The 44144-nt window shown below is 67.5% G+C and carries 39 protein-coding genes and 1 pseudogene (1 of these 40 only partly in view); 21 read left to right on the forward strand and 19 right to left on the reverse strand.

Annotated elements, in window-relative coordinates:
• The 3 genes in view from FHR73_RS21530 to FHR73_RS21540 are tightly spaced (at most 38 nt apart) and all read right to left on the reverse strand, a layout consistent with a single transcriptional unit that may run on beyond the window.
• A protein-coding gene (locus FHR73_RS21530; RefSeq protein WP_183633950.1) for an N-acetylmuramoyl-L-alanine amidase crosses the window boundary here: on the reverse strand, nt 1-774 show its 5' portion. It extends 657 nt beyond the left edge of the window; only the first 774 of its 1431 coding nucleotides appear in the window; it begins with the start codon at nt 772-774; its stop codon lies beyond the left edge, outside the window.
• A 38-nt stretch (nt 775-812) separates the two neighbouring features.
• Nucleotides 813-1274: a tRNA (adenosine(37)-N6)-threonylcarbamoyltransferase complex ATPase subunit type 1 TsaE gene (gene tsaE, locus FHR73_RS21535; protein WP_183633959.1), complete on the reverse strand. Its 462-nt coding sequence runs from the start codon at nt 1272-1274 to the stop codon at nt 813-815.
• Entirely contained in the window at nt 1262-2749 is a 1488-nt protein-coding gene (locus FHR73_RS21540) for an NAD(P)H-hydrate dehydratase (RefSeq protein WP_183633961.1), read from the reverse strand. The genes tsaE and FHR73_RS21540 overlap by 13 nt, the downstream gene beginning before the upstream one ends.
• A gap of 61 nt (nt 2750-2810) precedes the next feature.
• Between FHR73_RS21540 and queG the strand changes: the two genes are divergently transcribed.
• Nucleotides 2811-3875 carry a tRNA epoxyqueuosine(34) reductase QueG gene (queG, locus tag FHR73_RS21545; RefSeq protein ID WP_183633963.1) on the forward strand — a complete coding sequence of 355 codons (1065 nt, stop codon included), beginning with the start codon at nt 2811-2813 and terminating at the stop codon, nt 3873-3875.
• 4 nt (nt 3876-3879) lie between these two features.
• Here the strand turns inward: queG and FHR73_RS21550 are convergent, their stop codons facing one another.
• The 5 genes from FHR73_RS21550 to FHR73_RS21570 form a co-directional block, all read right to left on the reverse strand.
• Nucleotides 3880-4566: a DUF2931 family protein gene (locus FHR73_RS21550; protein ID WP_183633965.1), complete on the reverse strand. Its 687-nt coding sequence runs from the start codon at nt 4564-4566 to the stop codon at nt 3880-3882.
• Nucleotides 4563-6434, reverse strand: a complete 1872-nt coding sequence (locus FHR73_RS21555; RefSeq protein ID WP_183633967.1) for a PAAR domain-containing protein — start codon at nt 6432-6434, stop codon at nt 4563-4565. The genes FHR73_RS21550 and FHR73_RS21555 overlap by 4 nt, the downstream gene beginning before the upstream one ends.
• A gap of 97 nt (nt 6435-6531) precedes the next feature.
• On the reverse strand, nt 6532-7146 hold the full coding sequence (locus FHR73_RS21560) for a trimeric intracellular cation channel family protein (RefSeq protein ID WP_042137396.1): 615 nt from the start codon (nt 7144-7146) through the stop codon (nt 6532-6534).
• A 16-nt stretch (nt 7147-7162) separates the two neighbouring features.
• The gene (orn, locus tag FHR73_RS21565) at nt 7163-7711 is read right to left on the reverse strand and encodes an oligoribonuclease (protein WP_183633969.1); all 549 of its coding nucleotides are present in this window, start codon (nt 7709-7711) and stop codon (nt 7163-7165) included.
• Nucleotides 7712-7761: 50 nt separating this feature from the next.
• Entirely contained in the window at nt 7762-8532 is a 771-nt protein-coding gene (locus tag FHR73_RS21570; RefSeq protein ID WP_183633970.1) for a class I SAM-dependent methyltransferase, read from the reverse strand.
• A gap of 94 nt (nt 8533-8626) precedes the next feature.
• Between FHR73_RS21570 and rsgA the strand changes: the two genes are divergently transcribed.
• A complete protein-coding gene (gene rsgA, locus FHR73_RS21575) occupies nt 8627-9649 on the forward strand; it encodes a small ribosomal subunit biogenesis GTPase RsgA (RefSeq protein ID WP_183633971.1) in 1023 nt (340 codons plus the stop codon).
• A gap of 191 nt (nt 9650-9840) precedes the next feature.
• Here rsgA and FHR73_RS21580 read toward each other — a convergent pair whose 3' ends face one another.
• From FHR73_RS21580 to motA, 3 genes are all read right to left on the reverse strand, one after another.
• Entirely contained in the window at nt 9841-10440 is a 600-nt protein-coding gene (locus FHR73_RS21580) for a nitroreductase family protein (RefSeq protein ID WP_183633972.1), read from the reverse strand.
• 163 nt (nt 10441-10603) lie between these two features.
• Entirely contained in the window at nt 10604-11764 is a 1161-nt protein-coding gene (locus FHR73_RS21585) for a flagellar motor protein MotB (protein WP_183633973.1), read from the reverse strand.
• Complete coding sequence (gene motA / locus FHR73_RS21590) at nt 11764-12615, reverse strand: flagellar motor stator protein MotA (RefSeq protein ID WP_017642892.1); 852 nt, start codon at nt 12613-12615, stop codon at nt 11764-11766. The genes FHR73_RS21585 and motA overlap by 1 nt, the downstream gene beginning before the upstream one ends.
• A gap of 117 nt (nt 12616-12732) precedes the next feature.
• On the opposite strand from motA, the gene FHR73_RS21595 reads away from it, so the two are divergent.
• From FHR73_RS21595 to FHR73_RS21615, 5 genes are all read left to right on the forward strand, one after another.
• Entirely contained in the window at nt 12733-14250 is a 1518-nt protein-coding gene (locus FHR73_RS21595; RefSeq protein ID WP_183633974.1) for an HDOD domain-containing protein, read from the forward strand.
• 59 nt (nt 14251-14309) lie between these two features.
• On the forward strand, nt 14310-15119 hold the full coding sequence (locus tag FHR73_RS21600) for a rhodanese-like domain-containing protein (protein WP_183633975.1): 810 nt from the start codon (nt 14310-14312) through the stop codon (nt 15117-15119).
• A gap of 16 nt (nt 15120-15135) precedes the next feature.
• Nucleotides 15136-16044, forward strand: a complete 909-nt coding sequence (gene asd, locus FHR73_RS21605; protein WP_183633976.1) for an archaetidylserine decarboxylase — start codon at nt 15136-15138, stop codon at nt 16042-16044.
• Nucleotides 16045-16111: 67 nt separating this feature from the next.
• Nucleotides 16112-17872: a molecular chaperone gene (locus FHR73_RS21610; protein WP_183633978.1), complete on the forward strand. Its 1761-nt coding sequence runs from the start codon at nt 16112-16114 to the stop codon at nt 17870-17872.
• 40 nt (nt 17873-17912) lie between these two features.
• Entirely contained in the window at nt 17913-19988 is a 2076-nt protein-coding gene (locus tag FHR73_RS21615; RefSeq protein WP_183633980.1) for a GGDEF domain-containing protein, read from the forward strand.
• A gap of 104 nt (nt 19989-20092) precedes the next feature.
• Here the strand turns inward: FHR73_RS21615 and serB are convergent, their stop codons facing one another.
• Complete coding sequence (gene serB, locus FHR73_RS21620; protein ID WP_183633982.1) at nt 20093-21247, reverse strand: phosphoserine phosphatase SerB; 1155 nt, start codon at nt 21245-21247, stop codon at nt 20093-20095.
• A gap of 189 nt (nt 21248-21436) precedes the next feature.
• Between serB and FHR73_RS21625 the strand changes: the two genes are divergently transcribed.
• The 3 genes from FHR73_RS21625 to FHR73_RS21635 all read left to right on the forward strand — a co-directional run bounded on the left by FHR73_RS21625 (nt 21437) and on the right by FHR73_RS21635 (nt 25229).
• Nucleotides 21437-22939 (forward strand): AhpA/YtjB family protein, encoded by a 1503-nt coding sequence (locus FHR73_RS21625; RefSeq protein WP_183633984.1) that lies wholly within the window; start codon nt 21437-21439, stop codon nt 22937-22939.
• Nucleotides 22940-22960: 21 nt separating this feature from the next.
• Entirely contained in the window at nt 22961-24499 is a 1539-nt protein-coding gene (locus FHR73_RS21630) for a C13 family peptidase (RefSeq protein ID WP_183633986.1), read from the forward strand.
• Nucleotides 24500-24587: 88 nt separating this feature from the next.
• Nucleotides 24588-25229, forward strand: coding sequence for an oxidoreductase (locus tag FHR73_RS21635; protein ID WP_007161182.1), 642 nt, complete (start codon nt 24588-24590; stop codon nt 25227-25229).
• Between the two features lie 421 nt (nt 25230-25650).
• Here FHR73_RS21635 and FHR73_RS21640 read toward each other — a convergent pair whose 3' ends face one another.
• Nucleotides 25651-26586, reverse strand: a complete 936-nt coding sequence (locus tag FHR73_RS21640) for a LysR substrate-binding domain-containing protein (protein ID WP_183633988.1) — start codon at nt 26584-26586, stop codon at nt 25651-25653.
• Between the two features lie 126 nt (nt 26587-26712).
• Between FHR73_RS21640 and FHR73_RS21645 the strand changes: the two genes are divergently transcribed.
• Together FHR73_RS21645 and FHR73_RS21650 are read left to right on the forward strand one after the other, a co-directional pair.
• Entirely contained in the window at nt 26713-28089 is a 1377-nt protein-coding gene (locus FHR73_RS21645) for an L-serine ammonia-lyase (protein ID WP_183633989.1), read from the forward strand.
• A gap of 63 nt (nt 28090-28152) precedes the next feature.
• Nucleotides 28153-28629: a YbaK/EbsC family protein gene (locus FHR73_RS21650; RefSeq protein WP_183633990.1), complete on the forward strand. Its 477-nt coding sequence runs from the start codon at nt 28153-28155 to the stop codon at nt 28627-28629.
• On the opposite strand, the gene FHR73_RS22605 is transcribed toward FHR73_RS21650, so the two are convergent.
• Nucleotides 28617-28745: a hypothetical protein gene (locus FHR73_RS22605; RefSeq protein ID WP_007161186.1), complete on the reverse strand. Its 129-nt coding sequence runs from the start codon at nt 28743-28745 to the stop codon at nt 28617-28619. The genes FHR73_RS21650 and FHR73_RS22605 overlap by 13 nt on opposite strands.
• Before the next feature lie 145 nt (nt 28746-28890).
• Between FHR73_RS22605 and FHR73_RS21655 the strand changes: the two genes are divergently transcribed.
• Entirely contained in the window at nt 28891-30294 is a 1404-nt protein-coding gene (locus tag FHR73_RS21655; RefSeq protein WP_183633991.1) for a PLP-dependent aminotransferase family protein, read from the forward strand.
• Nucleotides 30295-30433: 139 nt separating this feature from the next.
• Here the strand turns inward: FHR73_RS21655 and FHR73_RS21660 are convergent, their stop codons facing one another.
• The 3 genes from FHR73_RS21660 to mpl are packed head-to-tail and all read right to left on the reverse strand — an operon-like array spanning nt 30434 to nt 32710.
• The gene (locus FHR73_RS21660; protein WP_183633992.1) at nt 30434-30730 is read right to left on the reverse strand and encodes a YceK/YidQ family lipoprotein; all 297 of its coding nucleotides are present in this window, start codon (nt 30728-30730) and stop codon (nt 30434-30436) included.
• A complete protein-coding gene (ubiX, locus tag FHR73_RS21665; RefSeq protein WP_026084064.1) occupies nt 30723-31355 on the reverse strand; it encodes a flavin prenyltransferase UbiX in 633 nt (210 codons plus the stop codon). Before ubiX ends, FHR73_RS21660 begins: the two co-directional genes overlap by 8 nt.
• Complete coding sequence (mpl, locus tag FHR73_RS21670; protein WP_183633994.1) at nt 31355-32710, reverse strand: UDP-N-acetylmuramate:L-alanyl-gamma-D-glutamyl-meso-diaminopimelate ligase; 1356 nt, start codon at nt 32708-32710, stop codon at nt 31355-31357. Before mpl ends, ubiX begins: the two co-directional genes overlap by 1 nt.
• Nucleotides 32711-32918: 208 nt before the next feature.
• Here mpl and FHR73_RS21675 point away from each other — a divergent pair, with 208 nt between their 5' ends.
• Together FHR73_RS21675 and FHR73_RS21680 are read left to right on the forward strand one after the other, a co-directional pair.
• The gene (locus FHR73_RS21675) at nt 32919-33293 is read left to right on the forward strand and encodes a hypothetical protein (protein ID WP_058791008.1); all 375 of its coding nucleotides are present in this window, start codon (nt 32919-32921) and stop codon (nt 33291-33293) included.
• A 130-nt stretch (nt 33294-33423) separates the two neighbouring features.
• The gene (locus FHR73_RS21680) at nt 33424-34584 is read left to right on the forward strand and encodes a C4-dicarboxylate ABC transporter (RefSeq protein WP_183633996.1); all 1161 of its coding nucleotides are present in this window, start codon (nt 33424-33426) and stop codon (nt 34582-34584) included.
• On the opposite strand, the gene FHR73_RS21685 is transcribed toward FHR73_RS21680, so the two are convergent.
• Nucleotides 34581-36473, reverse strand: coding sequence for a sigma-54-dependent Fis family transcriptional regulator (locus FHR73_RS21685; RefSeq protein WP_183633997.1), 1893 nt, complete (start codon nt 36471-36473; stop codon nt 34581-34583). The genes FHR73_RS21680 and FHR73_RS21685 overlap by 4 nt on opposite strands.
• Nucleotides 36474-36721: 248 nt before the next feature.
• Between FHR73_RS21685 and FHR73_RS21690 the strand changes: the two genes are divergently transcribed.
• From FHR73_RS21690 to FHR73_RS21715, 6 genes are all read left to right on the forward strand, one after another.
• Nucleotides 36722-38242 carry an aldehyde dehydrogenase family protein gene (locus tag FHR73_RS21690; protein WP_183633998.1) on the forward strand — a complete coding sequence of 507 codons (1521 nt, stop codon included), beginning with the start codon at nt 36722-36724 and terminating at the stop codon, nt 38240-38242.
• 185 nt (nt 38243-38427) lie between these two features.
• Complete coding sequence (gene adhP / locus FHR73_RS21695) at nt 38428-39459, forward strand: alcohol dehydrogenase AdhP (protein ID WP_183633999.1); 1032 nt, start codon at nt 38428-38430, stop codon at nt 39457-39459.
• A 175-nt stretch (nt 39460-39634) separates the two neighbouring features.
• A complete protein-coding gene (locus tag FHR73_RS21700) occupies nt 39635-40282 on the forward strand; it encodes a DedA family protein (protein WP_183634000.1) in 648 nt (215 codons plus the stop codon).
• 4 nt (nt 40283-40286) lie between these two features.
• Nucleotides 40287-41123 carry a zinc-dependent peptidase gene (locus tag FHR73_RS21705; RefSeq protein WP_183634001.1) on the forward strand — a complete coding sequence of 279 codons (837 nt, stop codon included), beginning with the start codon at nt 40287-40289 and terminating at the stop codon, nt 41121-41123.
• A 51-nt stretch (nt 41124-41174) separates the two neighbouring features.
• Nucleotides 41175-41702, forward strand: coding sequence for an inorganic diphosphatase (ppa, locus tag FHR73_RS21710; RefSeq protein WP_007161198.1), 528 nt, complete (start codon nt 41175-41177; stop codon nt 41700-41702).
• Between the two features lie 467 nt (nt 41703-42169).
• Nucleotides 42170-43231 (forward strand): DUF748 domain-containing protein, encoded by a 1062-nt coding sequence (locus tag FHR73_RS21715; protein ID WP_183634002.1) that lies wholly within the window; start codon nt 42170-42172, stop codon nt 43229-43231.
• A gap of 415 nt (nt 43232-43646) precedes the next feature.
• On the opposite strand, the pseudogene FHR73_RS21720 reads toward FHR73_RS21715, so the two are convergent.
• Nucleotides 43647-44144 (reverse strand): annotated as a pseudogene (locus tag FHR73_RS21720) (threonine ammonia-lyase, biosynthetic); the annotation flags it as partial.

A 44144-nucleotide genomic window follows, 5' to 3' on the forward strand; every position in this document is an offset into this window, starting at 1 on the left:
GCTGGCGCTGGGCGCCGAGTCGGCGTGAATGGAGATGAACAGGTCGGCGCCCTTCTTGCGGGCGATGATCTGCCGCTGGCGCAACGGGATGAAGTAGTCGCTGGTGCGGGTCAGCTCGGCGCGAAAGCCCTTCTGCCGATTGAGATTGGCCTGCAGCTGCTTGGCGATGGCCAGCACCACGTTCTTCTCGTACAACCGACCGCGGCCGATGGCGCCCGGATCCTCACCACCGTGGCCGGGATCGATCACCACCACCACGTCGCGCTTGCCACTGGGGCTGGACGGCAGGCGGGTCGCCGGCTGGGCCGGGGTCACCGGGGTGGCCGGCAGATTGGGCGTGACGGTGGCGGGAATATCGCTGGTGGCAGGATCGGTGCCCTGGTCATAGAGATCGACCACCAGGCGATTGCCGTATTCCTTGTTGGGCGCCAGGGTGAAACTCTTGGGCGTCAGGGCGCCCTTGGTGTCCAGCACCAGGCGCACCTCGCCCGGCGAGCGCTGGGCTGCCCGCAGGCCGGTGATGGGGGTGTTGCGCAGCGGCTTTTCGTTCAACCCACCGTCGAGCTGCGCGCCGGACAGGTCGATGACGATGCGATCCGGGGCACTGAGGGTGAAGACGCTGGCCTTGACCGGGCCGGTCAGATCGAACACCAGACGGGTATTGTCGGGCGCGCGCCAGACGCGCATGCCCTTGATCTGGGTGGCGGCCAGCAACTGACTGCTGAGAATCAACAACAACAGGCCGAGTCCCGACCTGAAAAAACGCTTGCGCATGCCTGCGACCGTATAGCTGGAGAACGAGGGATCGGCGCCTAGGGCGCGAGGGCGGCGCACCAGGCCTCGCCGTGAACGCCATGACTAGTCAGGCGCAGATCACGGCCGTCGGCGCGTGGCGTAATGGTAATGTCCAGGTCCGGCTTTGGCAAAAAGCCCTGACCGCGCTCGGGCCATTCCACCAGGCACAAGGCCTCGGGTGTGAAGTAGTCGCGAATCCCCATGAATTCCAGTTCTTCCGGATCGGCCAGGCGGTAGAGGTCGAAATGGTAGACCGCGCCCCTGGCCAGTTCGTAGGGCTCGACCAGGGTGAAGGTGGGACTCTTCACCGCCCCGGTGTGGCCGAGACCGCGCAGGATGCCCCGCGACAGGGTGGTCTTGCCGGCACCCAGATCGCCGTGCAGATAGAGCACGCCACGACCGCCGCTGGCCTGGGCCAGGCGGGCACCCAGGGCATACATGGCGTCTTCGTCGGCGGCGTGCAGGGTCAGTTCAGGCATGGCTGGAGTTCCTCGAGCAACTGGCGGGCGACCGGGGGCAAATCGCTGGCGGCGAGACCGCGGCCCTGGCGACCCAGCTCGGCGCCGGCACGGCCGTGCAGCCAGGCGCCCAGGCAGGCGGCCTCGAAGGGGGCCAGCCCCTGCCCCAGCAGGGCGGCGATGATACCGGTGAGGATGTCCCCCAAGCCACCGGTAGCCATCGCCGGATGCCCCTCGCCGCACAGCGCCATGCGGCCGTCCGGGTGGGCGATCAGGGTACCGAAGCCCTTGAGCAGCGCCACGCCGCCATAGCGCCGCGCCAGTTCGCGGGCGCTGCCGGGGCGATCAGCCTCGATGTCCTTGATCGAGACTTCCAGCAGCCGCGCCGCCTCGCCCGGATGGGGCGTCATCACCCAGGGCCCGCGCGGCGCCTGGACCACCCCGGCGGCCAGCAGGTTGAGGGCATCGGCGTCCCAGACCTGGGCCGCGTCCAGCGTCGCGGCGGCACTGGCCAGCGCCCTGCCCCAGGCGCCCTGCCCCAGGCCCGGCCCGACCGCGAGCACATCGGCCTTCTTGGCCAGTTCCAGCACGGCGAAACTGGAATGCACCCCGGCGACCATCACCTCCGGCCGCCGCGCCAGCACCGCGGTGACATTGGACGGCCGGGTCGCCAGGCTGAGCATGCCGGCGCCGCAGCGCAGCGCCGCCTCGCTGGTCATGATCGCCGCGCCGCCGGTGCCTTCGTCGCCGCCGATCACCAGCAGATGGCCGTATTGCCCCTTGTGCGCATTGAGCGGGCGCGCCGCCAGACGCGGCAGGTTGCCGGGTGCCAGGCGCTGGGCGGTGGCATGGGCGGGATTCTGCGGTTCCTCCATCAGCGGCTCGAACACCAGACTGCCGACGTGATCCGGGCCCTTGCCGGTGAACAGTCCGAGCTTGAGGCCGATGAAGGTGATGGTCAGATCGGCGCGCACCAGAGCACCCGCCGCAGCGCCGGTGTCGGCATCCAGACCGGAGGGGATGTCGATGGCCACCACCGGCAATTCGCTGGCGTTGATCCGCTCGATGGCCGCGGCATAGGGCTCGCGGGCGGCGCCCTTGAGCCCGGTGCCCAGCAGGGCATCGACCACCAGCCCCTCCAGCGGGGCGTCCGCGCGCCAGGGCTGGATGTCCACGCCGGCGGCCAGGGCCTCGGCATGGGCCAGGGCGGCATCGCCCTGGAGTCCGGCCGGTTCGGCCAGATGCCAGACCCGCGCCTGCCAGCCGGCCTTGCGCGCCAAGGCAGCGACCAGATAGCCGTCGCCGGCATTGTTGCCACCGCCGGCCAGCACGCAGAGGGCACCGGCATGGGGCCAGCCGTGGCGCAACGAGCGCCAGGCCGCGGCCGCCGCGCGTCTCATCAACTCGAGACCGGGCAGACCGCCGGCGATCAGTTGGGCGTCGAGATCCCGTACCTGCTGGGCGCTGTAGAGCTGGAACGGCAGTTCGTCGTGCATGCTGGGAAAGCCTCCGGAGTCTGGCAAAATAGGCGGCCCTCCTGCCTGTGCGTTCCCGTCGATGTCCGCTGTCGCTCTCGATCTCGCCGCCCTGGCCGACCTCATCAAGACCTGGGGTCGGGAATTGGGCTTTCAGCAGACCGGCATCGCCGGCCTGGATCTGGCACGTCACGAGGAACATCTGGAGCGCTGGCTGGCCGCCGGTTTCCACGGCGAGATGGACTATATGGCCGCGCACGGCAGCAAACGTTCGCGACCGGCCGAACTGGTCCCGGGGACCCTGAGGGTGGTTTCCCTGCGCATGGACTACCTGCCTGGCGACACCCGCATGAGCGAGCGCCTGGCCGATGGCACGGCCGCCTACGTTTCGCGCTACGCCCTGGGCCGCGACTACCACAAGCTGATCCGCAAGCGCCTGCAACAGCTGGCCGAGCGCATCCAGGGCGAGATCGGCCCCTTCGGCTATCGCGCCTTCGTCGACAGTGCGCCGGTGCTGGAAAAGGCCATCGCCGAACAGGCCGGCCTGGGCTGGATCGGCAAGAACACCCTGGTGCTCAATCGCAAGGCCGGCAGCTGGTTCTTTCTCGGCGAACTCTTCGTCGACGTGCCCCTGCCGGTGGATGAACCCACCCCACGCGATCACTGCGGCACCTGCCGCGCCTGCCTGGACATCTGCCCGACCAGGGCCTTCGTCGGCCCCTATCAGCTCGACGCCCGACGCTGCATTTCCTACCTGACCATCGAGTTCAAGGGCAGCATTCCGCCGGAGCTGCGCCCCTTGATCGGCAACCGGGTCTTCGGCTGCGACGACTGCCAGTTGGTCTGCCCCTGGAACCGCTTCGCCAAGCCCACCGCCGAAGGCGATTTCCAGCCCCGTCACCGCCTGGACAGCGCCAGCCTGGCCGAACTGTTCCGCTGGACCGAAGCCGAATTCCTCAGCCGCACCGAAGGCTCACCCCTGCGCCGCGCCGGCTACGAGCGCTGGCTGCGCAATCTGGCGGTCGGCCTGGGCAATGCCCCCACCAGCATCCCGGTGGTGGAAGCCCTGAAGCTGCAGCGCGAGCACCCCTCGCCCCTGGTGCGCGAGCATGTGGAATGGGCGCTGCAGCGGCACGCGGCAAGCTAGGCGCTCAGGGCCCTACCGTGGTGTAGGGGATCGGCGCCCACCAGCTGCCATAGGGCACGCCGTACTTGTCGATATAGCGCTTTACCACCGGCGACAGCGGCCGGTACTTGCCGTTGGATTTGCCACCATAGGGCCCCTTGGGCTCGATCTCGGCCTGGAGGGTCAGGACCTCGATGGGATCGAGGCAGGGGCCCATGATCCAGACCTTGACCACCCCGCCGGGCGCCAGGCCGATGGTGAGGTCCTTGCGATAATCCGAGGTGCGGCCACTGACAGGACACTCGGCTGGCAGGCGTTCGACCATTTTTTTCCTAGCCCAGACTGGGACGGCGAATACCACCTGATAGGTTTGAGGCTCAATCATCGATTGCCAGCGCAGCGCTACCATATAGGGCAGATCTAGCCCGGTCATGTAGAGGCCTTTGCCCGATCCGATTCTTCTAGGCCAGCCCTTAGCATTCGCCGACAGACTCGCGGGCTGTCCCATGGCAACCACGCCACCCATGGCATTGGGAAAGAAGCGACCGTCGATGTCGCTGACATTGGCCAGCTCCAGCCAGACCTCCATATAATTGGGTGCCAGAAAACCCAAGTACCAAGCATCGTAAGGAAGCTCAGGCTTAGGTGCGGCGCTGGATTGGCAGCCAGCCAGGCCGATCGCGAGAATAAGGCACAGCAGCCAACGGCTCATTCGGGGTAGCCTGCTTGGGGACGGTTGGGATAGACGTTGCGGCGACCAGTCGCCGTAGGGGCATTGACGAAGAAGATGGCCAGATCACTACGGTCTTTACCCAATAGTGCGTTCCAGTGAGCGGAAAGATGCACATAGCGACCGAACAGCAGGCGAGCCTCGGCCTGACCCATACGTAGCGAGGCACCCTGGGCGCTGGCTTGCAGCTTGGCAGCGATATCCTGCAATTCATCGGGCAGGCGCAGCTCAGGATCAGCCTCATCAATGGCCGACAAAAGCACGCCATTGGCGACAGCGATACGATGCATCATGCGCAAGTAGACCAAGGACAGCTCCCCACGGACCCGCCGCTCAAGGCGAATCGCAGCTGTCACATCGGTTGCCGGTAGCTCGCTGCGGATACGTGGCACGTTATGGCGCCAGGTTTCTATCCTCAGCTTGGTGGAGCCGGGGTCAAACCAGGGAGCTCGTTGCAGCTGCGTCAGCTCAAGCTGAGCCTGGCGATAACTCGAGGCGGCTTGGCTATCGGTACCATAGCGTTCGCGCGAGACACGCGGCCGGGTCAGTAGCAGGCGCTCGGTCATCTCGGGCGCATAGCCACCTCCCAGGTCGGCATGGGCGCCTGGGAGGGTAATTTCCTGATGCTGGGGCAAGACACTGGTGAGGGCGAAGTTGCGCCGATATTCGTCATGGGCGACCAGATGCACCACCTTGTCGGCACACCCTGCCGGCAGATAGAGATTGACACCGGGGTTGGCGATATTGGTCGGGGTAAAGTCGCCACGCCTGGGGTCCGCTACCGCCGTTACGGTATCGAATAGTCCGATGAAGTTGAGCCTGACCTTGGCGCTTTGCCACGAAAAGCACTTGGCCAAACCCGTCGCAGCAATACCGCCACCGGCCTTGAGCACCTCGTTGGCGAAGTGGCGTGCAGCCGCGGCGCCGCGGCTAAAGCCAGAAACATCGAACTTGATGGCTTCAACGACGACATTGGGATTGATGCGCTTGAATTGATCGTAGCGCTCACCGAACGCGACTGGAAAGGTCTGAACGCACCCCAGCAAACCACTGGCACCCAAGCCCGTCCCCATGGACAAAGCACTATCGGGTTGTCCGGCTCGAGTGCCGATACCTTCGATATAGACCGGAATAGCCGCTGACTTTTCATCCTGCTCGACGGCACGCTGAGTATCGTCCTGATAGAGCCGATACAACCGCACGATGTTCGTATCGGCATTGGCATAACTGCTGTCCGGATTGCCCATGAACGCCTGGCAGTGCCGAGCAATGCTCTCAGCTTGATCGGCATCAAACCCCTGCTCTTCCGCCCGGCAGGCAGCGCCGGTGGCGGCGTTGAAGAGGTTGTTGCCGGTGCCGTCGAAGAAGACGCCGATGCGCAGGGTAATGCGCTGTTCTATCGGCCGCTCCGCCTGTTCGGCGACTTCATCCCTGGCGACGGGCGCGCCGTCCGGGCGCCTGGCGGGCTCCTCGATACCCTGTCGTTCCCGGTCGCGTAGCGCCGAAGGCTTGCCCTGCCCCGGTGCCAAGCCGGTAGTGCCTGCATGGCTTGCGCAGGCGCCCTTGGTCGCGCCGCCTGCGTCCAGGCCGATGATGACGCTACCCGAGCCGCCGATCACCACGCCGCCATGGCTGGTAAGGCTGCCGAGCACTGCCGCAGGCCGGCCGTTGATCAGGACGTTGGGGATGACCGCGGCGCTCAGGACCGCGCCACAGCCGCAGGCATGGCCGAGGGTCACGGCGGGCAGGCCATCGAAGGTGACATCGGCGGAACCCTGGATCAGGGCAGTGGAACCACATTTGGGGCAGGCGACGGCGTCGCCCAGGCGAGCAGCGGGCTTTCCAGACATGACCGATCTCCCTATCGGTAACTGGGGCCTGAAAAATGCCGCACAAAAGGCTCTAGGACAAGCCTTTCAGCGCAAAACCGGGCAAATCTTCACTGCCTCAGCCGTGGGGATCGTCCGGATAGGTGAAGGTCGGCATCTGCCAGTTGAATCTCAGCGCCAGCAGGCGCAGCAGCAAGCCCGCGGCCAGGGTGATGAGCAGCGCCTGCTCTTCGCCGAGCCAGGGGCGGCAGAGGAGGTAGCAGCCGGCGGAGAGTACCGCCACGCTGGCATAGAGCTCGCGCCTGAGGATCAAGGGTACGTCGTTGCAGAGGATGTCGCGCAGGATGCCGCCGCAGGTACCGGTGAGGGTGCCGCTGACGATGACGATGGCCGGACTCAGGCCCATCTCCAGGGCCACCTGGCAGCCGATCACGGTAAAGGCCACCAGGCCCAGGGCGTCGAGCACCAGGAACAGCCGGCGCAGATAGCGCATGACCCGCGCGATGGCCACGGTGGCGAGGCCCGCGCCGACGGTGAGCGCGAGGTACTCGGGGTGCTTCACCCAGCCCAGCGGATAGTGCCCCAGCAGGACATCACGCACCGAGCCGCCGCCCAGGGCGGTGACGCTGGCGATCAGCGCCACGCCGAACAGGTCCATGCCGCGGCGACCCGCGGACAGGGCACCGGTCATGGCCTCGGCGGTGATGGCGACCAGGTAGAGGATGGACAGCAGCACGGACGGGTGGCCGTCAGACCTTGATGAAGTGCTCGCGGTAGTGACGCAGCTCGGCGATGGAATCGCGGATGTCGTCGAGCGCCAGGTGGCTGCCACTCTTCTTCACGCCGTCGCGTACATGAGGCGCCCAGCGCGCGGCCAGTTCCTTGAGGGTGGAGACGTCCAGGTTGCGGTAGTGGAAGTAGGCTTCCAGCTCCGGCATGCGGCGATAGAGGAAGCGGCGATCCTGGCAGATGCTGTTGCCGCAGATCGGCGACTTGCCCTTGGGCACCCACAGCCGCAGGAAGTCCAGGGTCAGGGCCTCGGCCTGGGCGGTGTCGACGGTGCTTTCACGTACCCGCTGGGTCAGCCCCGAGCCGCCGTGCTGGCGGGTGTTCCACTCGTCCATGCCGGCCAGGATCTCGTCCGACTGGTGGATGGCCAGCACCGGGCCTTCGGCCAGCACATTGAGATCGCTGTCGGTGACGATGGTGGCCATCTCGATGATCACGTCCCGATCCGGATCCAGGCCGGTCATTTCCAGGTCGATCCAGATCAGGTGCTGCGGATTGGGGGCGGTCATGGCGAACTCCTTGATGATGGCACCAGTGTAGCAGCGCGCCTGCCGCGCACCTACCGGCGCCAGAGCAGCAGCCGGCTGCCGCGCAGGTCCCCCACCTCCAGCACCCGATCCGCCGGTTGGTCGGGAATCTCGAAGGTGTTGCTGATCAGCCAGCTGCCGGCGCGTTGCTCCGTGCGGGCCTTGTCGCCCAGGCGCGGCATGGGCGCCGGCGAGAGAAAGCAGTAGACGACGTCGAATTCGCCCAGCTCCACCCGCCAGAGGTCGCGATAGCGCACCTGGCAGTTGCGCCGTGGCAGGCAGCGCAGCCAGGCCAGGGCGAAGCTCAGCGGCGCCGTCTCCACGCCGACGAAGGTGGCCTGTGGAAAGCGCCGGGACAGATCGACCAGGGTATCGCCCAGGCCGCAGCCCAGGTCGACGAAGCGAAAGGTCGGCTCGCGCTCGGCGAGCAGTTCGGCCAGCCGCTCGCGGGTCTGGCGGCCGGTGAGATAGAGCGGCACCCGCTCGCGCAGGCTGTTCCAGTTCAGCAGCAGGAGCAGCAGGAAGCCGAGCGCGGCGATGCCCGCCGAGAGCCCGCGACCGCTGACCAGGTAGAGCGCCGGAGCGAACAGCAGATTGATGAACACCCACCAGCGGGCGAGTCCTAGCAGCTCGCCCAGCAGGGCCGCCAGTACCGCCTGCAGGCAGACCAGCGCCAGCAGCGAGGAGCGCTGGCCGGCGAAGCTGGCCCACAGGCGGATGCCGACGACGGCGACCACCAGGGCGGCCAGTTGCACCAGCACGGCCAGCAACAGCGGATAGCGCGAGGCGAGATGGGCCAGCATGGGGGCTCCGGAGCGACGAGGTACGCCAAGTTTAGGTAATCCGCGAGAGGCGGCCAATGCTAGACTCAGCGGTCCTGAAACCCGCGGATATCCCATGGCCAAACGCCACTTGACCCGTCGCCAGAGCTGGCGGATCGAAAAAATCCAGACCGAACGCGCCGCCCGCGCGGAAAAGCGCGAATCCAAGCTGATCGACGAACTCGAAGGCGGCGATCTGGGACCGGAGCAACAGGGCCTGGTGATCGCCCACTTCGGCGTTCAGGTGGAGGTCGAGGATGACGAAGGCCAGCTGCAGCGCTGTCACCTGCGCGCCAACCTGCCGACCCTGGTCACCGGCGACCGGGTGGTGTTTCGCGCCAGCCTCCAGGGCAATGGCGTCATCGTCGCCCAGCTGCCGCGGCGCTCGGAGATCTGCCGGCCGGACATGCGCGGCCTGCTCAAGCCGGTGGCGGCCAACGTCGACCGCCTGGTGATCGTCTTCGCCCCGCTGCCCACGCCCCACGCCAACCTCATCGACCGCTACCTGGTGGCCGCCGAGCATGCCGGCATCCAGCCGCTGCTGCTGCTCAACAAGGCCGACCTGATCGACGCGCACAACGGCCCGGCGCTGGACGAACTGCTGGGCGTCTACCGCGAGCTGGACTATCCGCTGCTGGAAGTCTCGGCCCACAACGGCCTGAGCATGGACCAGCTCAAGAGCGAGCTGGACGAGCATGTCAGTGTCTTCGTCGGTCAATCGGGGGTGGGCAAGTCGTCGCTGGTGAACGCCCTGCTGCCGGGCGTCGATACCCGCGTCGGGCCGCTGTCCGAGCTGACCAACAAGGGCACCCACACCACCACCACCGCCCGGCTTTTCCACTTTCCCGATGGCGGCGACCTGATCGACTCGCCCGGTATCCGCGAATTCGGCCTCAGCCACGTCAGCCGTGACGACGTCGAAGCCGGCTTCAAGGAATTCGGCGACTACCTCGGCCACTGCCGCTTCCGCGACTGCAAGCACGAGCGCGAGCCCGGCTGTGCCCTGCTCGCCGCCCTGGAGCGCGGTGACATCCACCCGCAGCGGATGGCCAGTTACCGGCATATCCTGGCCAGCCTCGAAGGCGAGTCGCGCTACTAAGAGCCTGTTAAAAGGCTGCTGCGCGTCGGCCAGACAGCGTTGGAAAGACCTTCGGAATGCTCATTTACCTTTTGTAAACTCCGCTTCCTCAGGTCTTTCCGCCTTGTTTGGCTCTAGCTCGCAAGCCTTTTAGCAGGCTCTAAAGAAAACGCCGGGCAAGCCCGGCGTTTTCTTACAGCAGTCGACGACCGTCAGCCAAAGACGCGGAAGCGCTCGGCGTCGTCCATGAAGCCCTTCTCCGGGAAGTCGCCTTCGTTGGAACCGAAGGGCATCTGGGCGCGCAGGTGCCAGGTCTCCGGCAGCTTCCACTCGGCGGCGGCCAGGGCATCGGGCAGCGGATTGTAGTGCTGCAGGCTGGCGCCGATGCCGGCGTTGGCCAGGGCCGTCCACACGGAGAACTGGGCGATGCCGCTGGCCTGCTCCGACCAGATGGGGAAGTTGTCGGCGTAGGCGGGATACTTGTCCTGCAGGCCGGCAACCACATGCCGATCCTCGTAGAACAGCACGGTGCCGGCGCCGGCCGCGAAGCTGTTGATCTTGCCTTCGGTGGCGGCAAAGGCGTCGGCCGGCACGATCTGCCGCAGCGCCTGCATGACGAAGCCCCAGAACTTGTCGCTCTCGGCGCCGAACAGGATCACCGCGCGCGAGCTCTGCGAGTTGAAGGCGGAGGGCGACAGCTTGACCGCGTCCTGGATCAGCGCGGTGACCTGGTCCTGGGCCAGCGGCAGATTCTTGCCCAGCGCGTACTGGCTGCGGCGGCGCTTGATGGTGTCGATAAAGGCGTTGCTCATCGGGAGGCTCCTGCAAGGGAATCGGAGATCGGGAGACCGCGCGCGAGGGCGCAAGGTGCCCGATCCGGCATGAAACCCCTGCAGCTTAACCAGCCATGCCCAGGCCAACGGACGAAAAAACCGAACGCTAGCAGCGAATTTTCCTATCGATCGCCGTGGCCGTTCAGGGCTTGCCCTGGATGACGCCGGCGTCGAAGGCATTGACCTGCTGCTTGAAGGCCGCGTTGTTGATGGGTTGCGCCAGGTTGCTGGTGGCGCTGACGCCACCACTGGAGACCCCGCTCCGGCTGGCCGCCGGTGCGGCGCTAGCCGCGGGCTTGGGCGCCTGGTTGCCGCCGGCGCGGCCCTCGATGGCCTGCTGGGCCTTCTTGGTCAGCACGATGATGTCGATGCGGCGGTTGACCGGATTGAGCGGATGCTCGCGATCGAAGGGGGCCGAGGAGGCATAGCCGACGATTCGCGCCACCTGCTCTTCCGGATAGCCACCGGCGACCAGCGCCCGACGTGCGGCGTTGGCGCGACCGGCGGACAATTCCCAGTTGCTGAAGTCGCCCTTGCCGTTGTAGCGCGCCGCGTCGGTATGACCGCTGATGCTGATCTTGTTCGGCACCTGGCGGATGGTGTCGGCCATGGCCAGCAGGATGTCCTCGAAATAGGACTTCAGCCGCGGGCTGCCGGAGTCGAACATCGGCCGGTTGTCGGCATCGACGATCTGGATGCGCAGGCCGTCCTGGGTGATCTCCAGCAGGATCTGGTCCTTGAATTTCTGCAGCTCCGGATTCTGCTCGATCTTGTTCTGCAGTTCCTGCAGCAACAGCTCCAGGCGCTCCTTGTCGACCTGCTCGGCGATCTTTTCCGCCTGGCTCGGATCCATCTTCGCCTGGCTGGCATCCTTCTGCTGCTGGGCGGCGTCGTTGGGCTGGCGCTTGTCGGACGGATCGGGCGCCTGGGTGGGGTCGGGCGTGACGCGGTTGGAATCGTTGGGGTCGGCACGTTCCTGCATGTCCGGATTGACCTTGTTCTGGGTCGAATCCGGTTGCGCCTGGATCTCGGGATTCAGGGTGCGGTCGGGCGCCGGCGTCGGGGTGCCGCCCAGGTCGATGACATAGGGGCTGGCACTTTCGGTGAAGCCGATCGGATCCTGGAAGTAGCCGGCGATGGCCTTCTTCTGCTCCGGGGTGGCCGAGGACATCAGCCAGAGCACCAGGAAGAACGCCATCATGGCGGTGGCGAAGTCGGCGAAGGCGATCTTCCAGGCGCCGCCGTGGTGGCCGGCGGCGCTCTTCTTGATGCGCTTGACGATGATCGGCTGGTTGTTGTCCATCAGCTGCCCCGCATCGCCTGCTCAAGCTCACTGAAGGACGGCCGGTGCGCCGGGAACAGCACCTTGCGGCCGAATTCCACGGCGACGGTGGGCGGCATGCCGCTGGCAGCGGCGACCAGACAGGCCTTGATGGCCTCCAGCACATTGAGTTCTTCCTTGGCATCGTGCTCCAGGCAGGTCGCCAGCGGACCGAAGAAGCCGTAGGCGGCGAGAATACCGAGGAAGGTACCCACCAGGGCCGCGCCCACGTGGCCACCGATGGCCGCCTGGTCGCCCTCGCCGAGCATGCCCATGGTGATCACGATACCCAGTACCGCGGCGACGATGCCGAAGCCGGGCAGGCCGTCGGCGACCCGCGATACCGCGTGGGACGGATGCTCCAGCTCTTCCTTGATGCCGGCCAGCTCCATGTCGAAAAGGCCTTCCAGCTCGTGGGGGGCCATGTTGCCGGAGGACATCAGCCGCAGGTAGTCGGCGACGTAGGCGGTCATCCGCTCATCCTTGAGGATGTTCGGGTACTTGCTGAAGATCGGACTGGCCTTGGGATCCTCGACGTCCGCCTCGATGGACATCATGCCCTCGCGCCGGCTCTTGTTGAGGATCTCGTAGAGCAGCTTGAGCACGTCCAGGTAGAAGGCGTGGGTGAAGCGATTGCCAAACATCTTCAGCGACTTCTTGAACACCTGCATGAAGGTGCTGCCCGGGTTGGCCTGCAGGAAGGCCCCCAGGGCGGCACCGCCGATGATCAGGACCTCGAGCGGCTGGATGATCGCAGCGATCTTGCCATGCGCGAGGATGTAGCCGCCGAGGACAGCCGCGAATATCACGATGATGCCGATGATTTTTGCCATGGTTGGGAATACTGTGTGCTAAGGAAAATTGAGCCGGGGATCTGCCCTCACGTCCCCTTTATCGGACCCGGCGCCCCGGACTGAAGGCCTTTCATCAAATTTCAAGGCGACCGTCGTATGTCCAGCCGCCCGAACACCGTCGAAGACTGGGTCAAACACCTGGAAGGCGTACGCCTGCCGGTGGCCACCGCCACCGCGGAGCGTCTGCGCCGCGCCCTGGCCGATGGCCGTCTGGCGTTGCATGAGATCGCCGAACGGCTCTGCGAGTCACCACCCCTGGCGCTGGCCCTGCTGCGCGAGGCCAATCGCGGCCATGCCAGCCTCGGCGATCCGGCCGCCAGTCTGGAAGCCGTGCTCGGCCGCGTTGGTCTCGGGCCGGCGGAGTACCTGATCGCCCGCCAGCCGACCCTGCCCGAGGAGCGCCTGCCGCGTCCGCTGCGGCAACTGTGCCTGGTCAGCCAGCACGCCATGACCCTGGGGCTGGGCCTGTTCGGCGTGCCCCTGGCGCGGCTGTGGCCGGACATCCGCCTGGCCGCCCTGCTCTTTCTGGCGCCCCTCTGGCCGCTGGCGACCCGTTATCCGGAACTCTTCGAGGAATGGGAACGGCGGGTGCTGGGCGAAGGCGAACCGGCGCTCAAGGTCGAGCGCGAACTGCTCGGCGTGCCGGCGATCCGCCTGTGCCAGGCGCTGGCCCGTCACTGGCAGCTGCCCGAGTGGATCGTCGAAGGCTATCGCCTGCTGGACCAGGATCGCCGGCAACTGGTCAGGGCGCTGCACATCGCCCATGGCGACGATCCCCTCGAACAGCAGCAGCGCCTTGACGACGACCCCGTTCTGCGGCGCTGGCTGACCCATCCCGGCAACACCATCCTCTTGGCCAACGGCCTGGCGCTGGCCAGCCACCATGCCTGGGACGGCCCCCACACCCTGCGCTGGCAGCGTTTCAGCGCCCTCTACCTGCAACTGCCGCTGGCACGAGTGCAGAGTCGCAGCCATGAACTGGCGGTGCAGGACGCCCAGCGCCATGCCCGGCCCGGCCTCTGGCACCCGGCCGAAGGCCTGGTCTGGCCACCGGGCGAACGGCGCCTCAAGCCGGCGCCCCGGGTCCAGGTCGCCAGCGAGAGTCAGGCCCAGCGCTGGCGCGGACTCTGCGAACAGCTGTTGCACACGCCCAGCGCCTTCGCCACCCTGCCCCAGTTGTTCGATTGCGCCCGCCAGGCGCTGGTGGCCTGCGGCCTGCCGCGGCTGCTGCTGCTGACCCCGGATCGCAACGGCCAGAAGGGCAATGTCCAGCTGCACCATGGCCTGGACGACGCCCCCGGTCTGCAACTGGACATTGCCAGCCACCCGCTGCTGGCCAAGCTGTTCGGCAGCCCCGGCCAGTTGCGCATCGATGACGACAACCGAGCGCGCTTCGCGCCGCACCTGCCCGCCGATCTGCGCCGGCTGTTCAGCAACGAGCGGCTGTGGCTGCGCAGCCTGGGCTTTGGCGAACGGGTGGTGCTGGTGGCGATCCTGGACAGCGAACTGCAGCCGGCGGATCCGCGGCGTAGCGCCGCGCTGGACAAGACCTTCACCTGCATCGAGCGCGCCATCGGCACCTTCGCCAATCGTCCGCGGGTACGACCGACCTGACGCTGGCCGGTCAACCTCGGTACACTTCACCTTTGCTACGGACCGACGGGAAATCCGCGATGCCCTTTTCCGCCCTGCCCCTGGTGATCGAACCGGCCGATCTCGCGGCGCGCCTGGATGCGCCCGAACTCATCCTGGTGGATCTCTGCAGCGCCGCCCACTATGCCGAGGGCCATCTGCCCGGCGCGCGCCATGTCGCGCCCGCCCGCACCCAGCTGGGCAGCAAGCCGGCGCCCGGCCTGCTGCCGGCCCAGGCGGACTTGGAACGGCTGTTCGGCGAACTGGGCCAGCGCGACGACGCCGTCTACGTGGTCTATGACGACGAAGGCGGCGGCTGGGCCGGACGCTTCATCTGGCTGCTGGACGTCATCGGGCACGGCCACTATCACTACCTCAACGGCGGGCGCCAGGGCTGGATCGCCGCCGGCCTGCCGCTGAGCACCGCGGTCCCCGCCGCGGCCGGGGCGCCGGTCGCCCTGACCCTGCACGAAGAGCCCACCGCCAGCCGCGCCTATCTGCAGAGCCGGCTGGGCGCCGAGGACCTGGCCATCTGGGACGCCCGCGGCGCCGATGAATACCGGGGCGAAAAGGTGCTGACCGCCCGTGGCGGCCATATCCCCGGGGCGATCAACTTCGAGTGGACCGCCGGCATGGATCGCGAGCGCCAGTTGCGCATCCGCGAGGACCTGGCCGCCGAACTGGAGCGCCTGGGCATCACCCGCGACAAGGAAATCATCACCCACTGCCAGACCCATCACCGATCCGGCTTCACCTATCTCGCGGCCAAGGCCCTGGGCTATCCGCGCGTCAAAGCCTATGCCGGCTCCTGGGGCGAATGGGGCAACCACCCCGACGCCCCCATCGAATGATTGCCAAGGACCTCTCATGAAACTGCAAGACCGTCTGTTCATCCTTGCCCAGCACCTGCTGCCGCACCATCTGCTGTCGCGGCTGATCGGTGGCTTCGCCGAGTGCCGGGTGCCCTGGTTCAAGAATCTGCTGACCCGCTGGTTCGTCCGTCACTATGACGTCGACATGCGCCAGGCTCAGGTGGAAGACCCCACCGCCTACGAGAACTTCAACGCCTTCTTCACCCGCGCCCTGAAGCCCGGCGCCCGTCCGCTGCCGGCCGAAGCCGGCGTGGTGGTGAGCCCGAGCGACGGCGCCATCAGCCAGCTCGGCCGCATCGAGCACGGCCGCATCTTCCAGGCCAAAGGCCACAGCTACAGCCTGCTGGAGCTGCTCGGCGGCGACGGCCTGCGCGCCGCGCCCTTCATGGGCGGCCATTTCGCCACCATCTACCTGTCGCCCAAGGACTACCACCGGGTGCACATGCCGCTCACCGGCACCCTGAAGGAGATGGTCTATGTGCCCGGGCGCATCTTCTCGGTCAATCAGCTCACCGCCGAGAACGTGCCCGACCTGTTCGCCCGCAACGAGCGGGTGGTGTGCATCTTCGACACCGCCGTGGGCCCCATGGCGGTCATCCTGGTCGGCGCCATGATCGTCGCCAGCATCGAGACGGTCTGGGCCGGCCTGGTCACGCCGCCCAAGCGCGAACTCAAGAGCTTCGCCTACGACGAGGCCGCGCGCGCCCCCATCACCCTGCGCACCGGCGACGAGCTGGGCCGCTTCAAGCTGGGCTCCACCGCCATCGTGCTGTTCGGCCCGGACGCGGTGAACTGGTCCGCTGAACTCGGCGCCCTCTCCACCGTCAACATGGGGCAACTGCTGGGGGTTCCGACCACGCCGGCCCCCTTGACCACCGTTTCCGAGCCAGGGCCTCTCGCCTAGATGCGCGGTTCACTGCCCATCGAAACAGGAGTGTGCGCGGCTAATGGATAGCAAAAGGCCACAGCTCATGTTGCGGGTACCGACGCCCGATCAGCGCAGCCTGACGTTTTGTGACGCCACCCCGGCCGGCCTCAAGCGCTGGCTGGAGCAATTGCCGCGAGCCAAGCTGGGCGAATTCGCCCGGCTGCTCTACCAGGGCCTGCTGGAACTCAACCGGCTGATCCTGACGCCGGAAGCGCGTCTGCGCCTGCTCGAATCCCTGCGCCCGGACGTGCAGCGGGTCTGCCAGCTGCTCGAACGCCATGTGCTCAACCAGGCCATCGTGCTCGACGAGCGCTCGCGCAAGGTAGCCAATCTCTGCCAGGCCCTGCAGAACCTGCTGGCGGCCGGCTACAAGCTGATCGTGGTCGAGGAAAGCGACCGTGGCGAACGCAGCACGCTGCTCGCGACCGCCATCCAGCGCGCCCTACGCGCCCTGCTCGGGCCACTGATCCGCGCCGCCCAGCTCTATACCCCGGTGCACGACAACCTCTGGCTGGAGTTGCACCAGCTCTATCGGCTGGCGGTGACCACCGGCTTGCACAACCAGAAGATCCGCGATGAGCTGCTGCCCGGCGACGGCAGCCAGACCATCACCCAGGCCTATGGCGCCGCCCTGCTGTTTGGCGCCGCGCGCTGCAACCAGTTGCGCCAGAGCCATATCGCCCAGTTGACGCTGCACCTGGACGACTGGGCCAGTCTGATCCGCCTGCAAGGCCCCGAGCAGAACGGCACCCTGATGGTGGTGGCGCCGCAGATCGACGCTCCCCCGCGCTATCGCTCGCTGTTGCGCGAAGCCAATCTCAACGGCCTGCTCGGTCTCGCGCCGCAGCAACTGGTGCAGGCCATCGAGGACTATTTGGCGCTGGCCCCGGAACAGCGGCCACGGGCGCGCCTGCCGGTGCATGGCGATCTGTCCCTGGATCTGCTGCAACACCTGGTCGGGGCCTGGGGCCAGGAGGCGGATCGTGCCTTCCAGCGCATGCCCGGCCAGGGCCAGGTGCAGGTCTGCATCGGCATGAGTGCCCTGCACTACCAGCTCGCCGGGGGTCAGGTGTTCGCCGACACCCTGCGCCTGTCGGCCGCGGTCGTGCCGGACGCCTTTGCGCCCAAGCCCAAGGACGACGTCTGGTCGATGGCCTTCGATGCCGACACCCAGGCACCCGACACCCTGGACTGGAGCGCCGGGGCGTTGGAAGAGATCCACTACGACGTCCTGCCCGGCGACGGCGAGGCGGCCAGTCCGGCCTTTCCGATCCATGCGGTGCAGGTGGTCAACCACAGCCCGGGCGGCTATTGCCTGAGCTGGAGTGGCGAGGTGCCCGAGCAACTGCAGGCCGGCGAATTGCTCGGTGTGCGCCTGCCCGAGGATCACAACTGGGGCCCGGCGGTGGTGCGCTGGGTACGCCAGGTGCCCGGCAGCGGTACCCAGATGGGCGTCGAACTGCTGGCGCCCACCGCGCGCCCCTGTGGCCTGCAGCTGCTGCGCAAGGCCGAGCAGAACAGCCAGTACCTGCGCGCCCTGCTGCTGCCGGAGATCAAGGCCATCGACCAGGCACCGACGCTGATCGCGCCACGACTGCCCTTCCAGGAAGGCAGCAAGGTGCAGATCAACCAGCAGGGCAACGAGCAGCGCGGCATGCTCGATCGGCGGCGCAGCATGACGGTCAGCTTCAGCGTCTTCGAATATCACCTGCTGGAACAGAGCGGCGTTCAGCCAAACAGTGGTCCCGCCGGCGGTGGCGCTCGGCAGGAAGAAGACTTTGACTCGCTGTGGAAGTCTCTGTAGCTTCGATAAATCATCGTTATCGCCAGGGCGCGAATAGACCATGGCCGCCGAACACAGCGCGATCCGCCTGTTACTGCTCGAAGCATCGCAGAACGAGGCGGAACGCCTGGTCAGCCTGTTCCGCAATGCCGGACGGGCGACGCGGGCCCAGCGCCTGGCCGACCCCGCGGGTCTCGACGAACTGCTGTCCCAGTCCTGGGACCTCGCCATCCTCGCCCCACCCTCGGCTGAACTCGACAGCCTGAGCGCACTGCGCCAGTTGCGTCGCCGCGCCCCCCAGCTCGCCGTCATCCAGCGGGTGGCACCGGACGATCCCGCGGCGGTGCTCGACGCCCTGCGTCTCGGCGCCCGCGACGGCATCGCCAGCGACAACGACGAACACCTGCTGCTGGCCAGCCTGCGCGAACTCGGCAACCTGGCCGAGCGCCACGAACGCCGGCGCCTAGAACAGGCCCTGGCCGAGGCCGAGCAGCGCTGCCAGCTGCTGCTGGCCAACGCCGTGGAGGCGGTCGCCTATGTCCACGACGGTCTGCACATCCACGTCAACTCGGCCTATGTGGAGCTGCTGGGCTATCCGTCCGCGGAAGACCTGGAAATCACCCCGCTGATGGACCTCATCGCCGCCGCCGACCAGCCGGCGCTGCGCGAGGCCTTTCGCCAGTTGCGCGACGCTCCCGACCCCCTCGAACTGGACTGCCGGTGCGTCCGCCAGGATGGCAGCACCCTTGGTGTGCGCCTGCGCCTGACGCCGGCCATCTATCTCGACGAACCCTGTGTGCAGTTGCACCTGCGCGAGGAACGCGCGGCCCCGGCCGCCGAGGCCCTCGAGGAACAGCTGCGCGAGGTGCGCTTCCAGGACATCCTGACCGGTCTGCTCAATCGCAGCCGCATGCTCGAATTGCTCGAGGATGCCCTGGAGCGCGCCCGGCTCGGCGCGCCGGCCAGCTTCGCCTACCTGAGCATCGATCGCTATCCGACCCTGCTGGCCGAGCTGGGCATAGGCGCCATGGACGAATTGCTGGTGGTCCTGGCCGAGCGCCTGCGCGAGCACTTCGGCACCCTGGTGACCCTGTCGCGCTTCGCCGACGACGCCTTTACCGCCCTCCTGCCGCAAGCGGCCGACGCCAGCCTGGACAGTGCCTTCGAGCGCCTCCTTGGCCGCCAGGAGCGCCTGCCGCTGAACCTGGCCGGGCGCACCCTGGCCATCAGCTATTCCATCGGCGTGGTCAGCCTGGACAGCCATACCAAGAGCGCGGGCGACCTGGTGGACCGGGCGCACCGCTCCGCGCGCCAGGTCGCCCAGCGCGGCGGCAACGCCTGCAAACGCTACGATCCCCAGGAAGAACTGGCCGCCGCCGCCAATCGCGGCAATCTGGTGGCCATGGTCAAGCAGGCCCTGCAGCAGAACGGCTTCCGTCTGCTGTTCCAGCCGGTGATCGGTCTGCGCGGCGGCAGCCACGAGTACTACGAGGCGCTGCTGCGCCTGATCAATCCCCAGGGCGAAGAGGTCTCGCCGGCCGAATTCGCCCGCACCGCTCGCGACAGCGGACTGAGCGGCCAGATCGATCGCTGGGTGATCCACCAGGCGATGCGCCAGCTCGGCGAGCACCGCGCCCGCGGCCATGGCACACGCATCTTCGTGCACCTCTCGGGGGCGACCCTGGGCGATCTGGAGTTGCTGCCCTGGCTGCGGGAAACCCTGCAGGCTCAGCAGCTGGACGCCGAGGCGGTGATCTTCCAGCTCAGCGAAGAAGACCTGCTGGCCCAGCCGGAGCAGGCCCTGGCCATGGCGCAGCGGCTACGGCGCCAGGGTCATCCGGTCACCCTGAGCGGCTTTGCCGCCGGCGATCCGCCGCTGGCGGCGCTGCGCCTGCTGGTACCGGATTACGTCAAGCTGTCGGGCAAGCTGATCAAGGACCTGGCGCAGCCGGACCACCAGGAGCGCCTCAAGGCCCTGGTCGCCGAACTCAGCGCCCAGAACGTCCAGACCATCGCCCCCTTCGTCGAGAGCGCCAGCGTGCTGGCCCAGCTCTGGCAGGTCGGGGTGCACTTCATCCAGGGCTACTACCTGCAGGAGCCCAGCCAGGCGATGGACTACGAATTCCATCCCGAGTAGCGGTAACCCAGCCCGGGACAGGTTCATCGCGGCCTTGGCGGTGCGCCCGCTCCTACGTTGTCTACGTCGAGCATCCGTAGGAACGCATGGCCGCGAGGGGAGACTCAGCCCCGGGTATGGCGATCTTCCACGCCGAGCAGATAGAGCACGCCATCCAGGCCCAGCACGCTCACCGACTGGCGGGCGGACTGGCGCACCAGCGGCTTGGCACGGAAGGCCACGCCCAGACCGGCCAGGGCCAGCATCGGCAGGTCGTTGGCGCCGTCGCCCACGGCGATGGTCTGCTCCAGCGTCAAGCCTTCACGGCTGGCCAGTTCCTGCAGCAGATCGGCCTTGCGTTGGGCATCGACGATGGGCTCGACGGCGCGACCGGTCAGCTTGCCGTCGACGATCTCCAATTCGTTGGCATAGACGTAGTCGATGCCCAGCCGCGCCTGCACCTGGCGGGCGAAGTAGGTGAAGCCGCCGGAAAGGATGGCGGTCTTGTAGCCCAGGCGCTTCAGCTCGGCGAACAGCCGCTCGGCCCCTTCGGTCAGGCGCAGCCCGGCACCGATGTCTTCCAATACCTCCTCGGACAGGCCCTGCAGCAGCGCCATGCGCTCGGTGAAGCTGGCGCGGAAGTCGATCTCGCCGCGCATGGCGCGCTCGGTGATGGCCGCCACCCGCTCGCCGATACCGGCGGCCTTGGCCAGTTCGTCGATGACCTCGGCCTGGATCAGGGTGCTGTCCATGTCGAACACCGCCAGCCGGCGGTGCTGACGTTGCAGTTCGTCCGGCTGCCAGCCGATGTCGGCCTGGCCTTCCTGGGCCAGCGCCAGCAGACCTGCGCGCAGGGCCTGGGGTTCGTGCGGCTCGCCGGTGACGCGCAGCTCCAGGGCGGCGCGCTCGGTCGCGCCCGGCTCGCTCAGGGCGCGGATGGCATGGATGTTCAGGCCCTGCTCGCGGCACAGCGCGGCCAGGCGGGTCAGCGGCAGATCGGCCAGGGTGCGGCCCATCAGAGTCAGGACATGGGCTTCGCCGGTCTCCGGCGCGGGCTGCGCCAGGGGCGCCACCTGCAGACCCAGGGCCTGCAGCGCCTGCCCCAGCGCCGCGCCGGCACTCGCCGGACTGACCAGCAGGGTCACTGCGGCACTGTTGTCCAGACCCTGCTGCTGCAGCGATTCCAGCCGGGCACCGGCCGCGGCCAGGGCGCCGGTGAGAGCAGCCAACCAGTCGGCGGGCAGGATGCCCACGGCCTGGAGTCCGATAACGTCTTGCATGGCGATCCCCTCGCGGAAAAGCGCGCAGTCTACCCTTTCGCCCCGGCGGTGCCGAGCCATGGGCACCGGCTGGCGGCGGGAGTCCACCGCCGGCCTCTTTTGCGGGCGAAGCCCTGCATTCGCCGTTTTCGCACCCCTGGCGCGCTGGTTATACTGGCCGCACATTTTTTGTCCAAAGAAACGATTTCTGTGACCCGCCCCGCGACCGTCAAGCCCGATAATTTCTTCCTGCTGATCTACCGAGCCCTGCGCCAGCGTCGTGTGCCGGTGGCCTTGCGCATCGTTTCCCACAGTCTGCTGCTGGTGGCGGCTGCCCTGGTGATCTATGCCGGCATCATGAGCATGCAGTTCCGCCATGCCATGCAGCAGCAGGCCGACGCCGTTGGCCAGAGCCTGGTGACCCAGACGGCCAACTCCGCCGCCGAATTGCTGGTGGCCAACGACAACCTCAGCCTCAACGTGCTGCTGAGCAACCTGGCGCGCAATCCGCTGGTGGCCCATGCCGCGGTCTACAGCCCGGACAACCGGGTGCTGGCCGAGTCCGGCACGCGCCCGAGCCAGGGCCTGCTGACCGCCACCGATGGCATCTACAGCACGCCGATCCGCTTCCAGGACGTCACCGCCGGTCAGGTGCGCCTGGCGCTGGACATGGACCAGTTCCAGCAGCCGATGATGATCAGCCTGCAGAACATGGGCCTGCTGGGCCTGATCCTGCTGGCGCTGACGCTGATTCTCAGCCTGCGGCTGGGTCGTCAGCTGTCGATTCCGCTGCTGGAACTGCGCGTCTGGCTGCGCGATCCCGATGACCCCGCACCGGGCGCCGGCCGTCTCGACGAACTGGGCGACCTGGCTCGCCAGCTGCAGAGTCGCCTGGTCCCGCCCAAGCCGCCCAAGGCGGAAGTGGCCGCGGCCGAGGACGACGATCCCTTCGCCGACGAGCAGGGTGGCCTGAGCGTCAAGCCGCCGCCCGCACGCAAGGCTGCCGCCGCCAAGCCGGCCGCGCGCAAGGCGCCCGCCGCGGGCGCCGACAGCGAACTGGACGCCGAGGCCTTCGCCGAACTGGTACCCGAGTCCTTTACCGAACCGCCACCCACCCCGGCCCCGGCGGTGCCCACCGAGCCCGACATCGTCACCTCGGCGGTGCTGTCCATCCAGCTCGGCGCCCAGGACCAGCTCAGCCGGCTGCCGCGCAGTCGCCTCGAACAGCTGCTGGAGCGCTATCGCGACTGCCTGCAACAGGCCACCGAGCTCTACGACGGCGAATTGCACACCCTCAAGGATGGCGGCAGCCTGATCCTCTTCCACGAACGCAGCGACGACGACGACTACCTGACCCGCGCCCTCTGCTGCGGCGAGATCATGCGTGCCCTGGGTCACGCCCTGCAGGTGGAAGTGGTCGGCAGCGGTGCAACCCTGCAGCTGCAGTTGGGTCTGACACAGGGCGAACGCCTCGCCGGCCTGGAGCTCGCCCAATTGCTGGAAAACACCACCGTACGCAATGCCCAGGCGCTGAGTCGCCACAGTCGCAACCTGTTGCTGGTCGAGCAGAGCATCGCCGAGGACGAGCTGCTGCGTAAACGTGCCCGTATCCGCACCATCGCCAGCCCCGCCGGGGCCAGTTGCGTGGAGCGTCTCCTGGAACCCTACTCCGCGACGCTGGAGCGTCACCTGGTCCGGCTCGAGGCGCGTTAAAGCGCCCGCCCGACCCCACCTATGAGCGCCCTCCTGCCCCGTCTCGCCCTCGCCGCGCTGTTGCTGGCGGCCTGCGCTGTCCAGGCGGCGCCCAACGCGAGCAGCGTGAGACTGCCCGATGGCGGGGTCTATACCGGCGACATCGTCAGCGGCCTGCTCAATGGCAGCGGACGCATCGAGTGGCCCAATGGCAACTGGCTCAAGGGCCGCTTCAAGGACGGCCTGGCCGAGGGCCCCGGCGAGCAGCAATTCGCCGACGGCACCTACTACCAGGGCACCTTTCGCCGCGGTCTCTACCATGGCCAGGGCAACCTGATCAGCAGCAGCGGCTGGGAATACCACGGCAGCTTCGTCAACGGCCGCATGCAGGGCCAGGGGTCCAAGCTCGACAGCGACGGCACCCAGACCATCGGTACCTTCAACGACGGCCACCTCAATGGCGTCGGCCAGTGGCAGGAACCGGGCGGCGATCGCTATGACGGCGAATTCGTCGACGACCAGTTCGAAGGCGCCGGGGTCTATCGCAGTGCCGGTGGCGATCTCTGGCGCGGGCGCTTCAGTGGCGGCGAGCTGACCGGCAACGGCGAATTCGTCGGCAGCGACAGCAGCCAGTACCGCGGCGCCTTCCGCAACTGGAAGTTCGACGGCCAGGGCGTGCTCACCAACAGCGACGGCAGCGTCTATCGCGGCAACTTCGCCGACGGCGTCTATGCCGGCATGGGCGTCCTGACCCGCGCCGACGGCCAGGTGGAACGGGGTCTCTGGGAGGGCGGCAAGCGCATCCGCGACGACCAGGGGCAGTACATCGCCGATCCCCTGGAACGCGCCCTGCTCGACCAGGGCAAGGTGCTCGACCAGGAATTGCAGCAGATCCCGGCGTCCACCCCTGCCACCGAACTCTATGGCCTGGTCCTGGCCGGTGACGGTGGCCAGGGCGTGTTCCAGCGCGAAGCCAACTATGTGGCCAATTTCCTAACCACCACCTGGGGCGCGCGCGACGTCGTCCACCTGATCAACGCCAAGGACATCCGCAGCGACCATCCGCTGGCCACCCGCGAGAATCTCTACCAGAGCCTGCAGGCCCTGGCCCAGCGCACCGGCCCGGAGGACCTGATCCTCATCTACCTGACCAGCCACGGCTCGGCCGACCATCAGCTGGTGCTCTCCCAGCCGGGCCTGGATCTCTCCAGCCTGCCGGCGGCGGAGCTCGGCCGGCTGCTCGCGCCCCTGCGCGGCCGCGACAAGCTGATCATCGTCTCCAGCTGCTACAGCGGCGGCTTCATCCCGCAACTGCAGGACGATCACACCCTGGTGATGACCGCGTCCAAGGCCGATCGCACCTCCTTCGGCTGCACCGACGAAGCCGACTTCACCTACTTCGGCCGCGCCCTGTTCGCCGAGGCCTTCCAGCACACCGACGATCCCGAGCAGGCCTTCCAGCGCGCCCGCGACACCGTGTCGGTACGCGAGAAGACCGAAGGCTTCGATCCGTCCGAGCCCCAGCTGTGGGCGCCGCCCGCCGTACTGCAGAAGTGGCGCGCCTGGCGCGCGAGTCGCTGAGTGCCGGCTTTGACCAGGGCTTTGACGAACAACCGGAACGTCCGAGGTCCAACCTGACATCAGCGGTCGCCGCTACAAGGAGAGCCCCGTGTACCTGACGCCTCAGCATGCCCTCATCGCCGGCGCCACTGGCCTGACCGGCGAACACCTGCTCGACCGCCTCCTCAACGAGCCGACGGTCCCCCGGGTGCTGGCGCCGACCCGCCGTCCGCTGGCGGAACACGCCCGGCTGGACAATCCGGTGGGTGATCTCAACAGCCTGCTGCCGACCCTGGAAGGCCCGCTGGACGTGGCTTTCTGCTGCCTGGGCACCACCATGAAGCAGGCCGGCTCCGAAGCCGCCTTTCGCGCCGTGGATTACGGCCTGCCCCTGGCGGTCGGCCAGCGCGCTCTGGAACTGGGCGCCCGCCACTACATCGTGGTCAGCGCCATCGGCGCCGACTCCCAGTCCTCGATCTTCTACAACAAGGTCAAGGGCGAGCTGGAAGAAGCCCTGCGCGCCCAGGGCTGGACGCAACTGACCCTGGCGCGGCCGTCGCTGCTGATCGGCCAGCGCCAGGAAGAGCGTCTCGGCGAGCGCCTGGCCGCTCCCTTGTCACAGTGGCTGCCCGGCAAATGGCACGGCATCGAAGCCGCCGTCCTGGCCCGCGCGCTGTGGCGCCTGGCCCTGGAAGAAGGCAAGGGCGTGCGCGTGGTGGAATCGGACGAGCTGCGCAAGCTGGGGCGATAAAGGCGTAGAGCGAGGGCCGGGTTGCCGCCCTCGCGGTCATGGCGGTCCGCCGATGCGGCCGCTCCTGCAAGTAGGCCCCCGCACGGATCGTTCAAGCGTTCCTAGGACCTACAACAGCGACTCCCCATTCGGATAGCCTCCTCTCCCTCCGGGAAAGGGCTGGGGTGAGGGCATGCCTCACGACGAAGCCAACAGCGGAAAAGGCTACGCCGTTTTCCGCGCTACGGTGCAGAAGGCTTGGTCGCTTGCAGGAGCAGCCTTCTGGGCGCCATCAATCGTAGGTTGGGCTGAGACGGCTCCATTGTCGAAGCCCAACATCAGCGGTGCCGAGGCAGGAGCTGTTGGGCTTCGCTGCGCTCAGCCCAACCTGCGCCGGACGCTACATCGGCAGACCACCCGGGTCGCGATCGGACAGTGGCTCCTACGCCGGCTGGGCCAGCACCATCTGATCGACTTCCTGCACCAGCCAGTCGTGCAGGGCGCGCAGACGGGGATCGGCCAGGGCGCCCTGGGCATAGAGCAGCATGTACCTCTTGTGCGCCGGTACCGAACGGCCGAAGGGCGGCACCACCAGCACGCCCCGGGCCAGCTCGTCGGTGATCAGGGCGCGACGGGCGATGGCGACGCCCATGCCGGCGATGGCCGCCTCGATGGTCAGGTGATTGCGATTGAAGGTGTGGCCCCGCCGCACATCCAGCGCCGGCGCGCCGATGCTGGCCAGATAGAACTCCCATTCGGCGTATTCGTAGCTGCCGCGCCAGGCGGTGATGTCGTGCAGCAGCGGATAGAACTCCAGGTCCTCCGGCCGCTCCAGCGGCGGTCGCCCCACCAGCAGGCTGGGCGCACAGACCGGAAAGATCTCTTCCTCCATCAGCGGCGTCGAGGCCAGGCCCGGATAGCTGCCGTCGTTGAGGTCGATGGCCAGGTCGAATTCGCCCTCGCGCAGCGACCAGCTGCTGTCTTCGGCCACCAGCCGCAGTTGCAGGTCGGGAAAGCGCGCCTGCAGCCGCGGCAGTCGCGGCGTCAGCCACTTGCCCAGAAACGAGGGGATCGACCTGAGGCGCACCACGCCGCCGAACTGGCCGGCGTTGAGACGGCGCAATTCGGCGTCGATCAGTCCATAGGCCTGATTCAGGGTGGTCGCCAGGCGCTGGCCTTCGGCGGTCAGTTCCAGGCCACGGGCCACCCGGTGAAACAGCTTGAAGCCCAGGCGCTCTTCCAGCTGGCGCATCTGCTGGCTGATGGCGCCCGGCGTCACGTGCAGCTCTTCGGCGCAGCGCGTGAAGGACAGATGCCGAGCGGCGCAGGCGAAGACCTGCAGCCAGGCCTGGGTTTGGGCGTTGAGGATCCGGCTCATCGATGAGTTCCGCTAAAGGATCGCTTAGAAGCTTTCGTTTGTGCGAGCTGAGGGCTTATCACCACTATGAGCCATCCGCCGGCAGCTTGTCTGGCGACCATTCAAGCTCAATCAGGGATTATCGTCATGGCCATCAGCGTCTTCGACCTGTTCAAAATCGGCGTGGGTCCGTCCAGTTCCCATACCGTGGGCCCGATGCGGGCCGGCGCCCTGTTCGCCCAGCGCCTGGTCGACGAAGGTCTGCTGGAACAGGTCAGGCGGGTCGAGGTGCGTCTGTACGGTTCGCTGTCGGCCACCGGCGTCGGCCATGGCACCGACCGCGCCACCCTGATCGGCCTGATGGGCGAATGGCCGGATCGCGTCGATCCCGCCGCCGTGGAGCCGCGCATCGAAGCCCTGCGCAACGAGCGCCAGCTGCTGCTGGCCGGGCGCCAGGCGATCCACTTCGACTGGCAGGAAGACCTGCTGCTGCTGGACGAGAGCCTGCCCTATCACCCCAATGCCATGACCCTGACCGCCTTTGGCGCCACCGGCGAGGTGGCCGAGGCGACCTACTATTCCATCGGCGGTGGCTTCGTGGTGGACGCCGCCCAGGCCGCCAGCGGCGTGCTGGACAACGACACCACCGAACTGCCCTATGACTTCTCCAGCGGCGCCGAGCTGCTGCAGCTGTGCCGCCGCCATGGCCTGGGCGTGGCCGAGCTGATGCTGGCCAACGAAAAGAGCTGGCGCTCCGAGGAAGAGATCCGCAGCGGCCTGCTGCGCATCTGGAACGTGATGCGCGAATGCGTACAGAACGGTCTCGCCAACGAGGGCATCCTGCCCGGCGGCCTCAAGGTGCGTCGCCGCGCCGCCCGCCTGCACCAGAGTCTGCAGGCCATCGGCAAGCCCAACGTCATCGGCTCCACCCTCTCCGCCATGGAGTGGGTCAACCTCTTCGCCCTGGCGGTGAACGAGGAGAACGCCGCCGGCGGGCGCATGGTCACCGCGCCCACCAACGGTGCGGCCGGGATCATCCCGGCGGTGCTGATGTACTACATGAAATTCAATCCCGATGCCTGCGACGACGACGTGGTGCGCTTCATGCTGGCCGCCGCCGCGGTCGGCATCCTGTGCAAGAAGAACGCCTCCATCTCCGGTGCCGAGGTGGGCTGCCAGGGCGAGGTCGGCTCGGCCTGCGCCATGGCCGCGGCCGGTCTGGCCGAGGTGCTGGGCGCCAGCCCGGCGCAGCTGGAAAACGCCGCCGAGATCGGCCTGGAGCACAACCTGGGACTGACCTGCGATCCGGTTGGCGGCCTGGTGCAGGTGCCCTGCATCGAGCGCAACGCCATCGCCGCGGTCAAGGCGATCAATGCCGCCCAGATGGCCCTGCGCGGCGACGGCGAGCACTTCATCTCCCTCGACCAGGTGATCCGCACTATGAAGGAAACCGGCGCGGACATGCACAGCAAGTACAAGGAAACCTCGCGCGGCGGCCTGGCCGTGACCTTCGTGGAGTGCTGAGTCAGCCTTGACGCGGGCGGTACGGATTACCGAAAGTCGGGGTTTACCTGCACGGGAAGCCCCATGAGCCTCGACTCCGTCCGCCAGCACCTCGCCCGCATCGCGCCCGATCTCGAGATCCTCGAGGCCACCACCAGTACCGCGACCGTTACCCTGGCCGCGGCTGCCCATGGCGTGGAGCCGGGGCGGATCGCCAAGACCCTGGGGCTGAAAGTCGGGGAGCAGCAGTTGCTGCTGGTGGCTCGCGGCGATGCGCGCCTGGACAACCGCAAGCTCAAGGCCGCCTTCGGTGGCAAGGCCAAGCTGCTCGATGCCGCCACCGTGGAAGGCCTCACCGGGCATCCGGTGGGCGGCGTCTGCCCGTTCGGGCTGGCCACCCCGCTGCCGGTCTATTGCGACGAATCGCTCAAAGCCTTCGACGAGGTATTACCGGCCGCGGGTGCCATCCACAGCTGCGTGCGCCTCACCCCGGAGCGGTTGGCCGCCCTCAGCGAGGCGCGCTGGGTGGATGTCTGCGAGGTGGGCAATCAGCGCAGCTGATCGTTCTTTTCCACGTCGCGCCGGTCCTTGTTCAGCACCACGCAGGCGTAGTAGCCGCCGCCGAGCAGGATGAGCGCGAGCAGGCTGAAGAGAATCATGAAGATACCATCGTCCATGGCTGCCTCCGAGGGATGCCAGAAAGGGATGGATAAAGCTTAGGCCTCGGGGCGCCCGCGTTACAGCAGCAGGTAGACACATGAAAAACCGGATCAGATGGAGCCCTGCTCGCTATAGTGACGGTCTCCCCTGCCCTGGCCCTGCATGAAGCGCTACGAAAGATTCGCCGACCAGCTCGCCACCCTGATGACCCGCGGCGTCCTCGCCCCCGGCGAGCGGTTGCCGTCGGTGCGCAACGCCAGCCAGACCCATGGCATCAGCCCCTCCACGGTGTTCCAGGCCTATTACCTGCTGGAGAGTCGCGGCCTGATCGAGGCCCGCGAGCGGTCCGGCTATTTCGTCCGCGAACCGGCGCGGGCGCGGGACGCGGCGCCGCTGCTGGCGCCCCTGGAGGGCACCGAGGTCGCGGTGAGCGACCTGGTCTATTCGGTGCTGCAGTCGCTGCAGGATCCGGACATCGTGCCCTTCGGCTCGGCCTTTCCCAGTCCCGATCTCTTTCCCCTGGCGCGCCTGGCCCGCAGCATGGCCCACGGCCTGCGCGACCTGCCCGCCCAGGACCTCACCGCCTACGTCACCCCGGGCCATCCCGAGTTGCGCCGACAGATCGCCCGGCGCTACGGCCTGGCCGGCATGCCGGAAGTCGGCGAAGAACTGGTGATCACCCACGGCGCCCTGGAGGCACTCAACCTGGGGCTGCAGAGCCTGACCCGTCCCGGCGATCTGGTGGCGGTGGAAAGCCCAGCCTTCTACGCCAGCCTGCAGGTGCTGGAACGACTGCAGCTCAAGGCGGTGGAGATTCCCGTCGATGCCGAGCGCGGCCTCAACCTGGATGCCCTGGAAGAGGCCCTGAACCGCCTGCCGATCAAGGCCTGCTGGTTCATGAGCGGCCTGCAGAATCCCACCGGGGTCAGTCTCGACGATAGCGCCCAGCAGCGCCTCTATGGCCTGCTGCAACGCCATCAGGTCCCGCTGCTGGAAGACGACGTCTATGCCGAGCTCTACAGCGGCAGCGAACCGCACCGCCCGGTCAAGCGCTTCGACCGCGACGGCCTGGTGCTGCACTGCGGCTCCTTTTCCAAATGCCTGGCGCCCGGCTATCGCATCGGCTGGATCGCCGCCGGTCGCCAGGCCGGCGCCGTCGCGCGACTGCGGCTGATGACCACCATCACCCCCTCGATGCCGGCCCAGGCCGCGCTGGCCGACTATCTCCAGCACGGCGGCTACGATCGCCACCTGCGCCGCCTGCGCCTGAGTCTCGACCGCCAGCGCCAGGCCATGCTGACCGCGGCGCGGCGTTATTTTCCCGCCGACACCCACGTCAGCCGGCCCCAGGGCGGCTACTTTCTCTGGTTCGAATTGCCCATGCGGGTGGACAGCCTGGTGCTCTACCGCCAGGCCCTGGCCGAGGGCATCAGCCTGGCGCCGGGACCGATCTTTTCCGCGCAGCAGGGCTTTCGCCACTGCATCAGACTCAATTGCGGGCACCCATGGGACGCCCGCAGCGAGACGGCCATGGCCAGGCTCGGCGAGTTGCTGAAGGCGTTCTAGGGTTTGTTTGAAAGGTAGCCGAGCGAAGGTCAGGCAAGGCAAAAATCAGCGAGGAAGCGGAGTTTACAAAGGGTAAATGAGCATTCCGAGCTGATTTTTAACGCAGCATCACCGAGCGCAGGCACTTTTCAGATAAAGCCTAGAGGCCGCCACTCACACTGCCCCGCCCACCGATGGCGGCCGGCAGGGACAGCGGCAGCAGCAGGGTATCGAGCAGCGCGCTGGCAGGCAGGTCCAGCACCGGCCAGGCCGGCGCCTCGGCGCCGAAGCGCTCCTGGGCGCAGCAGCCGCCCTGCAGCGCATAGAGATCCAGCCGGGTACCGGCATAGACCACCGGCGCGCCGGGCTTGGCGGCGTCGAGGGTGCGCGCCGTGGCGCAGCCGCCGAGGCCCGCTACCGCCAGCAGCAGCAAGCCCAGGCGCACGGCCCTAGTCATCGTTGCCGGACAGGTGATGTTCGCCCCAGCGCGGCAGCATGTCCTGGGGAATGCCCAGGGTGTTGAGGATGCGCGCCACCACGAAGTCCACCAGGTCGTCGAGGGTCTGCGGCTGGTGGTAGAAGCCCGGCGAGGCCGGCAGGATGGTCACGCCCAGGTTGGACAGCTTGAGCATGTTTTCCAGGTGGATGCTGGAGAACGGCGACTCGCGCGGCACCAGCACCAGCTGCCGCCGCTCCTTGAGGGCCACGTCGGCGGCGCGCTCGATGAGGTTGTTGCTGGCGCCGGTGGCGATGGCCGAGAGGGTGCCGGTGGAACAGGGGCAGACCACCATGGCCGCCGGGGCGCTGGAGCCGGACGCCGGTGGCGCCATCCAGTCGCTCTGGCCGAACACCCGCACCTGGCCGGGGGCCGCGCCGGTGTATTCGGTGAGAAAGGCCTGCATGGCCTGGGGCTTGGGTGGCAGCACCACGTCGGTCTCGGTGGCCATCACCAGTTGCGCGGCCTTGGAGATGAGGAAGTGCACCTCGCGCTCTTCCTGCACCAGGCAGTCCAGCAGGCGCAGACCGTACTGGGAGCCGGAGGCGCCGGTCAGCGCCAGGGTGATGCGTTCCGGGCCGGCCATCATGCCTGCTCCAGGGCGGCGGCCAGCTTGCCGTGAAGGCCGCCGAAACCGCCGTTGCTCATGATCACCACGTGGGTGGGGCCGTCCAGCTCGGCCTGGACCCGGGTGATGATCGCTTCCAGAGAATCGCAGACCACCGCCGGTACGGCGCAGGCCTCGGCCGTACCGGCCAGGTCCCAGCCCAGATTCGGCGGGGCATACCAGATGACGCTGTCGGCTCCGGTGACGCTGTCCGGCAGCCCGTCACGGTGGGCGCCCAGCTTCATGGAATTGGAGCGCGGCTCGATGACGGCGATGATCCGCTCGCTACCGACCCGGGCGCGCAGCCCCTGCAGGGTGGTGGCGATGGCGGTGGGATGGTGGGCGAAGTCGTCGTAGACGGTCACGCCGCGCACCTCGGCGACTTTCTCCATGCGCCGCTTCACGCTACGGAATTCGCTCAGGGCGGCAACGCCCAGGCCGGGTACCACGCCGACATGACGAGCCGCCGCCAGGGTGGCCAGGGCATTGGCCACGTTGTGCTGGCCGGTCAATGCCCAGTTCACCGTGCCCTGCACCGCGCCGTCGAACAGCACCTCGAAGCGCGAGCCGTCCTCGGCCAGCAGGCGCGCCTGCCACTGGCCACCTGCGCCGGTGGTCTGCACCGGGGTCCAGCAGCCCATCTCCAGCACCCGCACCAGGGCGGTTTCGGCGGTGGGGTGGATGATCAGGCCGCTGCTGGGGATGGTCCGCACCAGATGGTGGAACTGCCGTTCGATGGCCGCGAGATCCGGGAAGATGTCCGCGTGATCGTATTCCAGGTTGTTGAGGATGGTGGTCCGCGGCCGGTAGTGGACGAACTTGGATCTCTTGTCGAAGAAGGCGCTGTCGTATTCGTCGGCTTCCACCACGAAGAAAGGCGTGCCGCCCAGGCGCGCCGAGATGCCGAAATTCTGCGGCACCCCGCCGATGAGAAAGCCCGGACTCATGCCGGCATGCTCCAGCACCCAGGCCAGCATGCTGGTGGTGGTGGTCTTGCCATGGGTCCCGGCGACCGCCAGCACCCAGCGGCCCTGCAGGACGTGCTCGGCCAGCCACTGGGGCCCGGAGACATAGGGCAGCCCCTTATCCAGCACGTATTCCACCGCCGGATTGCCGCGCGACAGGGCGTTGCCGATCACCACCAGGTCCGGTGCCGGATCCAGTTGCGCCGGATCGTAGCCCTGGGTCAGCTCGATGCCCTGGGCCTCCAGTTGGGTGCTCATGGGCGGATAGACGTTGGCGTCGGAGCCGGTCACGCGATGGCCGGCTTCCTTGGCCAGCACCGCGAGCGACCCCATGAAGGTGCCGCAGATACCGAGGATGTGGATGTGCATGACAGGCGGGCTCCGCTACGGATTTGAACGGCGGCAAGGTTAGCACGGGGGGCCGCGCCGCCGGAGCGATGACCGTCGCGGATACCCGGCGCTGCGCCGGCCCCAGGCGGCAGGATTTCGACTAGAGTGCGCAAGGCATCCCTGGCTTTGCGGATGCCCTGGTAGTCGTGGATCCGTTCGCCCTGATAACAAGCACAAGAGGTCGACCATGCTGAAACACCTGCTGATCACCGCTGCAACCCTCTCCTTCGCCAGCCTGGCCCTGGCCGCCGCGCCGACCAAGGTCGCCGACACCGCCCTGGGCAAGGTGCTCGTCGACGGCAAGGGCATGACGCTCTACACCTTCGCCAAGGACAGCGCGGGCAAGTCCGCCTGCAACGGTCCCTGCGCCCAGAACTGGCCACCGCTGACAGCCGAAGCAGGCGCCAAGGCCGCCGATGGCTACAGCCTGGTGACCCGTGACGACGGCAGCCAGCAATGGGCCTACCAGGGCAAACCGCTGTATACCTGGGTCAAGGACAGCAAGCCGGGCGATACCACCGGGGATGGCGTCAATCAGGTCTGGCACGTGGCCAAGCCCTGATGCCCGGGCGCTGTCTGCCCCGCGCGGGCAGCGCCTTATCTACCCAATGGTTTAATATTTCATAATCATTCATTTTTAATGATAAGCGAGCAGGCATAGCCTGAGGGCCTTCCCTTTCAGGAGCCCGGCCATGCCGTTTTTCGCCGCTGTCCCAGCGCAGGCCCTCAGACCCTTTAGCCAGCTCGACCGCCCCCTGGAGGTCATCCGCCAGTTCACCCCCAACTGGTTCGCCGTGACCATGGGCACCGGCGTGCTGGCCCTCGCCCTGGCCGCCTTTCCCTGGCGGTTGCCTGGATTGCCCGCCCTCGCCGAGGGCCTCTGGCTGCTCGACGTGCTGCTGTTCTGCCTGTTCGCCGGACTCTATGCCTCGCGCTGGCTGCTGTTCTTCGACGAGGCGCGCGAGATCTTCGCCCACGCCACTGTTTCGATGTCTATCGGCACCATCCCCATGGGCCTGGCCACGCTGATCAACGGCCTGCTGCTGTTCGGCCTGTCGCGCTGGGGCGCGGCGGTGCTGCCCCTGGCGCTCGGCCTCTGGTGGCTGGACGCGGCCATGGCGCTGGCCTGCGGGGTGCTGATCCCCTATCTGATGTTTACCCGCCAGGCGCATCGCATCGACCAGATGACCGCCGTCTGGCTGTTGCCGGTGGTGGCCGCGGAGGTGGCGGCGGCCAGTGGTGGCCTGCTGGTGCCGCACCTGGCGGCCGGCGAGCAATTCACGGTGCTCGTCGCCAGCTATGTGCTCTGGGCCTATTCGGTGCCTGTCGCCCTCAGCCTGCTGGTGATCCTGCTGTTGCGCCTGGCGCTGCACAGGCTGCCGCCGGCCAGCATGGCGGCGTCGAGCTGGCTGGCATTGGGACCGATCGCCACCGGCGCCCTGGGGCTGCTGGTGCTGGGCAGCGCTGCGCCTGCGGTGTTCGCCGCCCATGGCCTGGTCGGCATTGGCGAGATCGTCCGGGGCCTGGGCCTGCTGGGCGCGCTGCTGCTCTGGGGCCTGGGGCTCTGGTGGCTGGCGCTGGCGGTGCTGGTGACCCAGCGCCAGGCCCGGGAGGGCATGCCCTTCAACCTGGGCTGGTGGGGCTTCACCTTTCCCCTGGGCGTCTATGCCCTGACCACCTTGCGCCTGGGCGAAGCCCTGGCGGCGCCCTTCTTCACCGGCCTGGGCGCCGTGCTGGTGGTGCTGCTGACCCTGCTGTGGATCCTGGTCGCCAGCCGCACCCTGGCAGGCGCCTACCGGGGCAATCTGTTCGTCTCGCCCTGCATCGCCCACCTGTGCGGGAAGGTGCGCTAATCCTGGGGGCGCTGCAGGCCGTGTTGATGCAGCCAGCGATAGAGGGTGTTGCGACTCACCCCCAGGCGCTTGGCGGCGCGGGTCATCTGCCAGTGGCAGTCGTCCAGCACCGCGCGCAGCTCCTCGCGGGCGCTGTCGACCGGCGCCGCGCTGGACAGCAGGGGCGGCCGGGCGCCACGGCAGTCGGCGGGTAGTTCGTCCAGGCCGATATGGCCGTCTTCGCTGAGGGCCACCAGGGTGCGCAGCACGGTACGCAACTGACGGACGTTGCCCGGCCAGGGTTGGGCCAGCAGGCAGGCGCGCGCGGCCGGAGCGAGGCAAATCGACTCGCCACGGGCCTCTTCGGCCAGCAGCTGATCGAGCAGTTCGCCCCGATCACTGCGTTCGCGCAGCGCCGGCAGGGTCACCACCAGGCCGCGCAGGCGATAGTAGAGGTCTTCGCGAAAGCTGCCGGCGGCCACCAGGGCCTCCAGATCGCGGTGACTGGCGCTGACCAGGCGCAAGTCCAGGGCCCGCGGCGCGCCGCCGCCGAGGGGGACCACCTGGCGCTCTTCCAGCACCCTGAGCAACCGCGTCTGCAGCGCCAGTGGCATGTCGCCGATCTCGTCGAGGAAGAGGATGCCGCCATCGGCCTGCTGCAACTTGCCGGCCATGCCTTCCTTGCGTGCCCCGGTGAAACTGCCGCCGCGATAGCCGAACAGCTCGCTCTCGATCAGGGTCTCCGGGATGGCCGCGCAATTGAGGGCGACGAAAGCCTGGCCGGCGCGACTGCTGGCGCGGTGCAGGGCGCTGGCGAAGGCTTCCTTGCCGGTGCCGGTCTCGCCGTGCAGCAGCACCGGCACGTCACGTTCCAGCACCTTGAGCGCCCGGGTGAAATCCCGCGCCAGGGCCGGATCGGCCAGGCAGATGCCGCTGGGCAGGGGCGCCTTGGGCACCGCCGCCGGGGTGACCGGCCGGACCTGGGGACCGCGCACCAGGCCATGGAAGCCCTGGCCCTGGCGGCCACGCAGCGCCCAGCAGGCGCTGGGTTGCGGGCGGGCGCGCTCCAGCAGGTCGTCCTGCCGCAACTCGAACAGGCTTTCCATCCGCTGCCCCAGCACCGCACTGCGCGCCAGCCCCAGCAGCATCAGGGCGGTCTCGTTGGCGGCGTTGATCCGCCCCTCGTCGTCAAAGGCCAGCAGTCCCTCGCTGAGCAGGCCGACATAGGCCGCCTGGGCATGGAAGCGCAGTAGATAGCCGTCGGCGTAGCGGTCGAGGAAATAGCAGCTCTCGATCAGCTTGGCCGAGAGATTGACCAGTGCCATGGTGTGGAACTGGCCCTGGCGCGAGGCTTCCTGGCGCGCGCTGGAGACGTCCAGCACCGCCAGCAGCTCGCCGGCCGGATCGAAGACCGGACTGGCCGAGCAGGTCAGCTGGGTATGGCGACTGCGAAAGTGTTCGTCGCGGTGGATGGTCAGCGCCTGGCGCTCCACCACGCAGGTGCCGATGCCGTTGGTGCCCTCGCAGGCCTCGCTCCAGTCGGCGCCCAACCACAGCCCGGCCTGCTGGAAGGTCTCGCGCTCGGCCTCGGCGGTGACGCAATCGAGGATCAGCCCACGGGCATCGGTGAGCAGCACGGCATGGCCGGCGCCGCCGAGTTGCTGGTGCAGGGCATTCATCTGCCCACGGGCGATCTGCAAGACCCGCTGCTGGCGCTGGCGGTGCTCGTCGAAGCGGGCGCGCTCCAGCACCCAGGGCGCTACCGGAGCGGCCGGGTCCAGCTGGTGTTCGTCGAGACAGCGCCGCCAGGAGCGGGCGATGGCCGGATCGCTGGCCGGGCCGTCGAGGACGGCGCCGCGGGCGAGTTCGAGCACCTGGCTGGCATGACGATCGGACGGGGTGGCGGCCATTGTTGTTGTCCTCCGCGAGGCGTCTGCGCGGCCCCCAGCATAGGCCAAATCGGGCGGACTGGGCACTCTGTCACCCCCAGGTGACAGGCTGTCACGCCAAGGGGTGACACCTCTGTCACAGTGGCAGGTGGCGGCGTTCCCCGGAACAGGCCGCGAGGCCGCAGCCATGCGGGTTCGCCCGACTTGGCCCGCGCCTTGCTCAGGATCGGAGCGCCGCTCTTCCTACAAGAACAAACAGGAGACCCACCATGCGCTACGCAGCTCCCGGCACCCAAGACGCCCTGCTGACCCTGCAGGCCCGCTACGGCAACTACATCGGCGGCGAATTCGTCGCCCCGGTGAAAGGCCAGTACTTCACCAATACCTCCCCGGTGAACGGCTCGGTGATCGGTGAATTCCCCCGCTCCGACGCCGCCGACATCGAGCGCGCCCTGGACGCCGCCCATGCCGCCGCCGATGCCTGGGGCCGCACCTCGGTGCAGGACCGCTCGCTGATCCTGCTCAAGATCGCCGACCGCATCGAACAGAATCTGGAAAAACTGGCCGTCGCCGAAACCTGGGACAACGGCAAGGCGGTGCGCGAGACGCTCAACGCCGACGTACCCCTGGCCGCCGATCACTTCCGCTACTTCGCCGGCTGCATCCGCGCCCAGGAAGGCAGCGCCGCCGAGATCAACGACAACACCGCCAGCTACCATTTCCACGAGCCGCTGGGCGTGGTCGGCCAGATCATCCCCTGGAACTTCCCGCTGCTGATGGCCGCCTGGAAGCTGGCCCCGGCGCTGGCCGCCGGCAACTGCGTGGTGCTCAAGCCCGCCGAACAGACCCCGCTGTCCATTACCCTGTTCGTCGAGATGGTCGGCGACCTCCTGCCGCCCGGCGTGCTCAACGTGGTGCAGGGCTATGGCAAGGAGGCCGGCGAGGCCCTGGCCACCAGCACCCGCATCGCCAAGATCGCCTTCACCGGCTCGACCCCGGTGGGCTCGCACATCCTGGCCTGCGCGGCCAAGAACATCATTCCCAGCACCGTGGAGCTGGGCGGCAAGTCGCCCAACATCTACTTCGAAGACATCATGCAGGCCGAGCCGAGCTTCATCGAGAAGGCCGCCGAAGGTCTGGTCCTGGGCTTCTTCAACCAGGGCGAGGTCTGTACCTGCCCCTCGCGCGCCCTGGTACAGGAATCCATCTACGCGCCCTTCATGGAAGCGGTGATGAAGAAGATCGCCCAGATCAAGCGCGGCGATCCGCTGGACACCGACACCATGGTCGGCGCCCAGGCCTCCCAGCAGCAATTCGAGAAGATCGTCTCCTACCTGGAGATCGCCCGTCAGGAAGGCGCCGAATTCCTCACCGGCGGCAACGTCGAGAAATTGCAGGGTGACCTGGCCAGCGGCTATTACATCCAGCCGACCCTGCTCAAGGGTCACAACAAGATGCGCGTCTTCCAGGAAGAGATCTTCGGCCCGGTGATCGGCGTGACCACCTTCAAGGACGAAGCCGAGGCCTTGGCCATCGCCAACGACACCGAGTTCGGCCTCGGCGCCGGGGTCTGGACCCGCGACATCAACCGCGCCTACCGCATGGGCCGCGGCATCAAGGCCGGGCGCGTCTGGACCAACTGCTACCACCTCTATCCCGCCCATGCCGCCTTTGGTGGCTACAAGAAATCCGGCGTCGGCCGCGAAACCCACAAGATGATGCTCGACCACTACCAGCAGACCAAGAATCTGCTGGTCAGCTACGACATCAATCCGCTGGGCTTCTTCTAAAGCGACGCCTGGATCGCGCGCCTCAGCAGGACGTCGGGGCGCGCTTCCCGCCTGACCTGGATCAACACCCCCTCCCCGTGGGTGGCCGACGCTAGACGCAGCGGCCGCCCGTGGCGGACAGGTGCGTCCCGGCGCAGGCCCCGTCTGGCTTCATCCACGCATCATGCCTCCATGAGGGATTCGTCATGCCCAAAACAATGAAAGCCGCTGTCGTCACCGCCTTTGGCAAACCCCTGGAATTCCGCGAAGTCGAGGTGCCCACCCCGGGTGCCGGCCAGGTACTGGTCAAGATCGCCGCCAGCGGCGTCTGCCATACCGATCTGCATGCCGCCCAGGGCGATTGGCCGGTCAAGCCCAACCCGCCCTTCATCCCCGGCCACGAAGGCGTCGGCCATGTGGTGGCGGTGGGCGCGGGGGTCACGCACGTCAAGGAAGGCGACCGGGTCGGGGTGCCCTGGCTGTATTCCACCTGCGGCCACTGCGAGCATTGCCTGGGCGGCTGGGAGACCCTCTGCGAGTCCCAGCAGAACACCGGCTACTCGGTGAACGGCGGCTTCGCCGAATACACCCTGGCCGATGCCGGCTACGTCGGGCGCCTGCCGGACAACGTCGGCTTCGTCGAGATCGCGCCCATCCTCTGCGCCGGGGTCACCGTCTACAAGGGCCTGAAGATGACCGACACCCGGCCGGGCAACTGGGTGGTGATCTCCGGCATCGGCGGGCTTGGCCACATGGCGGTGCAGTACGCCCGGGCCATGGGCCTGAACGTGGCGGCGGTGGACGTCGACGACCGGAAACTCGACCTCGCCCGCCGCCTGGGCGCCGAGGTTACGGTCAACGCCCGCGAGCAGGATCCGGCGGCCTACCTGAAGAAGGAGATCGGCGGCGCCCACGGCGCCCTGGTCACGGCGGTTTCGCCCAAGGCCTTCGAGCAGGCCATCGGCATGACCCGCCGCGGCGGCACCATCGCCCTCAACGGCCTGCCGCCGGGTGATTTCCCGCTGTCGATCTTCGACATGGTGCTCAACGGCACCACGGTGCGCGGCTCCATCGTCGGCACCCGCCTGGACCTGCAGGAGGCGCTGGACTTCGCCGGCGAGGGCAAGGTCAAGGCCACGGTGAGCGCCGAACCGCTGGAGAACATCAACGACATCTTCGCCCGCATGCACGGCGGCGGCATCGAGGGTCGGGTGGTGATCGACATGGCGCTGAGCTGAGACCTGGCTCGCCACTCCCGCGCCCATCCGGGCGCGGGAGTGAACCTTTGCCCTACCCTGACCTCTGAGCGGCTGGCGTTTTTTCCCGGCGCCGATCTCGACCAGGCCACAAAACCCGGTCCCGGCTGCCTTTATAATCGCCGCCGGACCCTCGCAACCACGGTAGGCACGCCCCATGGAATTCAACCCGATCGATCTGATCCTGCACCTCGACGTCTATCTCAGCGGGTTGGTAGCCCAGTACGGCACCTGGATCTACGTCATTCTCTTCGCCGTGATCTTCTGCGAGACGGGTCTGGTGGTCATGCCCTTCCTGCCCGGCGACTCCCTGCTGTTCATCGCCGGCGCCCTCTCCGCCCTCGGCGACATGGACCCCTATCTGCTGGCCGGCCTGCTGATGTTCGCCGCGGTGGCGGGCGACAGCACCAACTACCTGATCGGCCGCTTCGCCGGCGACAAGCTGTTCAGCAATCCCCATTCCAAGGTGTTCCGCCGCGACTACCTGCTGCGCACCCAGGCCTTCTACGAGCACCACGGCGGCAAGACCATCACCCTGGCGCGCTTCCTGCCCATCATCCGCACCTTCGCCCCCTTCGTCGCCGGCGTCGGCCGCATGCACTACCCCTACTTCCTCGCCTACAGCGTGCTCGGCTCGCTGCTCTGGGTTGGCGGTCTGGTGAGTCTCGGCTACTTCTTCGGTAACGTGCCCTTCATCAAGCAGAATCTCACCCTGATGGTGCTGGCCATCATCGGTATCTCCCTGCTGCCGATGATCCTCGGCCTGATCAAGAGCCGGCGCGCCGCGGTCCAGAGCGGAGTCTGAGCCCTTGGGTTTCTGGCGCGCCTGGCGCGAGCGGCGCCTGCTGGAGCGGGTCGCCATCGCCGACGAGCTCTGGGCGCGCCTGCTTCAACGCCTGCCGATCCTCGATGGCCTGACCGTCGAGGAAGACGCCTGGCTGCGCGAGCACTGCGTGCTGTTTCTCGCCGAGAAGCGCCTGACCCTGCTCCAGGGCCTGGAACTGGACGACGGCGACCGCCTGCTGCTGGCCGCCCAGGCCCTGCTGCCGCTGCTGCACCTGCCGGAAGCGGCGCTCTATCCCAACGTCCGCGAGATCGTCGTCTACCCCGACGCCTTCGTCAGTCCCCAGCGCCATCGCGACGAAGGCGGCCTGGAGCACGAATGGGACGAGGAGCGCGACGGCGAAGCCTGGGATCGCGGCCAGGTGGTGCTGGCCTGGCCCGGCATCCAGGCCAGTGGCGGCTGGGAGGCCTACAACCTGGTCATCCACGAATTCGCCCACCTTCTCGACCTGCTCGCCGGCGGCCTGTGCAACGGCCAGCCGCCGCTGCACGCCGGCATGCCCCAGGCGGCCTGGACCGGCGCCCTGCAGAACGCCTATGACGCGCTCAATCGGCAACTCGACGCCGATCCGGACGCCGAGACCCCGCTCGACCCCTATGCGGCGGAAAGTCCCGAGGAATTCTTCGCCGTCGCCTGCGAGTACTTCTTCAGCGCGCCCGACCTGCTCAGCGAACACTATCCGGCGGTCTACGCGCAGCTGCAGCAGCTGTTCCGCCAGGATCCGCGCCAGCGTCTCGCCGTCAGCCTGGCGAGCGTGCAACAGCCAACACCCCCGGGGTCCGAAGCTCGAACCCCGATCTGAAAGCGCCTATACTCCCGGCCACTTTTCCCAACCGACCAGAGGGACCCGTTCATGAGCTACAGCAAGATTCCCGCCGGCAAAGACCTGCCGAACGACATCTACGTCGCCATCGAGATTCCGGCCAACCACGCGCCGATCAAGTACGAGATCGACAAGGACAGCGATGCCCTCTTCGTCGACCGCTTCATGGCCACCCCCATGTTCTACCCGGCCAACTACGGCTACATCCCCAACACCCTGGCCGACGATGGCGATCCCCTGGACGTGCTGGTCGTGACCCCCTACCCGGTCGCTCCCGGCGCCGTGATCCGCGCCCGTCCGGTCGGCGTGCTGCACATGACCGACGAAGCCGGCGGTGACGCCAAGCTGATCGCCGTCCCCCACGACAAGCTGAGCGTCCTGTACAAGGACGTGAAGGAATACACCGATCTGCCGGCCCTGCTGCTGGAGCAGATCAAGCACTTCTTCGAGAACTACAAGGATCTGGAGAAGGGCAAGTGGGTCAAGGTCGAAGGCTGGGGCGACGCCGACGCCGCCCGCGCCGAGATCACCAAGGCCGTGGCCGCCTACAAGGGCTGATCCACGCCGCTGTCGCAAAGCCCGGTTCGCCGGGCTTTTCTGTTTCCGGACGTCACACCGGCCATGCCGGGCTTCCTATCCGGCGGCAAAGCGACTACCCTGCACCCCTCGTCGCCATCCGCGACCCTGCGCCGATCCGCCATCTGCCGATCGCCGCCGGAGGCCCAGGCCTCTTTCTCATCTGCCCGGCAAGGGCAACCCGGGCGGGCCGGGCTCACCAAAAATCAGCTCAACCCGCCCTCGAAAGCCGGCCACAAGCCGGCTTTTTTGCGTCTGCGGTTCGAGTGGCGCTCAGCCACGCCCAGCGGACCGACGACCGGCGCCGAGGTCTGGTGTTCGCCAGGCGGCAAGCCAGAGCCCTTCGTTACCAGCGCAGCCTCCGGCTCCTCCCGCCCCGCCTGGTCGCAAGAAACTCAAGCCGGGCGCCCAGGGTCGACCGGGGACGAAGTCCGTCCCGAGCCGCCATCATGTCCCGTCGTCTGCGCCTGCCTCTTTATATCCTCATCGGCCTGGTCGTCCTGCTGCTGTGCCTGCACCTGGCCGCGCCCTTGCTGATCCGCCATTACCTCAACGACAAGCTGGCGGACATGGGCGACTATCGCGGCCAGGTCACCGACGTGGACCTGGCCTGGTGGCGCGGCGCCTACCGCATCGACGGCCTGGAGATCGTCAAGGTCAACGGCAAGGTGCCGGTGCCCTTTCTCAAGGCACCCAGCATCGACATCGCGGTGAGCTGGCGCTCGCTGTGGCGGGACCATGCCATCGTCGGGCGCATCCTCTTCGATCGTCCCGAACTCAACTTCGTCGACGGCGGCGCGCGCAAGGAACAGTCGCAGACCGGCGAAGGCACCGACTGGCAGGACCAGGTCGACAAGCTGATCTCCATCACCCTCGACGAGGTGCGGGTGGTCAACGGGCGGGTGACCTTCCGCAACTTCAATTCCAAGCCCCAGGTGAATCTGGCGGCCACCGACGTCAACGCCAGCCTCTACAACCTGACCAACGCCGCCGACGCCCAGGGCGAACGCATCGCCCACTTCGAAGGCAAGGCCGCCGTGCTCGGCAGCGCGCCGCTGGAAGCCAGCGCCCGCTTCGATCCGTTCAAGGACTTCACCGACTTCGACTTCCGACTGAGGGTCACCGATATCGACCTGCCCAAGCTCAACGACTTCGCCCGTGCCTACGGCAAGTTCGATTTCCGCGCCGGCAGCGGCGACGTGGTGGTGGAAGCCAAGGCGGTGGACGGCCAGCTCAGTGGCTACGTCAAACCCCTGATGAAGAACGTCGACATCTTCGACTGGCAGCAGGACGTCGAGAATCGCAACAAGAACGCTCTGGAAAGCGCCTGGGAAGCCGTGGTTGGCACCGCCCAGACCCTGCTCAAGAATCAGCGCCGCGACCAGTTCGCCACCCGCGTCGACCTGTCCGGCAGTGTGAAGAACCAGGACATCAGCCCGCTGCAGGCCTTCTTCAATATCCTGCGCAACGCCTTCGTACGAGCCTTCAGTGCCCGCTATGACGCGGATTGAAGCTCCTGCAGGTTGGCGCTGAGCGCAGCGAAGCCCAGCAACTTAACTTCTCGCGTCTGGCCACCCTCACCCCAGCCCTCTCCCAGAGGGAGAGGGGGCGATTGGACTTCGTAGCGTGGAAAACCGCGCAGCGTTTTCCACTAGCTGACACGGATGCCAACGGTGGATAAGGCTCCGCCGTTATCCGCCCTACCCGCAGGTTGGCGCTGAGCGCAGCGAAGCCCAACGGCTTAGTTTCTCGGCTGGCCACCCTCACCCCAGCCCTCTCCCAGAGGAAGAGGGGGCGATTGGATTTCGTAGCGTGGAAAACCGCGCAGCGTTTTCCACTTACACGAGCGCCAACGGTGGATAAGGCTCCGCCGTTATCCACCCTACCCGTAGGTTGGCGCTGAGCGCAGCGAAGCCCAACACCCCTTCACCCGATAAACAGCCGATACGCCGGATTCTCCGTCTCGTCCCAATAGCGATAGCCGATGGCATCCAGGGTCGCCAGCAGCTCGTCCCGCTCGGCGTCACTGGCCTCCAGCCCCGCGAACACCCGGCCGTCCGCCGCGCCGTGGTTGCGGTAATGGAACATGCTGATGTTCCAGCGGCCGCCCAGCTTTTCGAGGAAGTCGAACAGGGCGCGGGGCCGCTCGGGGAATTCGAAACGGAACACCTGCTCCTGGCCGACCCGCGCGGCATGACCGCCCACGGTGTGGCGGATATGCAGCTTGGCCAGCTCGTTGTCGGTCAGGTCCAGCACCGGGAAGCCCTGGTCGCGCAGGCCCTGCAGCAGGGCCTCGCGCGGATCGCGCTGGGGATGGGTCTGGACGCCGACGAAGATATGGGCCTCTTCGCCGGTGTGGTAGCGGTAGTTGAATTCGGTGATCTGCCGCCGGCCCAGGGCTTCGCAGAAGGCACGGAAGCTGCC

It is taken from the genome of Pseudomonas sp. AS2.8 (assembly GCF_014190935.1).
GTDB lineage: Bacteria > Pseudomonadota > Gammaproteobacteria > Pseudomonadales > Pseudomonadaceae > Chryseomonas.

Excerpts from the sequence above, each read along its gene's own strand:
- tsaE (WP_183633959.1), bottom strand. The coding sequence starts at position 1,274 with ATGCCTGAACTGACCCTGCACGCCGCCGACGAAGACGCCATGTATGCC.
- FHR73_RS21540 (WP_183633961.1), bottom strand. The coding sequence starts at position 2,749 with ATGCACGACGAACTGCCGTTCCAGCTCTACAGCGCCCAGCAGGTACGG.
- queG (WP_183633963.1), top strand. The coding sequence starts at position 2,811 with ATGTCCGCTGTCGCTCTCGATCTCGCCGCCCTGGCCGACCTCATCAAG.
- FHR73_RS21550 (WP_183633965.1), bottom strand. The coding sequence starts at position 4,566 with ATGAGCCGTTGGCTGCTGTGCCTTATTCTCGCGATCGGCCTGGCTGGC.
- FHR73_RS21555 (WP_183633967.1), bottom strand. The coding sequence starts at position 6,434 with ATGTCTGGAAAGCCCGCTGCTCGCCTGGGCGACGCCGTCGCCTGCCCC.
- orn (WP_183633969.1), bottom strand. The coding sequence starts at position 7,711 with ATGACCGCCCCCAATCCGCAGCACCTGATCTGGATCGACCTGGAAATG.
- FHR73_RS21570 (WP_183633970.1), bottom strand. The coding sequence starts at position 8,532 with ATGCTGGCCCATCTCGCCTCGCGCTATCCGCTGTTGCTGGCCGTGCTG.
- rsgA (WP_183633971.1), top strand. The coding sequence starts at position 8,627 with ATGGCCAAACGCCACTTGACCCGTCGCCAGAGCTGGCGGATCGAAAAA.
- FHR73_RS21580 (WP_183633972.1), bottom strand. The coding sequence starts at position 10,440 with ATGAGCAACGCCTTTATCGACACCATCAAGCGCCGCCGCAGCCAGTAC.
- FHR73_RS21585 (WP_183633973.1), bottom strand. The coding sequence starts at position 11,764 with ATGGACAACAACCAGCCGATCATCGTCAAGCGCATCAAGAAGAGCGCC.
- motA (WP_017642892.1), bottom strand. The coding sequence starts at position 12,615 with ATGGCAAAAATCATCGGCATCATCGTGATATTCGCGGCTGTCCTCGGC.
- FHR73_RS21595 (WP_183633974.1), top strand. The coding sequence starts at position 12,733 with ATGTCCAGCCGCCCGAACACCGTCGAAGACTGGGTCAAACACCTGGAA.
- FHR73_RS21600 (WP_183633975.1), top strand. The coding sequence starts at position 14,310 with ATGCCCTTTTCCGCCCTGCCCCTGGTGATCGAACCGGCCGATCTCGCG.
- asd (WP_183633976.1), top strand. The coding sequence starts at position 15,136 with ATGAAACTGCAAGACCGTCTGTTCATCCTTGCCCAGCACCTGCTGCCG.
- FHR73_RS21610 (WP_183633978.1), top strand. The coding sequence starts at position 16,112 with ATGTTGCGGGTACCGACGCCCGATCAGCGCAGCCTGACGTTTTGTGAC.
- FHR73_RS21615 (WP_183633980.1), top strand. The coding sequence starts at position 17,913 with ATGGCCGCCGAACACAGCGCGATCCGCCTGTTACTGCTCGAAGCATCG.
- serB (WP_183633982.1), bottom strand. The coding sequence starts at position 21,247 with ATGCAAGACGTTATCGGACTCCAGGCCGTGGGCATCCTGCCCGCCGAC.
- FHR73_RS21630 (WP_183633986.1), top strand. The coding sequence starts at position 22,961 with ATGAGCGCCCTCCTGCCCCGTCTCGCCCTCGCCGCGCTGTTGCTGGCG.
- FHR73_RS21640 (WP_183633988.1), bottom strand. The coding sequence starts at position 26,586 with ATGAGCCGGATCCTCAACGCCCAAACCCAGGCCTGGCTGCAGGTCTTC.
- FHR73_RS21645 (WP_183633989.1), top strand. The coding sequence starts at position 26,713 with ATGGCCATCAGCGTCTTCGACCTGTTCAAAATCGGCGTGGGTCCGTCC.
- FHR73_RS21650 (WP_183633990.1), top strand. The coding sequence starts at position 28,153 with ATGAGCCTCGACTCCGTCCGCCAGCACCTCGCCCGCATCGCGCCCGAT.
- FHR73_RS22605 (WP_007161186.1), bottom strand. The coding sequence starts at position 28,745 with ATGGACGATGGTATCTTCATGATTCTCTTCAGCCTGCTCGCGCTCATC.
- FHR73_RS21655 (WP_183633991.1), top strand. The coding sequence starts at position 28,891 with ATGAAGCGCTACGAAAGATTCGCCGACCAGCTCGCCACCCTGATGACC.
- FHR73_RS21660 (WP_183633992.1), bottom strand. The coding sequence starts at position 30,730 with ATGACTAGGGCCGTGCGCCTGGGCTTGCTGCTGCTGGCGGTAGCGGGC.
- ubiX (WP_026084064.1), bottom strand. The coding sequence starts at position 31,355 with ATGGCCGGCCCGGAACGCATCACCCTGGCGCTGACCGGCGCCTCCGGC.
- mpl (WP_183633994.1), bottom strand. The coding sequence starts at position 32,710 with ATGCACATCCACATCCTCGGTATCTGCGGCACCTTCATGGGGTCGCTC.
- FHR73_RS21675 (WP_058791008.1), top strand. The coding sequence starts at position 32,919 with ATGCTGAAACACCTGCTGATCACCGCTGCAACCCTCTCCTTCGCCAGC.
- FHR73_RS21680 (WP_183633996.1), top strand. The coding sequence starts at position 33,424 with ATGCCGTTTTTCGCCGCTGTCCCAGCGCAGGCCCTCAGACCCTTTAGC.
- FHR73_RS21685 (WP_183633997.1), bottom strand. The coding sequence starts at position 36,473 with ATGGCCGCCACCCCGTCCGATCGTCATGCCAGCCAGGTGCTCGAACTC.
- FHR73_RS21690 (WP_183633998.1), top strand. The coding sequence starts at position 36,722 with ATGCGCTACGCAGCTCCCGGCACCCAAGACGCCCTGCTGACCCTGCAG.
- adhP (WP_183633999.1), top strand. The coding sequence starts at position 38,428 with ATGCCCAAAACAATGAAAGCCGCTGTCGTCACCGCCTTTGGCAAACCC.
- FHR73_RS21700 (WP_183634000.1), top strand. The coding sequence starts at position 39,635 with ATGGAATTCAACCCGATCGATCTGATCCTGCACCTCGACGTCTATCTC.
- ppa (WP_007161198.1), top strand. The coding sequence starts at position 41,175 with ATGAGCTACAGCAAGATTCCCGCCGGCAAAGACCTGCCGAACGACATC.
- FHR73_RS21715 (WP_183634002.1), top strand. The coding sequence starts at position 42,170 with ATGTCCCGTCGTCTGCGCCTGCCTCTTTATATCCTCATCGGCCTGGTC.